Below are 57,671 nucleotides of genomic sequence, written 5' to 3'. Positions count from 1 at the left end.
CCTGCTACACGGTCCGGTACTGATCACCAATACCAACAGCGTGGGTATTGTGCGCGACACCACCAGCAAATGGATGATTGACAACCATTTTTACTATCCCTATGTTAACAATGGACAGCCGGTAGACGGAGTTGGTTATTTTTATCCGGTAGTGGGAGAAACTTGGGATGGATTGCTCAACGATATCAACGGATTTCATATCAAACCGAAACACGCTTTAGAAGCCTTGCATAATGCCCATCCAGGGGCGATTGCCGAAGGTAATGTTGGCGGCGGAACTGGTATGATTTGTCATGATTTCAAAGGTGGCACCGGTACTGCATCACGACTGGTCAGCACTGAAGCAGGGAATTTCACGCTGGGGGTACTGGTACAGGCCAACCATGGCATGCGAGACACTTTTCAAATATGCGGAATTCCTCTCAAAGATGAATTCGGTCCGGAAACGATGCCGATTATCAATACCTTTGCCCCCAAACCGGGTACTGGTTCAATTATTGTTATTATCGCCACCGATGCACCCTTACTACCGTGGCAGTTAAGTAAACTGGCTAAGCGTGTACCAATTGGTATTGGCTTACTTGGCGCCTATGGCGATAATGGTTCTGGTGACATTTTTCTGGCGTTTTCTACAGCCAATGAAGATGCATATGGAATCGGGATTAGCAAAATTGATTTTCTGAGTGATGAAATCATCGATCCGTTGTATGTCGCTACCGTAGAAGCTGTACAAGAAGCGGTGCTGAATGCCTTGTGTGCAGCAGAAACTATGGAAGGGCGCGACCATAATCTGGTACAGGCTCTTCCGCAAAACCAACTTGTAGCCATATTAAAAAAATACGGTAAAATTAAATAATTACCTGCTAGTATTACACTACAGCCCGCTAGTAAAGTTAGCGGGCTATTTTGATTTAGCATTTTTTTCTCATCTATCTAAACTAGACTCTTAGAATTGGGTTTTGCCAACCATCTTCAAACTCAAAGTTGTTCTACTTAAGCAAGATTAGATATTAAATAAAGCAAAGCAATTTGCGACAATCACCCTACTTTCTAGACCACCTTAGACTAATAGTTCAGTATTTCAGATATAAAGAAGAATAAATATTTATAACAACATGTTTTTAAATAAATTAATTTAACAACCACAGTAAAGTCTTCTTTTTTTACATCAGTGCATTTTTTTTACAAAACAATTGTGGCAGAATCAAGATAACTTACAAGAGAGTGCACCACTCTCCATACCTTAATGGGAGTCCTAAAATGTCAATAAAAGAAGTAGTCAGCCTGATAGAAGCAAACGATGCTAAATTTATCGATTTGCGCTTTACCGATACCAAAGGCAAACAACAGCATGTATCTGTCCCTGCCCGAATTGTGCTGGAAGATCCAGAAGAATGGTTTGAAAACGGGCAGGCCTTTGATGGTTCATCCATAGCCGGTTGGAAAGGTATTCAAGCTTCTGACATGACCCTGAAACCGGATGCCTCCACTGCATTCATCGACCCTTTTTATGATGATACAACCGTAGTTTTAACCTGTGACGTTATCGACCCAGCAAATGGTCAGGGCTACGATCGCGACCCGCGTTCCATTGCCAAACGTGCCGAAGCTTATCTGAAATCAACAGGCATTGGTGATACCGCTTTCTTCGGACCAGAACCTGAATTTTTTGTATTTGACGGCGTAGAATGGCAAACCGACATGAGCGGCACCCGTTACAAAATTCATTCTGAAGAAGCTGCATGGTCCAGTGGCGAATCTTACGACGGACAAAATACCGGCCATCGTCCGGGTGTAAAAGGCGGCTATTTTCCAGTTGCACCTGTAGATTCAGGACAGGATCTGCGTTCAGCCTGCACCCAGACATTAGAAGCCATCGGTATTCCGGTTGAAGTTCATCATCACGAGGTGGCTACTGCTGGCCAGATGGAAATCGGTACTCGTTTCAACACACTGGTTCGTCGCGCAGACTGGACTCAGGACATGAAATACGTGATTCAGAACGTAGCCCATAATTTTGGCAAAACTGCCACCTTTATGCCAAAACCAATTCTGGGTGATAATGGTTCAGGTATGCACGTACATCAGTCCATTTGGAAAGACGGCCAGAATCTGTTCTCCGGAGACGGCTATGCCGGTCTGTCTGATCTGGCTCTGTATTACATCGGCGGCATCATCAAACATGCCAAAGCACTGAACGCACTTACCAATCCGTCCACCAACTCTTACAAACGGTTGGTTCCGCATTTCGAAGCACCTACCAAACTGGCTTACTCTGCCAAAAACCGCTCAGCTTCTATCCGCATCCCTTATGTAGCCAGTGCCAAAGCGCGCCGTATCGAAGCACGCTTTCCAGACCCTACCGCCAACCCGTATTTGGCGTTTACCGCCTTGCTGATGGCAGGTCTGGACGGTATTCAAAACAAAATTCATCCGGGCGATCCGTCTGATAAAAATCTGTACGACCTGCCGCCAGAAGAAGATGCATTGGTTCCAACCGTCTGCGCCTCTCTGGAGGAAGCATTGGAAGCATTAAAAGCAGACCACGAATTCCTCACTCGTGGTGGTGTATTCAGTCAGGACTGGATTGACAGCTACATCGATTTCAAGAGCGAAGATGTCAAACGTATCCGTATGGCTCCTCACCCACTTGAATTCGAACTGTATTACAGCCTATAAGAGCTCAGCTTTAAACTAATCACTCAGACCGTTCACACTCAGGATCATATTGCCCTCGGCACATTTATCCTGAATGTGTGGCGGTCTTATTTTCAATATAGCTGCATCTAGCATAAACAAAAGCAGCTTAAAGCCAGCCAACATATTCAGCTTAGAACCAAGCAAATTGTCTGCAGCCAATTTCGCAGCACTGGACTTTTTTCAAATATCCTCATTCATCACACATCTTCATAACAAAAAATCAGAAGTGTATCTTTTTTTGCGATAAGCATATCACCACACAGCCATTCATAGCAGTTATCACAACGATAAGGTAACATTACGTCTGTCTAAAGTTAAAACATCTTCATTATGACCGCGCAAGATATGCTCGCCACCGTAGACCTTGGTTCAAACAGCTTTCGTCTGCAAATTTGTCATAACCAGAATGGCCATTTACAGGTAGTCGATTCCATCAAGGAAATGGTGCGTCTAGCTGCAGGTCTTGATGAACAGAAAAATCTTGATCAGTCTTCGCAACAACGCGCCCTAGACTGTCTGGCCAGATTCGGTGAACGGCTGCGGGGTTTTAGTCCCGATCAGGTACGTGCTGTGGCCACCAATACTTTCCGAGTAGCCAAAAACATCAGCCAGTTTATGCCTCTTGCCGAAGCCAAACTGGGTTTTCCCATCGACATCATTGCCGGACGCGAGGAAGCACGCCTGATTTACACTGGTGTGGTTCACACCCTGCCACCTAAAGGCGAAAACATGCTGGTTATCGATATTGGTGGCGGTTCAACTGAATTTGTCATCGGGCATGAATTACAGCCTGCCATCACCGAAAGCCTTAGCCTCGGCTGTGTTTCCTACAGTATGCGCTTTTTTCCACGTGGCAAAATAAATAACAAAAATTTTCAGGCCGCCGTCAATAGCGCACGTGCCGAAATACAGCGCATCTCTGTAGCACTCAAAAATATTGGCTGGGGCTATGCTATTGGAACATCGGGTTCAGCCCGTTCCATCCGCGATGTTATCGCCGCTGGAGATGAATCTATTGATGCCATTACTGCAGCGCAGATGCAGAAAATTGCCAGCCGTATCATCGCAGCCGGCAGTACCAAAAAAGCCAGACTAGAAGGATTAAAACCTGATCGCCTGGAAGTTTTTGCCGGCGGGTTGGCCGTAATGACAGCAGCTTTTGCCGAGCTCAACATCCGCGAAATGACCATTACTGATGCAGCTCTACGCGATGGCGTATTCTACGACATGATTGGTCGCCAGCTGGGCGATGATATGCGCAACCAAACCATTGCTGACTTCCAGAAACGTTACCATGTAGATACTGTTCAGGCACAGAGAGTTGCCACTTTGGCGCAAATGATATTTAGCCACCTCACCGCCTCCATCAGCTCAGATCATCCAGAGCAATGGCAGCAGTACGTACGTTGGGCAGCATTACTTCATGAAATCGGACTGGATATTTCACACACAGGCTTTCATAAGCACGCTGCCTACATACTGGATCAGGCAGATATGCCCGGCTTTTCGCGCAAAGAACAACACATATTGGCCACGCTCGTATTAGGACAACGTGGCGATTTGCGTAAAATAGCCGAGTTTAGCCAGCAGGAAATGCTGTGGCTTGGTATCTTGTCACTGAGGCTAGCGGTACTATTTTGCCGTGCAAGACAGGATATACAGATACCTGTAAATCACTGTGACATCCACTATCACAAAAACAGCCATCAGCTACTCATCAGTCTTGACAAAGAATGGTTACAACATAATCCGCTGACCGCCAGTGCCTTATTGCAGGAATCTGTTCTATGGCAGAAAATAGGCCTGCAGCTTGAAATCAAGGCTATCTGAAACCTGTTCAGTGAGGTTGTCCCATGAGTACACCGCAACATGTTTCCAGTAATAAACTGGTTCAGACCCACAACCTACCCAGTCTGGTTCACCGTAGCAACGTGAGCAACATGCCGGCACAATCCATGACCATCATTCAGATTAATGCCAGCCAGTTTCTCAACCACACCTACACCGAAGCTGATATCCGCACAGAAAACATACCGACTCTCAGCAAAGACAGCCTGACCTGGATTCATCTTGTCGGTATAACAGATAACGACCAATTACATGAGTTATTACAGCCTTTCAACATCCACGAACTGGCGATGGAAGATATACTCAGCCGTAAACAACGCCCAAAAATTGAAGACTACGGTCACTATCTATTCGTTGCTGCACGTATTTTTGTCTATAAAAAGCAGAAACTTCAGTACAACCAAATTTATCTCATCATTGGCCAAAACTACATCATCACCTTTCAGTTCGAACCATTAGGGTTACTACACATCATTCGCAAGTACATCCAGCATAATTACAGTAGCATTTACAGCAAAGGCATTGATTTTCTGGCTTATTCATTACTGGACCGTATAGTAGACGATTATTTTGTAACTGTAGATGAATTTGATAACCGCGTAGAAGGACTAGACAAACGCCTATTTAGCAACAGCAACAAAAACCTATTAATGTCCATCCATCAGCTCAAACGCGATGCCATCAGCCTACGCCGTACCCTCTCACCCATACGCGATATCATCGGCCGCATTGTACATAATGAATTTTCTTTATTCAGCCAAGATATACACGTCTATTTACTTGACGTCTACGACCATACGCAGCAACTGATGGAAACACTCGACAGCGCACGCGACACTGTAACAGGCATGATGGATGTACACCTATCCTATCAGTCCAACCACCTCAACGAACAAATGCGCATGCTCACTGTAATCACCATCATTGTCATGCCTCTGAATGTCCTCACCGGCATATATGGGATGAATTTTGATAACATCCCCGAGCTGCACTGGCACTATGGGTACTATATCGTCCTTGGCCTGATGGCAACCATCATCGTTAGCCTGTTAATTTATTTTTACCGGCGCCACTGGTTATAACCTTTACCAGCTTTTATAATTACACACAGTCTTCAAAGAAAGACAATTATTCACATATAAACACACATATCAAAGGTAAAACCATGGTTCCTACACCCTTACCACCGCAAGGTGCACAGCATCAGCTATCTATGTCCGTACTTATGACACCAGCATTGGCAAATTTTCATGGTAACGTTCATGGCGGTGATTTACTCAAATTGCTAGATCAGGTAGCCTATGCCTGTGCCAGCCGCTATTCTGGCGAATACGTCGTGACCCTGTCCGTGGATCAGGTAATTTTTAAAGAGCCCATCCATGTAGGTGAGTTGGTGACCTTTTATGCTTCCGTCAATCATGTAGGCCGTACTTCGATGGAAGTAGGCATACGGGTAGAAGCACAGGATATCCAACACCGTAGTGCCCGCCATACTAATAGCTGTTATTTCAGCATGGTAGCCGTCGATAAAAACGGTAAACCTACTAAAGTACCACCATTATGTATCGGCACTGAAGAACAGGCGCGCCGTTTTCAGGAAGGTGCCATCCGTAAGGAAGCACGCTTAAAAGCAGCTAAAGCCAAACACAAACCAACCGTTTAAATATCTTAGAAAGTTAGCATCAATGTTTACAGGCATCGTACAAGGATTAGGTATCGTCACCGCCATCAGCGAAAAGCAGCAATTGCGCACTATACAAGTACGCCTGCCACAAGGCGCCAGCGACAGCCTCTCTATCGGTGCCTCCGTAGCCAACAATGGCTGCTGCCTCACCATCACGGCTATTAAAGGTGATGAAGTCTCTTTCGATATAATGGCAGAAAGCTTGGCCAGAACCAATCTCGGCCAACTAAATATCGGTGATGCCGTAAACATTGAACGCGCCGCCCGTTATGGTGATGAAATTGGTGGCCATATCATGAGCGGACATATTTTTACTACTACAAGCATAACCCGCATTGACGATACCCCGCCAAATCGGACTGTCTGGTTCAAACTACCAGCTAAGGCCGCTCCCTATATTCTCACCAAAGGCTTTATTGGTTTAAATGGATGCAGCCTCACAATCGGTGAGGTAACCACAGAAGAATTCAATGTCCACCTGATACCTGAAACCATGAACAGGACACTTTTTGGAAGATGTCAGGTAAACGATTGCATCAATCTAGAGATAGATGCTCAGACACAGGCAATTGTAGATACAGTGCAAAAATATATGCAATTGCATGCATAAACAAAAAATTCATTGCTACACCAAATTTTTAAACCCTGTTTTAAAGCATTCTTATCAGCCATTACTATTTAATAAAAAAGGCAGACGGAAAACCTGAACATTAGAAAAGAACAACAATCCAAACCGTTAAATGATAATATATGTAAATAATTACTATATATTATTAAGTATATTTAAAATAATAAAGCTATTGCAATTTTTAATTATTTTACACTAGGATACTTATTGTTATGGAATGGTTTATCAGCTGTATGACCACAAATTATTTTAATTTCCAAGGTCGAGCCCGTCGTAAAGAATACTGGTTTTTTACCTTAATAATATTCTTGATTGGCGTTTTAATAGGCATAATCGCATCTGTTCTCGGATTAGAAGAATCAACCATTAAAATGATTCAATTAATTTGGGGTTTAGCATTATTTATGCCAGCCTTAGGGGTACAAGTGCGTCGATTACACGATATCAGTCGTTCTGGCTGGTGGATTTTATTAAACTTAATTCCTATAATCGGCCCACTAGTAATATTTATCTTCAACCTATTGGACTCCACACCGGGTGATAATGAATACGGTCCAAATCCTAAATATTAATACACTCAACCACCTCAGCAATAATGTTCATGAGGTGGTTAAAAATACTTTATAAGAATTTTATTAATATCCAAGCTAATATATTTTATAACTATTCTAGTGAATTAAAATAAAGATAATCTTAACTTAGTTTTCAGTTTAATCGCTTTATCAGATATAGTTTTATGAGAGCGTAAGCATTCAGTGAAAAAAATATGCGCGAAGAATAGTTATAAATTTATGATGATTTATCATATCTTTCCTATTTGATACAGTGTATATATTAATGTTTTAAACAAATCAATGTTAGTTACACCAATGCATGATTAAAAACTTAATACAAGAAATTTCTAAAATCAAAATTTATTCTTAGTCAAAATATAATATCAATCAAATTTCAAATATATTTAATTTTTCTTTTTAAAAATTAAGCATTAGAGAAATAGATGAATTGTCTAACCAATCAAACCAAATTTAAGCTTGAATAACAAATCATATAAATTAATTTAAATTATATTTGTATGGCATTATTTAAATATAATAACACAGTACAAGATAAACTGCTTGCGAGAAAACTTCATTCAACATAATGCTTTATCGGAATTAAATTAAATGCTAAAAAGCGAGACAAAAATAACAATTGCATGATAATTGTTATATTGATGATAGAAATACTTACCATCCCCAAACCAAATTACATGAATAATATATCAGCATTATCAATTTTTGTGCCGTATCAATACTAATACACATAATAACCGTCTGGATTTTTGAAATAAAATCCAATAATCTCTATAAAGTAATAATTGTAATCGGTTGTATTTGCGGTATACCCAACATTCTATTATCTTTGAATATTATTTTATTGGTAGTGGTTTTCAAATTTTGCCCGCAGCTTGTTTGGCGGTCTATCTAACCTGATGGTATTTCAAAGGGGATACAGATCATCCAATAGACCAAACATCCCAAACATTCCTGAATAAAAACCTGAAGAACGACCTAACAATAAAATATTTATAAACACTGCGATAAAATATCGTAAACCAAAGAAGAAACAAAATTTTGTATTTTTTGTATTAACTGATATTTCAATAGTCTGCATATTCCAACAAACAACGAAGCGGCAAGAGCTTATTGCAACCTATCTATACAAGTCATCGCAAGTAGTGCAGATTAAAGCATCCGGTATCACTCAATCAGGAGTAAAATACTCATTATTTTGCCAAGGGAGCGTTGAAAACATCATGAGCATTGCCACCATTCCAGAAATTATTGCCGACATTAAAGCAGGCAAAATGGTTATTCTTACTGATGCAGAAGACCGTGAAAACGAAGGCGATTTAATTATGGCGGCACAATTTGTTACGCCGGAAGCCATCAATTTTATGATTAAGTACGCCCGCGGACTCGTATGCCTACCTTTAGAAGAAGAAATTGTAGACCGTCTACGCCTGCCCCTGATGACTCAGAACAATGGTGCCCAGTATGGCACCAATTTCACCGTTTCCATTGAAGCAGCTCATGGTATCACTACCGGTATTTCTGCCGCAGACCGGGCACATACTGTACAGGCAGCTGTTTCACCAGCCGCAAAGGCAGAAGATATTGTACAACCAGGCCATATTTTCCCACTGCGTGCACAAAAAGGTGGTGTGTTGGTACGTACCGGCCATACTGAAGCCAGCGTTGATCTAGCCAAACTGGCTGGTCTGATTCCAGCAGCCGTTATCTGTGAAATCATCAATGATGACGGCACCATGGCAAGAATGCCAGAACTAAAGATTTTTGCCGAAAAACACAACATTAAAATCGGGACGATCGCTGATCTGATAGAGTACCGCAGCCGCCATGAAAGTTTGATAGAAGAATTGGGTGTCAACACCATTCATACCACATGGGGTGATTTCACTCAGCATGTGTATGTAGATCAGCTATCAGGAGAAACTCATCTAGCATTAGTAAAAGGCAATCCAGAAACAGCAGATGAAGTATTGGTTCGGGTACACGAACCATTCAGCGCCATGGATTTTTTACAACCAAATCAGCTACACACATGGCCCCTACCGGAAGCCATGGCTCGCATTCAGCAAGCAGATGCCGGCGTAATTATTCTTATGCATCGAACCGAAACCGGTGCTACCCTGCTCGACCGTACTTTACCAAAAGGCACTCATCAGGCCAGACAATGGGACAGCAAAACTTATGGCATAGGCGCACAAATACTGGCCGGACTTAAAGTAAAACGTATGCGAGTAATGGGTAAGCCATCAGCCTTTACCGGTTTGAATGGTTTTGGTCTTGAAGTATCCGGATTCGAAGAACCAACTAAATAATATTTCTTTACGAAACAAGTATATATTTTAGTAGCCTATTTGAAATACAATACGCACCCTCAGGCTGTCCGAATTATCTGATGTCATCATCTGCTGCCATCAGATAATTCGGACAGCCTATTGTAATGTGGCTTTCAAGGATAGAATTTCATGCAACTCACCCCACAAAAATGGGCTGCTTCCGGTTTAACTGTTGGCTGCGTGGTTTTCGGGCTCGGCAGTCTGATTGTCAAATTTGTTTCAATTGGTTCCTATGCCGTAGCCCTGTGGCGCGTATTCATAGGTGGCATCGTTTTTTTGCTGCTCAGCCGACATTTTGGACAAAAATTACCAACCAGCGGTACGGCTAAACGGTTTTGTATTCTGTCCGGCGTATTTTTAGGTTTCGATCTGGCTTTCTGGCATGAAAGTATTCACGCTGTTGGGCCTGGGATTTCTACTTTGCTCAACAGCATGCAGATTTTTTTTCTAGCTGCCATCGCATGGTTTTTCTTCGGTGAACGACAGAGTAAACTACAATTATTCAGCATGCTGTTGTCTGTCATCGGCATTATACTCATTGCCCATCCTGAATTGCATCACAACAGCCATGGCGGATACGGCATATTTATCGGCCTGATTTCAGGAGGTGCCATGGCTGCCTCTATGGCCTGTATCCGGCAGGCACATCAGGCAGAACCAGTTTCATTATTTCCACTCATGCTGCTGGTAAGCGTAGGGGCAGTAGCTGCATTAATTGTACCCAGCATTCTGATAGACACTCATCGTTTTTGGCCATCAAGCATGAAAGATGTGCTGCTGATAATGATTTATGGCGTAGTCATGCAATGTTTTGCATGGGGATTGATTGCCTATGCCGTACCCCTCCTATCATTAACCTTAACCGGACTTTTATTACTGAGCGAACCAGTGGCTGCCATACTAATAGACTTTTTTATCCTGAATAAACCCATAAACGCACTCCAATGGACAGGAACAGCTTTAACTCTTCTAGCCATCTATCTGGGTTCACTCAAACCCAGACACAATCCGAAAAAAACCGCATAGGCATTCCACCCCATCAGCAAATTCGGTAAAATCAGTCCGATAAATACCAGCATTAGCGTTGTAAGAGCGTGAACATATTTGTCTGTTCTTACACTTTACGCTTCTGGCTAAACTGACAAAAGGAAATCAAATGAATATCATTACCCCAGAACATAATGGTACCGGTCTGCATATCGGCATTGTACAGGCACGTTTTACCAACCCGATTGGCGTAGAACTGGTTAAAGCCTGCACCGATCGTCTGGTTAAACTAGGGGTAAACGATAACGATATCACACTGGCCACAGTTCCCGGTGCATTGGAAGTACCTCTGGTATTACAAAGCATGGCTCGCAGCGGAAAATTTGACGCTTTAGTGGCTATTGGCGTAGTGATTCGTGGTGAAACCTACCATTTCGAACTGGTATCCAATGAAGCTGCCGCAGGCGTATCCCGAATCAGTCTAGAACACCAAATTCCGATTGCCAATGCCATTCTTACCACCGAAAATGATGCACAGGCACTGGCACGCATGTATAACAAAGGCAGTGAAGCTGCGGTGGTGGCCATTGAAATGGCCAATTTGCTTAAAACCAAATATTAATTATTTTCCGAACAAGGACACCTTATACATGTCAATGATCACTCCACGCCGGCGTGCCCGTCAGTTTGCAGTACAGGCTCTGTATCAAGCTCAGCTAAACAAAGAAGAATCTGCCGCCATTATTGCCCAGAATATTCGTGACAATGAGTATTTTGCCAAAGCCGACGGCGAATTATTTACACAGATTTTTTTCGGTGCCTATAACAATCAGCGCGATTATATGAAACGAATCCGTCCGCTACTGGACCGACATGAAGACGAGCTGAGTCCAGTGGAGCGTGCTGTATTGTTAATGGCTTGTCATGAACTTTCCGCTATGCCAGAAACACCCCATCCCGTCATTATTAATGAAGCTATAGAAATTACCAAAACCTTTGGCGGAACTGATGGCTACAAATTCATCAATGGGATTCTGGATAAACTTTCTGCCGAACTGAGAACTACATCTTAAAACAAGTTTTATTTTTGCAGAATGACAAGCAGACTGACAAACAGTCTGCTTTTTTTACAAAATAAGTACTGATCATAATTCATAATATTTAACATATATTGCTTAAAATTCATCCTATATTTACAATAGTGTATATAATTTCCATGATAATTTTATGCAAAATAAATCTAATATAAAAGTTTCAGTTTCAAATCTAGGCATACACCAGCAATCCTGTCCTGCTCTGCCAAAAGATGGACTGGAGCTGGCCTCCCCCGCCCATCGTATGAGTGCCGTAATGATCAATCAGGTATTAACTTCTTTGATTTTTATACCTTTATATATTCAAATGTGTTTATCGATCCCAGATAATGCCGATTACGATACAGATAATGCAACTGATCTACATCAGTATCAAAATCTAGATTTTGTAAGCTGGATAAGCCAGCCTGCCACAAAATTTATTATTGGTTTAACCTTTATTGTACTGATTGTTTATACTTTATGGCAGGTTTACTGGATGAGCAAATACGGACAATCTATAGGTAAACGCATACTTAAAATCTGGGTCATCCGAACAAATGGAGAAAATCCAGGCTTTGCCCGTAATGTAATTTTGCGTGAATTAATTTATCAAATTCTGGTAATTGTTTTTAGTTTAATCACACTCGGTATCGGATATTTTGTATTTATGTTAGTTCCTGCTATGGTATTTATTAAAAAATGGAACCGACGTACATTTCAGGATTTTATGGCTGGTACCATTGTTGTTTCTACTAAAAATACCGTTAAAGATGAAAGAATCAGAATTACACTCCCTAAATGAGCAACTGTATTTGTGATTGTATAATTAATGTCGATTAAGTAAAAATTACGCTACAACTATTTCTTATATTGACATACCACTTACATCTAAAAACTTAAGAAAAAATACATAGAAATTCAGCAACTATTTTGAATATTAATTTTCAAAACGTTGAAAAAACAAATAGCAATCTTTAGAATATTTGATTTTAAATGCTTAAATAATAGCATTGAATTATAAACTTAACCCATCCTTTACAATAACCGATAGACAATTATTATGCCTAATAACCTCGAAAATTTTTATTCTAATCTCGTGGATGCTCAGTCTGAAAAAGAAACAGAAGTTGAACTGGCTAGTCCGTGGAACAGAATTGCCGCCTACATCATCAATACTCTGTTGACATCGATAGTTGTAACACCAGGAATAATCATCCTTATCATAGAAATGATTCGATCAAAATCTATAGGTTATAATCTGATAGGTCCTGTATTATGGATAATGATACCGCTAACCATTTATGGAATCTGGCAAATTATATTAATGAGTAAAAAAGGTCAATCGTTAGGCAAGCGGATGATGAATATCAAAGTTATTGGCATGGATGGACGAAATCCTGGATTTATCGGTACAGTTTTACTCCGTGAAATGGTTTTTAATATGATTGCCACTATTGTTTCGTTAATATTAACGTTTGTTTTTGTGGGTCTCTTAAATTTTCCTGACACATTAACCAGTAATTTTTTTGAATATCTAATACCATTTATTCTGCTAGTAATGCTTTTTAGAAAAAAAACCCTCCATCGTACACTTCAGGATTATTTAGCCCGCACAATAGTAATCAAAGTTAATAACTAAACATAGTATGTGTTAATTAACTAAATATTTTTATGTATAAATTTATTTTTAAAACAACATAGACTGTTTTAAACTATGATGACAAGCATTAGTGAGTCAGTTAACCAAATCAGATAGAGCAGTGATATAAGCTGCTCTATCAACTCACAGATAATCAATATAGAAAACAACTTTATTCATATCATGCTTTGCTTTCACTCACCTTATTATATAAATTTAAATAATTAATCAAATTATGTTTTTAATACAAAAATTACCAAATACATTTATGCAAATCAAGAAAATTAGTTTAAAAAAAATTTTTCTAAATATTTTGCAATATGCGCTCATTAATATCAGTTAATAATATATTACCATAAAATAATAAGATACTAAGTTCAGCGTCATTTGGAACTATTTCTAAAATAATTGTTTATACTAGGTTTTAATGTATATCGAGTCGGCTAACCGTTTTATCATCTGTTGATTCTTATAAGTATTATCATATTACACATTGTCAGCTGTTATTGGTTCTGAATCTTATCAATATATATAACTGATAATTTCCAATTTTTAATCACAAAATATTTATATGAGCCGTTTTCATTCGATGAGTCTGAAATTAAAGTTGAACTAGCTTCACCTTAGAAACGTACCATAACGGTTATCGTTAACTGACTTATTTTATATCTGTGATTAATGCTAGGAACGATTTTATTTACCTTTTTGGTGTAATATTCCACAGCAAAATGGCTCAAAAATTCGATATCGTATTAGGTGTTTTTTTACCTTTATAATCTTTTTTTTTGGCCAGAGTATATTAATGAGTACCAAAAGGCAAAAATTTGGCAAAAACTAATAGTCATAATAGTGATCGTGATTAACAGAAACAATCCCAGGTTTATAGGGACAGTTTTAATGCGTTCTGTATTGTCTTTTTTGGGCTAATAGTCATTAATCTAACAATAAATTTGATTATCTATCCAGATATCATTCCTACATTGAATCAACCCAATCTGATTGCACTATTTTTATGTCATTTGTATGATAATGCGTTTCATACTGAGAATTTCCATCGTACGCTTGAAGACTATCTAGCCAAAACAATTGTAATCAGAGCATGCTTTGAGTTTACAAACATCAACTGCCTGCGTACCATAGCTGACAGTTGTTTTACATTTACACATAAAAAACAATACAAGGGAATGCATCATGCCACAATACCGTTCGCAGACATCCACAAACGGGCGAAATATGGCCGGTGCGCGTGCACTATGGCGCGCCACCGGTGTCGCCGATCAAGATTTTGGCAAACCAATTATCGCTATTGCCAACTCTTTTACTCAATTTGTACCAGGCCACGTACATCTACACAATATCGGTCAATTGGTTGCACGTGAAATTGAGCGTTCCGGCGGGATCGCTAAAGAATTTAATACTATTGCCGTAGATGATGGCATCGCCATGGGGCATGAAGGTATGCTTTACAGCCTACCCTCACGCGATTTGATTGCAGATAGCGTTGAATATATGGTTAATGCGCATTGCGCTGATGCCTTAGTGTGCATATCCAATTGTGACAAAATCACCCCGGGCATGCTAATGGCGTCAATGCGTCTCAATATTCCAACTATATTTGTTTCTGGTGGCCCTATGGAAGCCGGTAAAATCATCGCCACTACAGACGGCCAGCAGCACACACGCAAACTGGATCTGATTGATGCCATGATTGAGGCCGGTAACGATAAAATCAGCGATGAAACCGTTGCTAAAGTGGAGCGCAGTGCCTGCCCAACCTGTGGTTCATGTTCGGGTATGTTTACCGCTAATTCTATGAATTGCCTGACAGAGGCACTGGGCTTATCTTTACCCGGTAATGGCTCACTATTGGCCACTCATAGTCTACGCAAAGAACTGTTCCTTGAGGCCGGCCGACGAATTGTTGAGCTTACCAAACGCTATTATGAACAGGATGATAGCAGTGTGCTGCCACGAAGTATTGCAACAAAGGCTGCGTTCAATAATGCCATGAGTCTGGATATTGCCATGGGAGGTTCTACCAATACGGTATTACACCTACTTGCCGCTGCGACTGAAGCTGGTGTGAATTTTAAAATGGCAGATATTGATCAGTTGAGCCGGCATGTACCCTGTCTGTGCAAGGTGGCACCGGCCACACAAAAATATCATATGGAAGATGTTCATCGCGCCGGAGGCGTGATGGCTATACTGTCCCAGCTAAATCGTGCCGGCTTGCTGGATACCAGTGTACACACTGTACATATGCCTACATTGGCCGAAGCCATCTTACATTGGGACATCAGCGATCCAGCCAATACTGATGCCCGTCACCGTTATCAGGCGGCTCCGGGTGGTGTACGCTCTACTGAGGCTTTTTCACAAAGCTGCATCTGGCCTGAGCTTGATTTAGATCGCGAAAACGGTTGTATTCGTGATAAAGAGCATGCCTACTCACAGGATGGCGGTTTGGCAGTGTTGTTTGGTAATCTGGCTGAACGTGGCTGTGTGGTGAAAACCGCCGGTGTCGACGATAGTATTCTGAAATTCACTGGCCGTGCCCGTGTATTTGAAAGTCAGGATGAGGCTGTTGAAGCGATACTGGGTAATCAGGTTGTGGCTGGCGATGTTGTCGTTATTCGTTATGAAGGTCCCAAAGGGGGGCCCGGTATGCAGGAAATGCTCTACCCGACCAGTTACCTGAAATCCAAAGGTCTGGGCAAAGCCTGTGCTCTACTCACCGACGGCCGTTTTTCCGGTGGTACATCCGGTTTGTCTATCGGACATGCTTCTCCTGAAGCAGCCGAAGGTGGCAATATTGGGCTGGTGCATGAGGGCGATATCATTGAAATAGACATTCCGCAGCGACGCATACATTTGGCAGTCACCGATGCAGAATTAGCGCAGCGTCGAGCAGAAATGGAAAGCCGTGGTGCTCGTGCATGGAAACCGGTAAAACGTCAACGCCATGTTTCCGTTGCATTGCGCGCTTATGCCGCCATGACTACAAGTGCCGATACTGGTGCAGTTCGTGATGTATCTCAGGTAGAGAGGCAGGATTAATTAATCTAAACATTACCCGTTTTGCAGCGAAATTAAAACTCGATCTGTAAAACGGGTATTTTTTATACTTAATATAACTCTATTTCTGGTTTTGCTCATAAAAAACTATTTGGCAGCCAAAGTTTCTTAATTATTACATCTACATGGTATCAGCAGGAATAGCATGATGCGTGTAATCGTGTTATGTTAACTAGGATATTTCCTGTTTCTTAACTGTCTGACCATGTCTACAGCAGATTTTCCTTTCCCTGTCAGTACCGCCACGCAGGCTAAACTGGCCAAGCTCAATATCAATAATATCTGGGATCTGGCTCTGCATCTGCCTTTACGCTATGAGGATGAAACTCATATTACCCCAATTGCCGATGCTCGTGCCGGTATTCCCGTACAGATTGAAGCCACGGTCATTCATCAGCAAATCCAGTTTCGTCCCCGTAAGCAGTTAATCGTACAAGTACAAGATTTATCCGGACATGTTCTGTATCTGCGATTTATTCACTTTTACCCCAGTCAGCAAAAGCAACTAGCAGAAGGGAAAGTGATTCGGGCGTTGGGAGAAATCAGACACGGTTTTTTTGGTGATGAAATGGTGCATCCAAAAATCCGCACTGATATTGAGCAAGGACTATCAGAAAGTCTAACTCCTGTTTATCCCACGGTTAATGGCCTGAATCAACCTGCATTGCGGCGGCTGATTCAGGCCGCACTGAAACATCTGCCTGACGACGATACATTACCTGATGAGCTATTGCAGCAATTGCACTTACCACCATTATTACAAAGTCTGAAATTTCTGCATTCTCCTCCACCAGAATACTCAGTACAGGATTTACATCAAGGCACCTTACCTGCCTGGCAACGATTGAAATTTGATGAGTTACTGGCACAGCAACTATCGATGCGGCTGGCACGCCAGCAGCGATTAAAAGGACATGCTGCAGCTTTATCTGGTGATGGACACATCAGCAAGCTTCTACAGACAAATTTAGGTTTTGCTTTAACCAGTGCCCAGCAACGTGCTATTAATGAAATCAAAACCGATCTGGCACAAACACATCCAATGCATCGTCTATTACAGGGAGATGTAGGCAGTGGTAAAACCATTGTATGTGCACTGGCCGCCGCTATTGCGGTGGAAGCAGGTTTTCAGGTTGCAATAATGGCGCCCACAGAAATTCTGGCAGAACAACATTATCTGAAATTTCAACAATGGTTTGCCTCTCAAGGCATAACAGTTGGCTGGCTCTCGGGCAGTGTGCGCAAAAAAGCTAGAGAAAAAACCAAAACAGAGCTGGCAAATGGAACAATGCAACTTGCTGTAGGTACACATGCCCTGTTTCAGGAAGATATTTCGTTTCATAATTTGGGTTTAGTCATTGTTGATGAACAGCACCGCTTTGGCGTAGCTCAACGTTTAGCACTGAAAAATAAGGGCAGTGATGTACATCAGTTGATGATGTCTGCTACACCGATACCACGCACATTAGCCATGAGCTTCTTTGCTGATCTGGACGTCTCAGTTATTGATGAATTACCACCGGGACGCACCCCTATAGTGACCCGACTGGTCAACAGTACGCGTCGGCAGGAAGTTGAAAAACTGGTACAACATACCTGCATTCAGGGTCGGCAAGTGTACTGGGTGTGCCCGTTAATCGAAGAGTCGGAAACATTACAGTTACAGACGGCAGTTGATACCGTTGCCCAGTTACAAGCGGCATTACCCCAGCTAAACATTGGCCTGATATATGGGCGCATGAAATCGACGGAAAAAGCAGAAGTGATGGCCGCATTTGCGGCTGGCACGATACAGGTGCTGGTAGCCACAACGGTCATTGAAGTGGGTGTAGATGTCCCAAATGCCAGCTTGATGGTCATTGAACATGCAGAACGGATGGGGCTAGCGCAGCTGCATCAGCTACGTGGTCGTGTGGGTCGTGGTTCTGCGGCCAGTCGCTGTGTTTTATTGTTTAGTGAACCGTTGAGCGATTTGGCAAAAGCCCGTTTGAAAGTGATTTATGAAAATACCGATGGATTTGAGATTGCTCGGCAGGATTTGAATATCCGTGGACCGGGAGAGTTTCTTGGCGCGCGTCAAAGCGGTGTACCAATGCTGCGTTTTGCAAATTTGGAAGAGGACTTGCCCTTACTGGAAAAAGCCCGCAATCTGGCACCACTGCTGATTAATCAGCAACCACAAGTGGTCAGAAAGCATTTACAGCGCTGGCTGGCGCAACGAGCTGCTTATCTTGGTGTATAAAGGATGATGGTTACGGGATTTAAAATCCTACTAACACTTTACTTGCACACAATTTTTATAAAAATCAATCCCTTTTTAAGTTTTTCATCATTTATAAGTTCAAAATCCCGCTCAAGATTTATCTGTGCATTCTTTAGCTCGTTTTATCTATCGATGTCTGAATGAATTGTTTAGGATTATTGAATATAATTATAATGATTTCATTATTTATCAATATATTAATATCATTTGTATTTATATATTTTTTAAAATTATTTCTTATTTTTTTATGCCATCTTATACTTGAATGATATTTGGGAGAGCAAACCAGCAACTATCATCGGTTAAGACAAAATCCGAAATTGATTTCAAGTGGCCGTTATTCAACAGTAATAGCTTCAAGCATAACTGATAAACATACATTCTACGTTAGCAGATGTATATCTCATTTATAAAATGCAATTGTGATTTCAGCCTGATTCTATAATAATCATGAATTATTTAATATTTCAAATATTTATCTAAAACATATCACTGTATCTGTATTTTATCACCTACAAATAGTCAGATTATTCTTTTTTCTAAATAAGAAAATAAAAAAACCTGTTTGAACAATCAAACAGGTTTTTAGAATCTGGCACGCCCACGGGGAATCGAACCCCGGTTACCGCCGTGAAAGGGCGATGTCCTAACCGCTAGACGATGGGCGCGTTAGCTTGATGGTGCACCCGGAGCGATTCGAACGCCCGACCCTCTGGTTCGTAGCCAGATACTCTATCCAACTGAGCTACGGGTGCACTGCTTTCGAACTCGTTTAAGAGTCACCGAAAATCAAGAAGCGCGATAATACGCAATAATTTGCTTTTTGGCAAGAAAAAAAACCGCACAAAATTAAAAATAATATTTATACACATGATTTAAATAATTATTTATCCATTTAATCAGTGCTAATAATTACAACATGCCAATACCCGACACTTCGCGTGCCAGCTTCGCTGCTGTGTTATCCGTCATCCCGCCAACAAAATCCAGCACTTTCATATAAGCCTGATACAAATTATCGTCACGAGTTAGTTTCTGCTCTTTCAATAATGACAAAGCCAGCTCCTGCCGCTTGCTCATTTTGTCGGTTTTAATAAAGTCATGTACTGCTGGTACCAGCAGACCCAATATCGAACCAAGACAGGGGAAAGTAGCGATTTCGGTAATTAATTTGCTCTGATGACGAAATATGCGTTTACATGCCAAATCCTTAGCAGCATTAAGCGCATCACTAACATCAGGACTTGCCAGCTCAATAAGATCTTTACCGCAAAATTCGCCGTTTAATAAATCTCCATGATACTTGATAAAGGTATGCGCGATATCATCTACAGCACGGCCAATGGCGATACCGCGCAATCGTGCACAGTGCGCCTGACTAGTGTCTGAATGCAAGTTATATTCCTGATTGATCAGTCTAGATAAAATTTGCTCAACTTCTTTTACCTGCAATAGTTCCAGTTCGACTGCATCTTCTAGATCGAGTAATGCATAGCAAATATCATCAGCCGCTTCCATCAGATAGGATAAAGGATGCCGTACCCATTGATTCTCACCCGCAGTAAGCAAGCCTAGCTGTTGTGCTACGCAGCGAATAAAAGGCAGTTCAGTCTGATAAATATTGAATTTACTTCGCCCTTTTTGTGCTGAACTTGTCCAAGGATATTTCATTAAAGCGCCGATAACCGCCGCTGTGAGCCGCATTCCGCCATCATTCTGATACATTTCCAGACTAGCTACCAGACGCAGGCTATGAGCATTACCTTCGTAAGTTTCAATATCATTGCGTTCAACGGCACTGAGTTTATGTAAATAATGTGCATGTTGCGGATCACGGAACCATTCACGCAAAGCCTCTTCACCAGTATGTCCAAATGGCGGATTGCCAAAATCATGCGCTAAACAAGCCACCTGTACAATGGCTCCGATATCAGCTGGGTGACTGTCTGGTGGTAAAAAATCACCATTTGCAAGCATTACGCCGACTCGATTCCCCAGACTACGTCCCACACTAGCCACTTCTACACTGTGTGTCAGGCGATTGTGTGTGTGGTCATGTAAAGCAAATGGATGCACCTGTGTTTTACGTGCTAGCCGGCGAAAACCACTGGAAAACACCACACGGTCATAGTCTATATGAAAATCTGTACGTAAAGCTTCTGCACCTTCTTCACTGGACGCGGTTACGGTTGGGACGATACTGCCATTGTTCGGTTTAAAACGCTGGGTACTTAACAGTTGTTTCCAGGTCATCCTGTATCGAGATGTTGTATTCATATTTCGGCAGTTGACAAGCTGAATGCTCCCTGATTTTTTCAGTCCAATATCATCTTTATCAGGCATTCAACCTTGTTTCAACTCATTTATTCCTTCGTTATTATGCTGCCTTAATGATAACATGCTGCAATCGGCATCGGAATCAGAATTGATTTTTCCATTCGCGTAAGCAGGTAAAAACAGCCAGCGGCTGATTAGCATTTTGTCGCGGCAGACTATGTTGTATTGCAGCGGCGATTACCTGCGGCTGGCTGATACGTAAAAAAGGGTTGATAGTGCGTTCATGAACTAATGTAACCGGCAGAGTTGGCGGCGTTTCAGCTTGTCTTGAGGCTTTCTGGATTGCCTCATTATCCGGCTCAACTGCATGCGCAAATCTTAGATTGGCCGCAGTATATTCATGTGCCGGATAGAACAATGTATTAGGTGAAAGACTGTTTAGACGTTGCAAACTGGCAAACATTTTGGCCATGGCTCCGGGAAGCACCCGCCCGCAACCTGCACTGAAAAGTGTATCACCACAAAACACATGTTGCCGGCTCTCATCATCGGTGAGTATATAAGCCAGATGATCTTCTGTGTGCCCAGGTATGTGCCATACGGATACCTGTTGTCCGAAAGCTGCAAACCGACTCCCTTCTGTAACTGGCCAGTTTACCAGCCTCCATCTATCCGACCCAGTAATCACACACCGTGGAAACTGCTGTAACAAAGCAGAAACCCCGTCGATATGGTCATAATGTGTATGAGTCAGCCAGATGGCACTTAGAGTTATCTCATGCGCAATCAGATAATCAATGACACCTTGCGCTTCTCCGGGATCTACTACAACAGCCTGCTTTTCCTGATGTAACAGCCAGATATAATTATCAGTTAAGGCGGGTATCGGAAGAATCTGCATCACAGCCCACTCCAACTTTAGCAATACAATAACCAATATTGCAACGCAATCAATGTCTTACCATCATGAATCTGATTACTGGCCAACGCTTTACGCACCTCTTCCCTACTGAGCAAAACAGGCTCGATTATCTCATCTTCGTCTGCGCTCAGCTTACTATCAGCTTGCACATTTTCAGCAAGATAAAGATACATTTTTTCATCACCAAAGCCTGGAACGGTGTAAAAAGTGTAAATTAGTTTAACTTCTGTGGCTGTATAAGGGGTTTCTTCAGCCAATTCACGCACAGCAGCGTGAGCCGGATCTTCATTTTTTCCATCCAGCTTACCAGCGGGAATCTCAAGTAAGGCTTCCCCTACCGGATAACGCCATTGACGCACCAATACTACTTTTTGTTCTGATGTTACCGCCAACACTGCAGCTGCACCTGGATGCTGCACCACTATCCGTTGCGCCTGATTACCATTGGGCAGACAAACAGTATCTTCAAATACATTTATAAAGGTACCATGATAAACTTCTTCACTGCTGATTTTAGTTTCGGTTAGATTCATAAGAATAAATTTTTTAGTGTAGTTGAGAACCTTAGCGTAGCCATTTCAACTGTAGTTGACAATATTAGTGACGCTGCTTTAGCGTAAAATAAATGAATCTGTATCCTGTTTCGGTAGTTTGTTTATGTATCGGTCCATATTTGCGATTGCTGGTGGTGCGGCACTGGGTGCTGTTGTACGTTGGCTATTAAGTATCAGTCTAAACACCATTCATTCCACTCTACCCTATGGCACCTTAGCTGCAAACTGGATTGGCGCTTATTTGATCGGGTTGTCAAGTGGTCTGTTTCTACATTTCGTAAACATAGCCCCCGAATGGCGCTTGTTCGTTATTACAGGGTTTCTGGGCGGATTAACCACGTTTTCAACCTTTTCCATGGAATCAGTACAATTACTTCAGTCCCACCGCTATGTTCTTGCACTCACCCATATGCTTTTACATACAGGCGGTTCTCTGCTGCTCACCATATTCGGCTTGTTTTGCATACAGTGGTGGCTAAAATTCGTCTGAAAAATACTATAAAGAAGTCATATTGAAGTACTGCCAATAAAAAAACAGCATAGATATGCTGTCCATATTCTTCTTACTTCTTATCAACCGTCTATTGGTCTAAGAGGGGTATCCAAAGTCAGCTGATACAAAGCCGCATCCAGCCAGTGGCCAAATTTAAATCCTATCTGTGGTAGCGTGCCTACATGAGTGAAACCCAGCTGTTCATGCAGGGCGATGCTGCCACTATTAGCCGCATCAATCACCCCCATAAGAACATGCATATCAGCCTTGCGTGCACGTTCAATCAGTTCCTGCATCAGCATGCGCGCCAGACCCTGTCGACGGCAGTCATCACGCACATAAACACTGTGCTCTACAGTATATTTATTTGCTGGATAATCTCTGAATGCACCCCATGAGGCAAAAGCCAGCAGATCACCATGCTCATTTACTGCACCGATTACAGGACAGTTACGCGCACGTTTGGCGGCAAACCAGCCATGCATAAATGCCAGTGTACGCGGTTCATAATCATATAGAGCCGTAGAAGAAGCAATCGTATGATTAAAAAGTGCCAAAATGGCTTCTGCGTGTGCCTGCTCATTACAATCAACCAGTTTTACCGCAGAATTTTTGCTTGTACTCATCATTATCTCCCATATAAAAAAACTGCCTGTGTGAACAGGCAGTCAATATAAATCAAACCAGACCTTTCTTGGCCAGATAACCTTCATAATCACCCAGATAATATTCAAAGCCACCTTCACCATCTAGCTCAATAATCTGCGTTGCAAGACTGGACACAAACTGACGATCATGGGATACAAACACCAATGTACCTGGAAATTTTTCCAGTGCCATATTTAGCGCCTCGATGCTTTCCATATCCATATGGTTGGTCGGTTCATCCATAACCAGCACATTTGGTTCTTGTAAAATCAGCTTACCATACAGCATGCGGCCTTTTTCACCACCAGACAGCACCTGTACCTGTTTACCGACTTCATTGCTGCCAAACAACAGCCTCCCGAGTGTGCCACGGATAACCTGCTCATCATCACCTTCTTTACCCCATTGGCGCATCCACTCAGTTAACGTCATCGGTACGTCAAAATCATTTTCATGATCCTGTGGGTAATAGCCAACCTGTGCTTTTTCCGCCCATTTCACACTACCACTATCCGCTTTAATACCTTCGTTATAAGCTTCATCATAAGCTCCTGCCAAGAGTTTCAGCAAAGTGGATTTACCGGCACCATTTGGGCCGATAATTGCCAGCCGTTCCCCCGCATCCAGCATAAGACTCAGCTTTTTGAACAATTGGCGGTCAAATCGTTTAGATAAATCCTGCACTTCCAATGCCTGCCGGTGCAATTTTTTCTTATCATCAAAATTAAAACGAATAAACGGACTCTGACGGCTGGATGGCTTGACTTCCACCATATCGGCCTTGATTTTATCTGCCAGCTTGGCGCGGCTGGTAGCCTGCCGTGCTTTAGATTTATTAGCCGAAAAGCGAGCCACAAACTCCTGCAGCTCCTGCAATTTTTCCTTGGCTTTGGCATTGTCTTTCAGTGTACGTTCGCGAGCCTGCGTAGAAGCCAGCATATAATCATCATAATTACCTGGATACAGCGTAATGCCACCATAATCCACATCAGCCATGTACGTACACACTTCATTTAAAAAGTGGCGGTCGTGCGAAATGATAATCATGGTAGATTCATAACTATTCAATACACCTTCCAACCAGCGGATGGTGTTGATATCCAGATTATTGGTGGGCTCATCCAGCAGCAGCACATCCGGTTTGGAAAACAATGCCTGCGCTAACAACACGCGCAGCTTAAACCCCGGTGCCACTTCACTCATACTAGCATTATGCAAATGCTCATCTATACCCACACCGGCAAGCAATTCAGCAGCTCGGGCTTCCGCCGTATAACCGTCGTATTCTGCAAATTTGGCTTCCAAATCTGCCGCGCGCATATAATCATCTTCAGTTGCATCCGGATTGGCATAGATAGCATCACGCTCTGTCATCGCGGCCCACATTTCAGTGTGCCCCATTAAGACCACATCAAGCACACGCATATCTTCATAAGCAAACTGATCCTGCCGCAGTTTACCCAGACGGAGCCCCTGATCTATGGCTACTTCACCACTTGTAGGCTCCAGATCGCCACCCAGAATTTTCATAAAAGTTGATTTACCTGAGCCGTTGGCACCAATCAAACCATAGCGATGGCCGCCACCGAACTTCACCGATACATTCTCAAACAATGGCTTAGCGCCAAACTGCATCGTAATATTATTGGTACTAATCACAGGAATGCTTCCTTTAAAATCCTGACAAAATAGACTGATTTTAGCACAGGCTTAGGCCGAAATTCCGCAAACCGTATTCCGACATTTACAATAAAGGCATTAAAGTGTAAAAACCACTTTTATTTACCACTGATGCATACTGTCATGACCCGATTAAGCCCCAGAATGATTGCTTTATTATTGCTCTGCGGAGCCATTGCTGGTGTGGCAGGTATGTCCTTAATCGGACTGCTGCATATGATTCAGCAGCTTGTCTATGGCATCAGGCGTATTGACGGCATCACTTTTCGAGACATGGTAGAACAAACCAGTGCTATGCATCGTCTGCTGGCTGTGTCTGGCTGCGGCATAGTGGGTGGCATTGGCTGGTTTCTGCTGCACCGTTTTGGTGCCAAACTAGTAGATATCAAACAGGCCATCAGTACCAGCACCACCCCCATACCGCTAGGTACGACTGTGATTCATGCGTTGCTACAGATTTTAACAGTGGGTATGGGCTCACCCCTCGGGCGGGAAACCGCTCCACGTGAAATTAGTTCTGCTCTGGCGGATTGCATCAGCCGTCGATTGCAAATCAGCGCCGAGGAACGGAAAATTCTCTTAGCCTGTAGTGCGGCAGCAGGTCTGGCAGCGGTGTTTGATGTACCACTAGCCGGTGCCCTGTTTGCTCTAGAAACGCTACTTTTCAGCTTTCAACGCCAATGCGTGATTGCTGCCTTAATTTGCTGCACAACTGCGACATGGGTAGCACGGTTGGGTTTAGGCAGTTCAACTTCCTATCAGCTACCGACACTTACTCTTAATAGTACATTATTAGTTTGGGCGTTATTACTCGGCCCTATTATCACCGCCGGTTCTTGGCTGTTACAACAGCAATTAGCTTACTGTAAACCCGCAAACCGCAGCACACCGCGCCTAATTTTTATCAGTGTTGCCGCTTTCGTACTAATAGGTGTACTGGCAATGTGGCTGCCGGAAATACTGGGCAACGGAAAAGCAGGTAATGAATTATTATTTAATGACAGCATTAGTTGGCAATATGCAGCAGCTCTGCTTATTGGCAAGTGGCTTGCCTTGTTACTGGCTACACGAGCCGGTGCTTATGGCGGTTTTATTACACCCTCAATGATGATTGGTGGCCTTGTTGCCTTACTTGCGGCTACCGCATGGAATAGTATATTGCCTCCTGTGCCCTTGATAGCAGCCGTAGTAGTTGGAGCAACAGTTTTTCTGGCGGTACAGCAAAAAATGCCTCTGACCGCAATATTATTTGTAATAGAAATAACCAATATCACACCTGATATTATTATGCCAGTCAGCTTGTGTCTGCTGACTGCTCTTCCAGTACAGCAGGCACTAAACAAATAGAAAATCTGCGCCGAATTCCTCACTTATACTGAGCAAGTTTCACCCTCTGCCAGCCAGTCGTGTATCTGTAAATACTTGGCTAGCTGAGCTTCAGCAGAACCCGTTTCAGGCTCATACTGATATTCGAAACGGGCAGCAGGCGGCATAGACATCAGGATAGATTCCGTACGTCCGCCAGCATTTAAACCAAACTGTGTGCCTCGGTCACAGAGTAGATTAAATTCTATATAACGTCCGCGCCGGTAGAGTTGAAATTGTCGTTCACGCTCGCCATATGATATATTCTTGCGCCGCGCCACAATTGGCAAATATGCTTGTGTATAGGCTGAGCTCACCGCCTTTATAAAAGCAAAACATTGAGCAAAATCCCAGCGGTTTAAGTCATCAAAAAACAAACCGCCCACCCCCCGCTGCTCTCGCCGGTGTGGCAAATAAAAATAGCGGTCACACCACTGTTTGAATTCCGGATACACTGCTTCTCCAAATGGCAGACAAGCTGCCTGAGCTACCCGATGCCAGTGTAAAACATCTTCTTCAAACGGATAAAACGGTGTTAAATCAAAGCCTCCACCAAACCACCATACAGGACTGGCGTGCTCAGGATAGGCCACAAACAGACGCACATTGGCATGGCTAGTAGGCACATAGGGATTACGCGGATGGACTACCAGTGATACCCCCATAGCTTCATAAGGTGCTCCAGCCAGATGCTGACGTTGCCGAGTAGCAGAAACCGGCATTGCTTTACCCTTTACATGGGAAAAATTTACTCCTGCCTGTTCAAATACCGCCCCGTCTTTTAAAACCCTCGTACAACCAGAACCTAAAGCACCAGACCAATTATCTATTACAAAACTGCCCGTTCCATCAGCTCCTGCCAAAGTATCAGCTAAATCGATCTGTAAATTTTTAAAAAAATCTAAAACTTGATTAAATACATCACCACTCATGAAAAAACCACAAACTTTGATTAATTAATATATGTATAATGTTAATTAATTTACAGCACAAAACAGCCACAGCAACAGAATTTTTAAATCTGTGGATTATTGTGTAAGAAAAAGTATTTTACTGCACATTTATCAACTGCAATACACCAGTAAAAATATCAATAAACCGATAAATGTCAGAATTGTGTCTTCGGCACTAAATTTATTACGCACACTATTAAAATAAGGAAATTTCAATGCAACTTTATCTTTACGACCATTGCCCTTTTTGCGTCCGTGCGCGGATGATATTTGGAAAAAAAATAGTACCAGTTGAAAATATTTTTCTGCTAAATGATGATGAAAACACACCCATAAAACTCATTGGCAAAAAAATGGTACCCATACTAGTCAAAGATGATGGCAGCGCCATGGGTGAAAGTCTGGATATTGTGCAATACATCGACAAACTTTCAGACAGTACACATTTAAGCCCTACTGTCCGACCAGAAATTCAGGGCTGGATCAAAATCGTTGATACTTACCGAAACTTCCTCACCGCACCACGTTGTACACAGATTAATCTGCCTGAATTTGCTACCCAAAGCGCCATTGATTATTTCGTCAACAAAAAAACTGCCATCTACGGCGATTTTCAACAGCATCTACTAAACAGCCAAACCTACATCGAACGTCTGAACGCCGACTTAATTGCCTTATCACCACTCATTCACAGCGACCGCGGTGCGAATGGAACTTTTGGCATGGAAGACATCCTGTTGTTCCCGATTCTGCGCAATCTCACTATGGTTAAAGGTATTGAATGGACTGCGCCTGTATTAGACTACATGCACAGCATGAGCCGCATTACACGCATACCACTATATGACGACCGTTCAATCTGAAACAGCCTTTTTATATTGGGCAGCCGCTATAAGATGCGGCTGCTTTTTTATTTAAATAATATTTGAAATTATCAACTTATAATGAATTTTATTAACATTATTGTATTGTGGATTTCACAATACTACAATAGATTAAATATTGATAAAGAATTAACATACCTTTAATTTCAATATTTTGAATAACAATTATAGCCATAATATTCAGAGGAATATCCAGCATAGTATATATTTATTCAAAAGCATTAATAAGTGATCAATTTTAGAGGAAATACATCATGTCTAAAACCAAAACCGTTTCAGAAATACTGGTTGATGTACTCACTGCAGCAGGAGTAAGCAACTGTTATGGCATCATCGGGGATACTTTGAATTTTGTCGGCAAAGCCATCCAAAAAAGCAGTATAAACTGGGTACACACCCGTCACGAAGAAGCTGCCGCATTTGCCGCCGGTGCGGAAGCCATGATTACCAACAAGCTTACAGCTTGTGCCGGTTCCTGTGGACCAGGCAGCCTGCATTTGATTAATGGCCTATATGAATCAAATCGAAACAATGCACCTGTGATTGTCATTGCTAGCCAATTAGCCGCTACTTCAATGGGAACCGGCTTTCCACAAGAAGTTGATTTTCTCAAAGTCTATCAGGATACCAGCGTATTTTGTCAGATGGTAAATCAGCCACAGGAAGCACAACGCATATTTACGCAAGCTGCTCAGGCTGCCATCAATAAACGTGGTGTAGCCGTTGTCATCCTGCCTAGTGACATCAGCAAGATGGAAATAGCCGAACAACCCATACAGATTTGGCAGCCACAGCCGGTAACCAGACCAAATGATCAAGAAATCGAAAAACTAGCCGAAGCCATTAATCAGGGTAAAAAAATCACCATCTACGCCGGCTATGGTAGTAAAGATGCTCATGACGAAGTAATTGCTCTGGCAGAAAAACTAAAAGCGCCGGTGGTACACACTTCACGAGCTAAAGACAGCATTGCCTGGGATAACCCTTATCAAGTAGGCATGACGGGTATGTTCGGCACCAAAGCCGGCTATGAAGCAATCAAGGAATGCGATACGCTTTTATTATTAGGCTGTGGCTTTGCATGGTCTGAATATTATCCTGACCACACCAGCATCATTCAAATTGACCATGATGCGACTCAGCTGGGGTTACGTCATCCAATCAATCTAGGACTAGTTGGAGATGTAAAAACCACTTTGCAAAATGTGCTCCCTAAAATCCAAGCTAGAAGCGACAGCAGCTTTCTGGATCACTACACTGCACTATTTGCCAAAATCATGGAGAAATTTCAATCATTTGCCACCCCGGATGATAAACACCCAATACATCCGCAGCAATTAGTTGAATTAATTGATAAATATGCAGATGATGATGCTCTGATTACGGCAGATGTCGGTACACCGATGCTCTGGGGTGCCCGCTATCTAAACATGAACGGTAAACGGCGCTTTCTCACCAGCCTGAAACACGGCACTATGGCTAACAGCATGCCTCAGGCTTATGGCTTTCAAAAAGCATTTCCAGGCCGGCAGGTAATTTCTTTATCAGGTGATGGCGGACTAGCCATGCTGATGGGTGACTTACTTACTGCCAAACAAGAAAATCTGCCCATTAAAATTGTCGTTTTTAACAACAGCTCCCTTAACTTTGTTGAGCAGGAACAAAAAGGTGAAGGACTGGTCGAAGTGTATGTAGACCTGAAAAACGGCGATTTCAAGACTATAGCCGAAGGTTGTGGCTTTAGCGCGCAAAGTGTAAGCAAATCTTCCGAACTGGAAACAGCCGTTCAAAGTTTTCTGGCACACAAAGGACCGGCTTTGCTGGACGTGGTTATCAGCGACAAAGAACTGATTATGCCTCCTTCAATCAGCTATGAGAATGTTAAAAACATGGTTTGGTATGGTTCTAAAGCCATTCTTGAAGGCAAAGGTAAAGATGTTATCGACATGATAAAAAATAATATTTAAACCAAAACGAACAAACTTACTGCTCAGCATCCGGTTGGGCAGTAAGTTTTATTATATCGGTCAGATTTTGGTAAACCATTTAAAATATCTATTTTAACGAAATTGCCCCTAAATCAGCCTAAGTTTAGAGTTTGGAATTTTCCAAAATATCACATTTACTAAATACAAAATATTCAGAAAAAAATAATAACCAGCTAATATCCCAAAAAATATCACTAAATAAACTTAAAATAGCGCAAGGTATCTGACACACCTTGGCTCAGAATCATCAGATACCATATAGCCTAGACTCATTCTCAATCGAGCTTTGCCCTAAATTGGTTTTGAGAATTCTGTTTTGAAAATCATTGCAGTTTACAGAATTCACACAGTCTAACAACACTTTATAATTAAAACGTTAACTTATTATGTTCAATAATAGCTGCTTTTTAACAATCCCTTTCAAACATCAAATAATCAATCATCAGTGAATTAACTACGCAAAAAAAAAGGATATTTCGTTTTTAACAACACTTTATTAAAAATTTATAATTATTAAAATCAAATAGTTAAATATTAACAATAATTAATTCTTTTCAATCAAAATGATTTAACGTATTGTTATTTCATAGCTTTTAATCAAATTGATTAAAAGCTATCTGTCTGCGGGAATTTTGTACGGACTGTTTCACAGACCACACAGAAAAACTTCAGGCTAGAAATTAATATGATCATTCACAGCTGTAATAAGCTACCCAGCGATTGAGTTAAACTCAATAGTTGGGTAGTTTTCGTTTAAAAATCGATTTTAATCCGCATCAACGGAGATATATAAACGGATATACCCGTTTATTCCTGTTTATTTAGCTGGCGGACAGCTTTTTTCATCTTACGATACCAAATACGCTGTTGTCGCTTGTCTGGCAATCCACCTGCACCATATTGCCAATCAATATATTGCATCAGCAAAGCTGCCAAATCTGCATTAAGGAGATTATGTTCGGCCAGAAGAGCTTGCAGCTCCAGCGGTCCCATTGCCGCTAATTCATCTTCTTCACCTTCTATTACGGATTGCTTCAGCAAATTAATGCCGTCAGTAAGCGGCTGTGACTGCACATCTCCCTGCCGCCGCAACCAAAAAACTAACGGCAATGCCATAATGATGATGACAACAACAACCATCACAACCAGTACAGAGACAGGTAAATTTTTCAAATTTAGCCACGTTAGAATTGATTTCTGGCTTCCTGTATCATAGTTGACAACCCATTGCTGCCAGTAAAACTGGCCATTATCCAAATATTTCTGTAATAAAGGATAAGAAGATGTCAAACTGGCACGTTGACCTGCGGGGAGAGCATCTTCAATCCCTTTTTCTATCCGTGAAGCAGCGGCTGCAGTAGTCGGATCCACACGCTGCCATCTGCCTTTTTCTGCAATCCAGATTTCAACCCATGCATGTGCATCCTTGCTTCGAATCTGCCAAAATTTCCCTTCAGGATGATATTCACCACCCTGATAGCCAACTACCACTCGTGCAGGCACACCTACCGCTCTTGCCAGCCACACAGTGGCATCTGCATAATGCTCACAAAACCCTTCTCTACTTTGAAATAAGAAAAAATCCGTACGATTTACAGGTTCATCACTGGTTTGAGGAGTGAGTGTGTATTGAAAGTGATTATTACGAAAATAATCCATTATATGACGGATGAATTCTTCACTACTACCAGATTGTCTGGCCATCTGCTGTGCCAATTGACGAGTTTGAGGATTTAATCCATCCGGCAGCTGAGTGTAATAACTCAGTAAAGCCTCATCCATCTGCTGATATAAATATGGCGTCAACTGAGAATACAAATGAATACGACGTAAACCTTCTCTGCTACGATTTACCCGCACCACATTGCCAACGCGTCGGTTTAAATCTGGCTGACCGTCAGCCAAGGGTTGATCTAACGCTGGAATACGGCCATGGTCATCCTGAATAATCAGCTGGTAACCCAAAAGCCGATTATTGCTTTGCTGAGCCAAATTATCCTTAGACGGCAATTGCAATGAGTCTTCATCTGTGTATTGTTCTTTTACTGCCCGCCATTCACCATCATAATTTCTACCCATTACCAATACACGCCAGTAAAGATCGGCTTGTCTGGGTTTAATATCATTATCAAAGGTAGCATTGAAAATCAACGCATTGTCTAGGACTAAATTACTGACACTACCCGCAACCAGCGTATCCGATATACCTGTTGTAGCAGCTGATTGCTGCGGCTGGGGTATTCCCCATAAGGGCTTATCCTTACGTGGGACAACTAGAAACAGAATCACCGCCAATGGAAAAGACAGTAACAGAATCAATGCACCCTGACGAATAGCGGCTGATGGCTGAGTAGCGGCGAGTAAACCTAAAGCCGAAATAAGGCAGAATAAAGCCACAATCAGCCAGGGCGCCATCAGTATGCTCTGATTAAACAGTAGGCCGCCACCCATTAAAATCAACTGAGCCAGAAGCAGAATTTGCCAGTCACGCAAGGTTTCTCCCTCGAAGGCTTTCAGCATAATCATCAGCATCAGCAAGGAAACACTAGCATCACGTCCAATGATGGTACCCAGTCGAAAATATATCCATACCGTCGAACCCAGCAATAATATTACCAATGCCCATAATGGCAGCTTTTTGATTTTAGTAAAAAGTAAACCCACTCGTATCAGCCAGAGCAAGGCAAATGCTGCACCAACACTCATAGGTAAATCAAACAGCAATGGTAAAGCTATCCAAGCCAGCATCAGCAACAGAATTAACTGCGTACGCTTAGGGGGAGATTTACGCAAAAATACCGGATCAGCTAGCCACATTACCATCTACCCAGAGCATTCAGACATTGTGTTCGTTGTGCAGTCGCTGCTTCATAGCGCTGACGCGGTAATTCGAGAATATACTTTTCACCACGGGCATCTGCGGCCAATACTCTGAAGCACATTTTACTGGCCATCTGTTCTACACTGGTGCCCTGCGGATAATCGCGATAGGAAATCAGCAATGGATCTGCCAGCGGAGCACCTTGGTCAAAATACTTATCCAGTAAATCACCACTTTTAGCATAATGCTTCCATGCAATCTGCCGTGCTGAAATAGCATTTTGGTGTGGAAGTAGATAAGCCGGATCTTGTCCACTCTGGCTGATTTGGCTGTTTTGCTCACCACTAATGCTTTTTACTGACGAAATAGTATGTTCGATCGGTTGTGGAAAAATAACAATTTCATCTGTAAATTCCCACTGTGTTTTAATCATTACCAGACCAAACGGAGCCATACTGGCACCTGCTAACATTAGTGTTGGCAAAATGCCGCGCCGTTGTGGTGGTAAAGTCCAGACAAAATCAGTATTCTCAGGTGTAATTTTCCACAGCTGCCAGTCCTCTGGAGTACCGCTAATTTCCTGTGCCGTCTGTAACCATAACCAACGTGTTCGTTTACTATTGTCACAGGCACGTAAAGTCAGTACACAATCTTTACCGGCAAAATATTCTGATTGCGGCACAACAGCCAAAATCAGACCACTTAGCTGCCGGAAACTGGCCAGCGCCCCAAACACCAATATACCAAGTAGCCAAAATACCAGCGCATAAGCTACATTGATCTGATAATTCACCGCCATAATCCACAGCAGAATACAGGCAATAGCCAATCCCCATCCCATGCGTGTCAGATTAAAACGTATATTTCGAGCACGCAAAGCCGTATGCCCGTCTATCAACGTGGGTACGGACACCTCAGACCACGGCAACATTATCCAGCATCCCATTAAGCAGCGTACTGCTTCTGGATTGACTCTGCACTGGTTGCAGGCGATGTGCTCCCACGGATACCCAAACCGCTTTTACATCTTCCGGTACCACATGCGCTCGCCCATGTATCCAAGCATAGGCTTTGGCTGCCTGAACCACTGCCAAGCCAGCACGAGGACTCAGACCAACAGCAAACATACCCGGAGTCCGCGTAGCCGCCACCAGTCGGTACACATAATCAGCAGCGGCAACAGATAAATTAACTTTAGCTACTTCTGCCTGCCACTGCTGCAGTGTTTCCCCATTACAAACGGCTTTTAGGCGTGGTACAAATTGGCGGCGTCCGCCAGAAACATAAAGCAGCTTCTCTTCTTTTTCAGCAGGATAGCCGATACTCAGACACATCATAAAACGATCAAGCTGCGATTCAGGCAAAGGATAGGTACCGAGCTGTTCGGTCGGATTCTGTGTAGCCACTACCAGAAAGGGCTTAGGCAGTGTATAAGTTTTCCCATCTACAGAAGCCTGCCCTTCTTCCATCGCCTCTAATAAAGCCGATTGCAGCTTGGGTGAAGCACGGTTGATTTCATCGGCCAGTAAAAAGGAATTGAAAACCGGTCCCGGATGAAACACAAATTCGCCACTTTTAGGCTGGAATATACTCACACCAAGCAAATCAGCCGGCAGCATATCGTTGGTGAACTGAACACGCTGGTATTTCAATCCCAGTACTGCAGCCAGTGCATGAGCGAGCGTGGTTTTGCCGACTCCTGGGACATCTTCCAGCAGAATATGTCCGCGAGCCAAAACACAGGTCACAATCTGAATCAGTAATTGTTGTTTACCCAGAATCAGGGCATTAAGCTGTTTGAAAATTGGTTCTAGTTTTGGATTCATGTATTAAAATAGTAGATAAAGGGTCTTTAGCAGCAATACTGATAATAGTTACAATGCATTTCTCAAAGATAATAAACACAACAAAAGTTGTTTATTATGTTTTCATGCAAAAAGCATTGATAAAAGTACAGACTGAAAACACAAACTGTATGATTAATAACTAAGTTTAACATTATGTATGCTAAATAGTAAATTAATCAATGCGAATATATTCCACAGCCAGTATCTCAATATTTTCCACCCCATCCGGACCATGCAGGCGTACTTCATCACCTTCATGTGCTTTAAGCAATGTACGTGCCAGCGGCGATACCCATGAAATCTTATTACGACTAGTATCAATCTCGTCGGTACCTACGATGCGTACCGTTTGTTCTATTCCATTGCCGCGTAGAATGGTTACCGTTGCACTGAAAAATACCTGATCACTTGCCTCACGTGTTTCTGGGTCAATCACCTGAGCAGCCTCAAGCCGTTTAGTCAAAAACCGAATACGCCGGTCAATTTCTCGCAACCGGCGTTTACCATACAGATAATCACCATTTTCACTGCGGTCTCCATTACCGGCTGCCCAGTTAACCACGTTCACGATTTCCGGCCGTTCCTTGTGTACCAGTTGATAAAGTTCGTCCTGTAAAGCCTGATGACCGGCTGGTGTAATGTAATTGGGCGCAGGTTGCGTCTGCACATCAGACATAATCTGTCTCCATATTTAACACAAAAAGGCTGTCTGAAAAATACAGACAGCCTGCTTCATTTTCAGCTGACTCAGTGGTTATTTACGCTGCGCATCCACAGCAGCCAAAGCAACCATATTGACAATACGGCGTACAGAAGCCATAGGAGTAACAATATGCACGGATTCATTCATACCCATCAGAATCGGGCCAATGGTTACACCATTAGAAGAAGTACGCAACAAATTGTAGCTGATGTTGGCTGCCTCAACATTAGGCATCACCAGCAAATTAGCTGCACCTTTAAGCTGGCAGTCCGGCATTAATTTCTGACGCAGTTTTTCATCCAGAGCCAGATCACCTTGCATTTCACCATCGACATTCAGTTCTGGATCTGCTTCTTTAATCAGAGCCAGAGCTTCCTGCATTTTGCTGCTGCTGGGCTGTTCCAGTGAACCGAAGTTGGAATTAGACAACAGCGCCACTTTAGGTTCGATACCGAAGCGTTTGATCTCATTCACACACATCAGTGTGTTTGCAGCAATTTGCTCGGCAGTAGGTTCAGGATTGACGTAAGTATCAGCAATGAACATATTGCCTGAAGTCATAATGAGTGCATTCATTGCACAAGCATTCTGCTCAGCATTGTTATAGCCAATTACTTCTTCCAGAATATTGAAATGGTCATGGAAACGGCCAACTGTACCACAAAGCAAGGCATCAGCACTGCCCATTCGTACCATCATGGCACCAATCAGTGTAGAGCTGCTAATCATGCGGCGACGTGCCATCTCTTCAGTAACGCCATGACGTTTGCGCAGCTCATAATAAGCCTGCCAATATTCACGGTAGCGCGGATCATCCTGATTATTGACAATTTCAAAATCTTTGCCTGACTGAATAGTCAGACCTAGCTTTTTCGCCCGTGCTTCAATAACGGCCGGACGGCCGATAAGAATTGGGTAAGCCAGTTTATGATTGACTATATGCTGCGTAGCATGCAAAACGCGCTCATCTTCACCTTCACACAATACCACACGTTTTACATCTTTCTTCGCCTGTGAGAATACCGGTTTCATAAACAGACTGGATTTGTAAACAAACTGACTCAGTTTTTCTACATAAGCATCCATATCTGCAATCGGACGGGTTGCAACACCTGAATCCATCGCTGCTTTGGCAACAGCCGGAGCAACAACCGCAATCAGGCGCGGGTCAAAGGGTTTCGGAATCAGATATTCACGACCAAAAGACAACTCGGCATTACCATATGCTGCAGAAACTTCGTCACTCAGCTCGGCTTTTGCCAGCTCAGCAATAGCGTGCACACAGGCTAATTTCATCTGTTCATTAATAGTGGTAGCGCCGACATCCAGCGCGCCACGGAAAATGAACGGAAAGCACAATACATTGTTTACTTGATTCGGGAAATCAGAACGTCCTGTACCAATTACAGCATCCGGCCGCGCTGCTTTGGCTTCCGGCGGCCATATTTCTGGTGTCGGATTGGCCATAGCCAAAATAATCGGGTCTTTAGCCATGGTTTTGAGCATGTCTACGCTCAGAACATTCGGGCCGGACAAGCCAAGGAAAATATCCTTGCCATGTACCGCATCAGCCAGCTTGCGCTGACCATTATCAGGAATGGCAAATAGTTTTTTCGATTCCACCATGTTTTCTTCGCGATTCTGGTAAATTACACCTTTAGAATCACACACAGTGATGTTTTCGCGTTTCATGCCCAGCGCTACCAAGAGCTCCAGACAAGCAATAGCCGCAGCACCAGCTCCAGAGCAGACTAGCTTAACCTGACTGATATCCTTACCTACTACTTCCAAACCATTTTTAATCGCTGCTGCGGTAATGATAGCAGTACCATGCTGATCGTCATGGAATACCGGAATATTGCAACGTTCACGCAGTTTTTTCTCAATATAGAAACATTCCGGTGCTTTAATATCTTCCAGATTGATACCACCGAAAGTCGGTTCCAGAGAAGCAATAATATCAACTAATTTATCTGGGTCAGTTTCGTTTACTTCGATATCGAATACATCAATACCGCCAAATTTTTTGAACAGTACCCCTTTGCCTTCCATTACCGGTTTGCCGGCTAATGCACCAATATTGCCCAACCCCAGCACGGCTGTACCATTGGAAATTACAGCCACCAGATTACCGCGAGCAGTATAACGATATGCATTCAAGGGATCACGGTGAATTTCCATACATGGTGCAGCCACACCCGGTGAATAAGCCAGTGACAAATCATATTGAGTAGCCAGCGGCTTGGTTGGCGTAATTTGAATTTTACCGGGACGGGGTTCTTCGTGAAAATGTAATGCTGCTTCTTTGATTAATTCATCCATATCTGTTCTCAGTCTTAGGTTTTTCAACACCAATAAGCTGTTCTTGAAAGAGCACGCTAAAAGTCACTTCTATCAGAGCAATTTATAAATCATAGGCATTGATAAAAGTAGTTCACATTATAGCGTTATTTAACAAAATCATGCACCGTTTTATTGTCAGTATAATCAACTGCCATCTTTTAGAAATATCAGCTTTTACCCATGCATTGGCATTTTTTATACTAGCCATATATGGAATAGAGCATGTATAGAAAATTTAGCTTTATGTTAATAAATTAGCCCTACTCTACCAAATATTTATTTACTTCTAAAAAAATTAGATTTATTGCTTTTTAATATTTTGTAGCTGACTTTCATAACCTAATTTGTATAAAGAAATCTTAACTTATCATTATGTGATTTGCATGATTATAAAACCATACTCAAATGCGAATTAGGTTCCTCAAAATATAATCGCAATCTTGTATTGGATGGCAGTATTTTTCTGCAATCAATCAAAAGATGCTATAAACCACTATAATGAAAGCATAAATTTTATTTTTTGTGGTATCTGTTTGTCTCTGGATGCTTTATTGAAATCTATTTTATTTGGCCATTTAAAATATTTCATTGATTTACATATGGTATTCTGGCCAGCCAGTCTTATAGAAGACACTATGCTGTTAAAAATCAGGCATTTTATTCAAAGCTTTTGATTGAGATATAACTTCGTGATTCATTTTCTCAATTAATAAATAGTCTTTACGTTTAATCAATAATTTACCTGTCGCATTCATCTTCAATTCTGATATACCAGAGAATATAAAGAGGGTTTATTTAGGCAGAATGATTTAGTATTTTTACTTAGGAGAAGGAAGTCAGGTGTTTATACAATTGATATTAAATTTATATAATTAACGGTTTTAGAATAACGTTATTGTATCCACAACGTTTATATTTTTGAAAATATGCTGACAGTCTAATGCTTTAATTAACAGATTATGCTGTTGGATAAATGAAATCAGGCAATGCTCTAATGACAATCACCTTTTTAGTGCCTACATCAGCTCAAAATTAGGTTTTGGATCAAAAAATCTGTGAATCTAACAAGCAGATTCACAGATTTTACTATATATGGAAAATTTAATGGATTACAGATTCAGTTCCATCTGGATGTTGACTCTGTTGAATGTGCTGTGAAGGTTGGCAATTTCTTTAAATCCGGCTTGCTGATAAAGATGGATGGCCGGTTTCAAACTAGTATGGCTTTCTACATAAAGTTTTTTTGCGCCCTCTTCTCTGGCTTTGGCAATGATTGCCTCTATCAAATGTCTGCCAATATGTTTGCCCTGTGCCTCTGGGGCCACTGCTAATTTGGCTAGCTCATAATCATATGGGTCACCATGCTGCTTTATCAGGGCACATACGCCTACTGGTTTGCCGTTTTCCAGTGCCACCAGTATGTGGCCGCCTTTGTCTAGGATGGCTTGTCTGGGATTATCCAGTAGCTGATAATCACTGTCTTCCATTTCGAAATATTTAGCTATCCACGCTGCATTCAAATCACGAAAAGCAGAATGATAGCGGTCACTGTAATCAACAATTTGCACATTTTCTGCGATATTCATGATGCATCCTTTTACATGAAATTGAGTATCGGCCAGCCATGGCGGTGGGCATACTGTGCTAATTTTTCATCAGGATTGACGGCTACCGGGTCAGTTACTAGTTGCAGGAGCGGTAAATCGTTATGTGAATCGCTGTAAAAATAAACTTTGGTAAAATCGCTCAGTTGTTGCCCTCGTTGTGCCAACCATTGTTGCAGACGGATAACTTTGCCTTCTTTAAAGCTGGGTGTGCCTACGTAGCGTCCGGTATAGTTACCTGCTGCATCAGTTTCTAACTGTACGCCGATAATATTCTGAATACCAAATGTTTTTGCAATCGGGGCAATAATAAACTCATTTGTAGCCGATAATAGCAACATTTCATCTCCAGCATCACGATGCCCCTGTACCAGCATTTTTGCCATAGTGGAAATATGCGATACGATAAAGTCATGCATGTATTCGCTATGCATGCTGTCCAGTTCGGCACGGGTAAATCGTGCCAGAGGTGCGAGCTGGAATTGCAGGAATTCATCTATATCAAGACAGCCATTTAGGTAATCCTGATAGAATTTATTGTTTTTCATGTCAACAAACGCTTTGTCGACCAGTCCTTTCTGCATCAGGTACTTCGGCCATTCGTTATCCGAATCACAATTAATCAGAGTATGGTCAAGGTCAAAAATAGCCAGATTCATGCATGTTCCTGTTGTTTAAGTAGCTGCCGCAGTAAGGTAAGAGTGATGCGCCGCCCCTGCGCAAGTGAATAATCATTTAAGGTATTGAGCATTAGCAATAGACTGTCCAAATCGCGGCGCCAGTGAGCCAGCAGATAACGGATAACTTCAGCATCCACCGGTATTTGCCGAGCCCGTGCCATGCCTACCAATGCGTTAAATTTCTCTTCGTCGCTTAATGGTTTGATTTCATATACCAAACAAAAAGCCATACGGGTACGTAAATCTTCGCGAATCATAAGCTGCTGGGGGGGGATGGCAGAGCTTAAAAGCAGATTGCCCTGACGGGTATTGCGAAAGTGGTTGAATAAAGAAAAAAGCTGCTGCTGCTCGGCAGGGCTGAGTAATTCAATCTGATCCACAGCAACGCAATCGAGGTCAAACAGCCAATAACCAAGTCCTTCGCTCGCAGCGTCAACATATTCGGCTTTCAGACCGCGCGATTGCGCCTGCGCTACCCATGCTTTTAGTAAATGGCTTTTACCGCTACCGGCTTCGCCCCAAACAAAGATAAACGGATCTGCCTGCTGCTGTAAAACATAAATCAGTTCGGCGTTGGTATGGCCGAGAAATTTGTCAAATCCGGGATAGCTGCGATCATCAAAGTCAAATATCAGTTGGTTCACTACGTTAGACCAGTTTGAAAAGGTAGTGCGGCCTTTGATTGTACGCTGTCTGCTTTGTTTCTTTCAAGCAGCACATTGGAGTAATGCTACTGAGGAATAAGGATTTTACGTTTGCACTTGTCCATGGCAAAAAGATGAAATTATTCTTTTGGCTTTACTCCAAATACTTGTGTCCAAAGCTGCTTTACGACCTGATAATTGGAGAGCAAAGTGGCGTCTATGTTGGTGTTGACAGCGTCGCGCAAACGAGTGTTGTGCTGTTGCTGGCGATAATACCGATATGCCATGCGACTGCCTTCGGCCTTACAGCTGTCTACTAGCCCCAATTCGGCAGCGATGCTGAGCAAGGCAATATTACCGTAATTGTTTAGTAATTGCGGATACTGATGCACATGTGCCAGTATCAGATACTGCACGATAAATTCCACATCCACTACTCCGCCGCGGGCATATTTTACATTTGTGTCTACGGGTGGATGTGTAGGAAACATTTTTTCGCGCATAGCGATGATTTCGTTGCTTAAAGAGACGGTATCACGTTTGCGGCATAAAATTTCGCTACGTACCCCATCAAATCGTATGCCCACGTTGCTGTCGCCACCAATGAAGCGGGCTCGGGTTAGGGCCTGATGCTCCCAAGTCCATGCACTTTCACGTTCATAGCGTTCGAATGCCTGTATATGGGTAACAGTAAAACCTGAATCGCCATTCGGGCGCAGCCGTAAATCAATATCGTAAAGTGTACCTGCACCGGTTGGTACTGTTAGCCAGCTGGTAAGACGACGGGCCAGACGTGTATATGTATCAATAGCATCGGGATGGTTATCATCAAATACATAAACCAAATCCAAATCTGAGGTATAACCTAATTCTTTACCCCCCAGTTTGCCATAACCAATCACAGCAAAATGCGGGGTTTCAGTGTGACGTCGTGGTAATTGCGCCCATACTCTATTCAGTGCATTTTGTATAATTAGGTCTGCCAGTGCAGAAAGCTGATCTGACAACCCTTCTACTGTCCACAAACCGGCCAAATCCTGTACCGCCAGACGAAAAGTCCATGCATGCTGAAACCGGCGCAGAACATCCATTTGCGCCTCGACATCATCATGGCAATCATCCAACAACTTTGTCAGCTCCTGCGCATGTACTGTCCAATCAGTATCCTTGCGCATTAGTTCATTGCTAAGCAGTTCGTCCAATAATACCGGATGCCGCTGTAAGTATGTAGCAACCCAGCTGCTTTGACTCATGAGTCCGGCCAGTTTATCTAAAGCTTCGGGATGCTCATGCATAAAGGCCAAATATGAACTGCGCCGAGCAATGGTTTCTACAAAATCAAGCAATCGGGTTAATGTAATATCTGGCTGCGGATATCTGGCTGCTACGCTCAGTACAGACGGAATCATGTCATCAAAACGCTGTTGCGCAGATGACGATAGCTGCCGGTACTGACTGCCATGATGTAGTTGTTGCAGACGCTGAATTACATTATGAGCATTAAAGCCATGTGCTGTTAGTAAAGAAGTTTTTTCTTCGCTATCACTGTCAACCTGCCAAACGCGTACCATATCAGGATCTTGTGCTTTAGCCTTATCGTCCGGCTCAGTGAAAATGGCATTGAAAATCTGGTTAACAGCACAACGGTGCTGATTCAATGCAAAAAGGTAGTGCTCATAATCGGCATAGCCCATACTTTTTGCTAGCATTTGTTGCTGCTCTGTGCCGGCCGGCAGCATCTGCGTTTGCTGATCATCCCAATATTGTAAGCGGTGTTCGGTATCTCTCAGAAAATGGTAAGCCTGTAGCAAGATATCAACATTTTCTGCTGACAGCATGCCTTGTTCCTGCAAGGCATGCAGTGTTTCCTGTGTGCCTTTTAGTTGCAGGCTGCGTATCTGACCGCCACGTATCAACTGGAAAATCTGTGCAATAAATTCCACTTCACGAATGCCACCGGCACCCAGTTTGATATTGTCCGCCATGCCTTTGCGGGTCACTTCACGCTGAATTTGCTGATGCAGATTGCGCATGGCATCGTAGGCATTGAAATCCAGATATTTACGGTACACAAACGGCCGTACAAGTGCAGCGATATGATTCGGATAGTCGGTTATTAATCGAGCCTTAGTCCATGCATAGCGCTCCCATTCCCGTCCTTGCTGTATCAGATATTGTTCCAGCGCGGTTTCATTTATTACCAATGCCCCAGCATCACCATCTGGACGCAATCGCATATCTACGCGGAAAACCTGCCCGTCACCAGTAATATCATTCAGTAGCGATATGATTTTCTGGCCAACTTTGGTGAAAAATTCCTGATTGCTTTTCTGGCGTTTACCGTCGGTGTCGCCAGCTTCCGGAAAAACAAAAATTAAATCTATATCAGAGGAAACATTCAGTTCATATCCACCCATCTTGCCCATGCCCACTATACTCAGCCGCTGAAATGTATTGCTGAGGGCGCCAATTGGTTCGCCATATAGTCCAGCATAATAAGCATGTGCATACTGTTCAGCGATATTGATGGTGAAATCAGCTAGATGAGTTATGGTGGTGGTGACTTCCTGTAAATCACTCACCCGTGCCAGATCGCGCGCCATGATATGTGCAATTACATGGCGGCGCAGCAGGCGCAACTGGCGTTTCAACTCTGCCTCATTTTCACCAGCCTGCAATTGTGTCCAGTTGGCAAAACCGTGAAAATCTTCCAACGTCAGACGTCTTTCCAGCCATGGAAAAAGTTTGTTCTGGTCGAGCAAATAATTATCTAGCAGACGGCTGAGAAACAATGAATATGGACGGGCTGTGGCGAGAATGTGTGCAGGAGTCATGTTGCTGTTGAATTGGTAACAGTTGTGTGTGAGCATGATACCGCCTGACCTAAATACTGTGAACTGACAACTTTCAGATAATTAACAATGGCTCATCAGTACAATACTGTTGGTATCACTCATAAAATACTAATAAAGGGAATATTCATATCATAATGAATATTCCCTTTTCTTTATACAGATTCAGTTACAATCGTATTGATGTAATGTATTAGTGATGATGGTGGTCGTGGGCACCATGTACATGGCCGTGTTCCAGCTCTTCTGCAGTAGCTGGGCGGATGTCTTTTACAGTTGCTTTAAAGCGAATGCGCTGGCCGGCTAAGGGATGATTACCATCCACTACGGCTTTACCATCAGCCACATCGGTGATACGGTATACCATCACTTCACCAGTTTCTGGATCGTCAGCTTCGAACATCATGCCCACTTCTACTTCTACCGGAAACACATCCAGTGGTTCGATGCGAATCAGATCTTCCTCCTGCTCGCCAAAAGCATCATCCGGAGACAATGTAACATCTACTACATCGCCAACTGCTTTATCGTGCAACTGTTCTTCCACCAACGGGAAAATACCATCATAACCACCATGCAGATAGCTGATAGGTTCTTCCGTTTTATCTATCAGCTGGTTATCTGCATCAAACATTTCATAATCCAGCGTCACTACAGAGTTTTTGGCGATTTTCATAATTTTTTCCATAATCAATAAACTGCACGAGCAGCAAACAGGATGTAGTTTAACATGGAACCAGCAACATCACATGCTGCTGATGTTAAGGCACCATCAGGATTGCAGACTGTCCAGTCGCGCCATCATTCCGGCCAATATACTTTTGCCTTCCGAGTGACTGACAATGGGTTCACTACCTTTGCGCCCAAGCAAACGTATATCATCTGCCGGCATTTCATCTATGAAACGGCTGGGTTCATGAAATTCCCACGTTCCGGCACGTTTGCGCTTATGACAATGGGTCAGCGTGAGCGTCTGACGAGCACGGGTAATACCAACATACATCAGCCGGCGCTCTTCATCGATATTGCCTTCCTCCACGCTATCCGCATGCGGAAAAACGCCTTCTTCACAACCAACAAGAAACACATATGGGTATTCCAATCCTTTCGAAGCATGCAATGTGGACATACTCACCATATCCGCATCTTCGTCTTCCTTACCATCCAGCAAGGTCATCAGGGCAATGGTCTGGGCTATTTCAAGTATATTTCTACCGTCTTCCTCTCCTTTTTTACTAATCCAGCCGAGCAAATCCAGTACATTACGCCACTTGATTTCACCTGCACGCCCTTCTTCTGTGTTCAGTAGATGTGCTTCATAAGCAATATCAGACAACAGATTGTGTAGCAAGTTGCCAGCTGCTTCAGTACGTGCGCGTATTTGATAATCCGCCAGCATCGCCATAAACTGCTGTAAAGGCTCACGGCTTTTGGCAGATAGTTCTGCCAAAGCACTCATACTGCGCGCCGCCTCGTACAGGCTGCATTGCGCCACTTTGGCATAATTGTTCAGCTTTGCCAGTGTCGTTTCGCCCACTCCACGCCGCGGAGTAGTCACCGCGCGTAAAAAAGCCGGATCATCATCTGGGTTGGCGAGTAAGCGCACATAAGCGAGCACATCCTTAATTTCAGCCTTGTCAAAAAAACTCTGCCCACCAGAAAGACGGTAAGGAATCCGTCTGCTGCGCAAAGCTTCTTCAAATACTCGCGCCTGATGATTACCCCTGTACAGGATGGCAAAATCGCGATAATGCACCGCATCTCCGCCTACCAGTTTCTGGTGCGCAATGCGGCTAACCACCAAATCGGCCTCATGGGTTTCGTTTTTACAGGCAATCACATCAATCATATCGCCAAGCCCATATTCACTCCATAAAGTTTTGGCGAATAACTTAGGGTTATGGGCGATTACTTGATTGGCCACGCGCAGAATACGCGCAGTAGAGCGATAATTTTGCTCCAGCTTGATAATTTTCAAATCCGGATAATCCTGCTGCAACAGACGCAGATTTTCCATATTGGCACCACGCCAAGCATAAATGCTCTGGTCATCATCGCCTACAGCAGTAAATTTTCCATCCGCCCCTGTAAGCAAACGCATTAGCGCATACTGGCAAGTATTGGTATCTTGACATTCATCCACCAGCAGATAACGCAGGCGCAGCTGCCACTTATAGCGGATGTCTGCATCTGATTGCAGCAGCTCAACCGGAATGCGGATTAAATCATCAAAATCAACTGCCTGATAACTTACTAGAGTATCCTGATAAGAGGCGTACAGCTGCCCTATCTGATGTGTCCAGCTATCATCTGCCTGCCGAATAATAGTTTCTGGTGACAACAGGCTGTTTTTCCATAATGAAATTTGGTGCTGTGCCTTAAATACCATTTCACGGCCACTGCTACCCAGCAACTCGCTGATAATTTTGCCCGCATCGGCACTGTCGAGAATAGAAAACTGTTTTTTATAACCTGCTGCGGCCGCTTCTTCGCGCAGAAAACGCATACCCAATGAATGAAACGTGCTGATGTTTAAACCACGGGTCTGCGATTTGTGCAACAAATGCCCTACACGCTCTTGCATTTCACGAGCCGCTTTATTCGTAAACGTAATCGCGGCAATCTGATGCGGTGGATAACCAGCCTGCTTGATTAGATAGGCAATTTTTTCAGTAATCACACGCGTTTTACCGCTGCCAGCACCAGCAAGTACCAGTAACGGCCCATCCAAATAATGGATAGCCTGATGTTGTTGTGGATTAAGATTCAACATGATTTACTAGATACTTTCCGGCGCAATAGATGAGACATCTGCCTGATAACAGCTAATCCTGACATCTGTGAACCGGATAGTAAACTTAAATTTGCCAATCGATTGGCGCCATACCGTGCTGTTGCAGATATGCATTGGCTTTGGAAAAATGTTTACAACCAAAAAAACCACGGTAGGCGGATAAAGGAGAAGGATGGGGCGCAGTCAGTACCAGATGCTTTTGGCGATTTATCATCGCTCCTTTTTTTTGTGCATGACTACCCCAAAGCATAAAAACAACGTTCTGACGTTCTGCATTCAGTGCAGCAATTACATGGTCAGTAAATGTTTCCCAGCCCAGCTCAGCATGAGAATGTGCCTGACCTGCGCGCACGGTTAAAACTGTATTGAGGAGCAATACACCTTGTTCCGCCCAATGTTGCAGATAGCCATGCTGTGGTATACGAAAACTAGGAATATCGTCTGCTAATTCTTTGTAAATATTAACCAAAGATGGTGGAATAGCAATTCCCTGCCGAACTGAGAAAGATAGGCCATGAGCCTGTTGCGGACCATGATAAGGATCTTGCCCTAGAATCACCACTTTTACCTGTGCAAACTCAGTAGACTTAAATGCATTAAACACATCTTGAGCAGGCGGATAAATAATTTTACCGGCCATTCTTTCGGCACGGACAGTTTCCAGAATATGCTGAAAATATGGTTGCTGTTTTTCTGCACCAATTGCCTGATGCCATGTCTGCATATGTTCTCCCCTATACGATTAGGATAATTTCTGCTTTACCCTGATACTCACTCATGCAGCCAATTTTAGCATACAGATACAACCACTAATCATGCTTGAAACGCCAGAAATGAGCCAGAGGACCATAACCGTGTCCTAAATGCCAATGCTGTCCAGCCTCAATGGCGCCGTGCACATAGCATTTAGCCACAGCTACTGTATTAGCTAAAGTTTCATGCTGTGGACGTAAAGCGGCAATTGCTGCTGAAAGCGTACATCCAGTGCCATGTGTATGAGATGTTTTAATACGCAGACTCTTAAAGCAAACTGGTTCGCAATCCTTTTCCAGTAACCAGTCTATGGCTTCTTCATCTTCACTGAGATGCCCGCCTTTGACCAGAACAGCCTGACAACCTTCATCCAGCAGAATTTGCCCCTGCTCCAGCATTTCATCACTAGAAGTAGCCATCGTTTTCTGAGTCAGCAATGCCAGCTCAAACAAATTAGGAGTAAGTATATCGGCAAACGGCATGAGCATTTGCTTCATAGCTTGCACGGTGTTTTCTATAGAAAGTGCCGAACCAGAAGTGGCTACCATTACCGGATCTAATACGGTAAAAGGCAGATGAAATTGCTGCAAAGACTCTGCAACGACACGTATACTTTCAATATCCGCAAGCATACCAATTTTGAGCGCATCAATACGGATATCCGACATCACAGCCGAACATTGTGCCTCAATCATATCCGGTGTCACCACCATGACCTTTTGCACACCAAAAGTATTTTGTGCTGTTATTGCAGTAATGACACTGGTACCGTAGGCACCAAGTGCGGCAAAAGTTTTTAAATCCGCTTGTATACCTGCACCACCACCGGAATCCGAACCGGCTATAGTCAATGCACGAGGGTAAGGCTTGGCCAGGGCCATAAGCGACTCCCAAAATAATTTTTATTAGTCAAGGATTTAATTTATATATACATCCTGCAAAAAAAACAAGCCCATACAAATAAACCAATCAGTTTAAGCAACCTTGTTTGTAAAGGGAAAAACCGCCAGAAATATAATATTTGCAATTAAAAACAGAAATTTAATTCAAACAATCAGTCAGTAAAACTGTGTTCCGCATCAGGAAAAATCTTAGCTTTAACTTCCTGTACATAGGCTCCGACAGCAGCCTGAATACTGGTTTGATTGTGCATGAAATTCTTCACAAATTTTGCTGTTTTGCCTGGATAAATTCCCAGCATGTCATGCATCACCAGTACCTGGCCGTCACAATCGACACCGGCACCAATACCTATGGTTGGGCAGCTTACAGATGCGGTTACTTTTGCTGCCAGAGCAACTGGCACACACTCCATCAGCACCATATCCGCTCCGGCTTGAGCATGTGCCTGAGCATCGGCTAGCAATTGTGCCGCAGCTTCACCGCGACCCTGAACTTTATAACCGCCAAGCGTATGTACTGATTGCGGCGTCAGGCCGATATGTGCACACACAGGAATACCACGTTGCTGTAAAAAATGCGTAGTTTCAGCGATCCATTCACCGCCTTCCAGTTTTACCATGTGTGCTCCGGCCACCATCAGCCGAACAGCTGCCGCAAAAGCCTGCTCTTTACTTTGTTGATATGCACCAAATGGCAGATCTGCCAGTATCAGCGCCTGCTGATTGCCTCGCGCCACAGCCGCAGTGTGATAACAAATATCGTCAACACTAACCGGAATAGTTGAAGCTTGTCCCTGCACTGCCATACCCAAGGAATCACCAATCAGCAGTACGTCAACACCAGCATCGCTCATCAGACGAGCAAAACTGGCATCGTAACAAGTTAGCATAGCGATTTTTTCGCCTGCGGCTTTCATTTTTTTTAAAGTGTGAATGGTATGCATAAATTGATAAATCAAATAATAATATTTATTAGAAAACACGGCCGGTAGTTATACACAGTCTGTTTCTGCAAGGAAACAACAAATTCATCAATCAGTAAAACTGATAAACAAACGGCCAAATTGAATGTGCGGCAAAATACCACAGACAACCTTTTTACCCGAGCAGATTAACAAATATTTTGCTAAAGATAAATTTAACCGGCACGATGATACGTGCGCTTGCCCCCGACATTACTAATCATCCGTATCTGCTCATCTAGCAATCACGCCAAGCATCATTTTTTTACGCTTTTAACCAAACCATGCAAATTGTGTGAATGTGTATACTGATTTTCAATCCAATAAACAAAAACCGTACTTTTTTCTACCAAAAAGTACGGTTTCCAAACTGAATAACACATGCATCAGTATGCAAAAAATATCAAACAAACATCATAATGGCATTGATATTTTTTTACCCCCGATTAAACTGCGCTGCACACTGAAATAGCAAAATTACTACAGATAAAAAACGGCTGAAAATTACTTTCTTACGCAAAAAAATATTCAGCTTTACTCGACAGCACAACACATCAGTTATTCGCTTAAATTCAGATAATTACGACTTCCCTGCATATTAGCAATGGTATTAAGCAACAACTCAAAATGATCTTCATTACCCAGAAAATCCAGCTCATTCGTATTGGCAATCAGTAATGGAGCATGCTGGTATAAATGGAAAAAACGGCGATATTCAGCATGAATCTGCTGTAAATAACCAGCAGGAAACAAATTAATCATACCATCCTCACGCTGGCGCAGACGCTTGTCCAGCAATTCATCATCCGCTTCCAGATAAATCACCAAATCCGGTACCGGAAATTTAGGCATCACCTTTTGCTTGATTTGCCAATACAGCGTCTGCTCTTCTTCACGCAGAATTACCGGTACATATATCTGGTCTTTCTCCAGCAGAAAATCAGCAACAATACGTGAACGCCGTTCATCTTCAGCATAGATAACATTGATGGCTTCACAACGGCGCATCAGAAAATGCATCTCTGTAGCCAGCCCGTGATTGGCAGCATTTAGATAGAATTTTTCTAAAAACGGATTGCTTTCAGGTATCTCTGATAATAGTAATGCATCAAAATACTGTGCCAGACGACGGCTCAAAGCTGATTTGCCACTGCCAATAGATCCTTCTACGACAATGTAGCGATAATCCATATTTTCCCCTGACTTAGTTTTGATCGCCTTCAATAATCGTGGCTGCATCCGGCTGTGCTTTAAGTAATTTTGCCGCCAGAGTAGAGGCACTGCCATGAGTGCCGATTACATAGTATGGTGCAATAGCAGCTAGTGGAGCCATTACGAATGCGCGTTCATGCGCACTTGGATGAGGCAATTTCAAATCAGGTTCATTAATGGTCTGATGATTGTAATCAATTACGTCCAGATCAATCATACGCGGACCATTTGGCACATTGCGCACACGTCCCAGCTTATTTTCCAGTTCTAGCATGGAATGTAGCAATGCCTGTGCACTTAAAGTGGTATGAACCAAAACCACCGCATTGACAAAATCAGGCTGGTCAGTCAATCCCACCGGCTTGGTAAGATAAAGTGGTGAAATTGCCTTTACACGGATACCACTAACCTGATTCAATGCAGCCATAGCTGCTTCAACCTGTTTGCGCGGATTTCCTAGATTAGCGCCCAAAGCAATAACCGCTGTTACTGTTTTCATGCTCCCTCCTGCTTGGATTTGTTAGTGCGTTTATTACGATTTCGTTTTGATTTTGTAGAGGTTGTTTTTACCTGCATCGCAGTGTGAATCAGCTCCTCACGCTCTGCATCCGTTCCCTGCTGAAAATTCTGCCACCACTGCACAGTTTCCTGAGCCACTTCGCCAAGATTGGCGCGCAGACACAGAAAATCAAAAGCAGCACGAAAGCGCGGCTGAGCAAGTAGACGATATGGCCGTCCACCGCGCATTATTTCAAATTGCGGTTGCAGAGACCAGATTTCACGCATAGTAACACCATAGCGCTGTGGTACACCCCAGTGTTTATCTATGTGCTGACGTTCTAAAGCCATGGCAGCATGCATGGCTCCATTACTGCGCATACCGCGCGCCTGTTGTTGTATCCAAGCTTCACGCATATGCGGCCACAATACTGCCGCCAGTACAAATCCCATGGAAACGGACTTATCCGCACGCAGACGCTCATCAGTATTTTGCAGAGCCAGCGCAGCTATGTGCCCACTGCCGCCTGCTCCAGGCATCAGTGCATCCAAGAGCGGATGAATATTTTTTAAACCCAATATATCCATCTGACGCAGACATGCTTGCGCATAACCACTGAATAGAATCTTTAACACTTCATCAAATAGCCGTGCCGGTGGCTCCCGCTGAAGCAACTGCCCACATTCGGCAATTGGTTTGGATGTCTGTCTGTCAACCGTAAATCCAAGTTTGCCTGAGAGTCTGGCTGCACGCAACATGCGTACCGGGTCTTCCTGATAACGCTCCTGCGGATTGCCTATCATAACCAGACGATGATTGCGAATATCTTCCACGCCATGATGAAAATCCAATATGACCTGTCTGTGTGGATCATAATAAAGTGCGTTGGCGGTAAAATCGCGACGCATGGCGTCCTGTTCCAGCGTACCGAAACTTACATCTTTCATAATCCGCCCCAGCTCATTATGGCTACTGACGGCACCACCACGGAAAGTTGTAACTTCAATGGTTTCTGGCCCCACCATGACATGTACAATCGGAAAACGTCGGCCAATGATGCGGCTGCGTCTGAATAGTTTACGCACCTGTTCGGGCGTGGCATTGGTGGCGACATCATAATCTTTGGGAGAAACACCCAATAGCAAATCCCGCACTGCTCCACCTACCACATAAGCCTCATAGCCTTCTTTCTGCAAACGGGATATCACTTTTTCCGCAGCGAAACTCAGCTCATCCGCCTTAATATGATGTTGTGCAAAGGGTATTTCCCGTTTTCTGCCTTTACTGACAGTCTTACGCGGCAAAACCCTGTGTAACCACTTTTTTAGCATAGAAAATACATAAGCTTATGAAAAAATACTCGCGTGCCACAGCAAACACGACCACTAAAACAGCGTAGTATAACCTATCTATTCGTTTCTCATCATCGTTAGCAGACCAAACTCGTACAATTCTGCCTGCTTCTTCACCAGTATGGGGCACTTTGTATATAATAATACACCTGTTTCTAAATAACATATGCAAGAAGAAACTTATATGTATAGCTATCAGTCTGACACAACCCAATTTCTGAATAAATACTTAAATGAACACCCTGAGGAAGCTCAGGCTCAGATCCAGCATCGCGGCTTGCTGTGGGATGTTCAGCTAAATCCCGAAGATGAAGCAAATTTTGCTGCCGCCAAACTGCCAAAAAAAGGCTATACCTATTTAACCGAATAATCTCCTGCCGACCTGTCATGAGTCAACGAGCTGGTGTGAATAGTCCTGCGCTTAATACTTATCTGGCGGAGGTAAATCCCCAAGAGCACCCTTTACTGGCACAACTGCGTGCTGAAACAGCTCAGCACCGCAAAGGAAATATGAGTATTGCGCCCGAGCAGGCGCAGTTGATGACATGGTTAGCAACGCTGATACAAGCACGCCATTATCTTGAAATCGGTGTTTTTACCGGCTACAGCAGCACTGCCATGGCACTGGCTTTGCCGGAAAACGGTCATATAACTGCCTGTGATATTAATGTCACTTACACCGATATCGCCCGCCGTTACTGGCAAGAAGCCAATGTCAGTCACAAAATACAGCTCTATTTACAACCAGCCTTGATAACGTTGGATAAACTGATTGCGGCAGGACAAAGCAATCAATATGACATAGCTTTGATTGATGCCGATAAACCGCCAACACCTTACTATTATGAACGCTGCCTGCAATTGGTTCGCTCTGGCGGCATTATTGCCATAGATAATGTACTGCTGCATGGGCGTGTGGCTCAACCTGCAACCACGCACGAACCAGAAAGCGTTCAGATTATGCGTTCATTTAATGCCAGCCTGAAACATGATTCGCGTGTGCAGCCACTAACCATCCCTCTGGGTGATGGCCTGACCTTGATGCAGAAAAAATAATAACAATCACCTAGAGGAGAGCAACACCAAATGTTCTTATTTAATTATCGTTATCTATTGCTGGCTGCACTGACTATGATAACCATCAGCTCATGCAGTACCATGAGTACCTCCTCTGCCCCTGAAAATACAACTAATTCAGAGGCGCCTGCACCGTATACCCTTCAGACAGCAGACCAATTGAGCCAAATGAAAACTCAGATAATGAGTCTGCAAAGTCAGGTAACCAGCCTACAAAATCAATTAAATGATTTACGCCAGCAACAATCAACTCTATCGCGTTATTTAAATGTACATATTCAGCCTGCTCGGGTGAATCCAATAAAAAATACTGGCAATAGCGATAATACCGATGAAGCCCGACGCCTCTACAACGCCGGACTATATGCTCAGAGTATCAGACTTTTAAAAAATGCAGATAGCGGCAGCAATGGCAGCAAGCTGGCACAGGAGCGCATGTGGTTGCTACTACAAAGCCATATGCGTCTAAATAATTGCGAATCGGTTATTAATATCGGCAAACGCTTCAGCAATTTGTTTCCACAAAATAGCCAAACGCCCAATGCCCTATATCAGGTGGCACAATGCCAGACACATTTACAGCAGCAGGATATTGCCCGTACCACCTATCAACGCATTATCAGTAACTATCCCACTAGTAATGCAGCAAATAAAGCCAAGCATCAACTGAAAAAATAATTTACAAACAGAAGAGCAAAACATGAATACTCCTCAAATCGGCATCATCATGGGCAGTAACAGCGATTATCCGGTAATGCAGCAAGCAGAACAGTTTTTACAACAATTCAGCATTCCTTATGAAATAAAAGTTGTTTCTGCACACCGCACCCCAGATTTAATGTTTGAATATGCCGAAAATGCACGCTCCAGAGGACTCAAAGCCATTATTGCTGGTGCCGGTGGTGCGGCGCATTTGCCCGGCATGGTAGCTGCGAAAACCACGCTGCCTGTACTGGGTGTACCGATTCCAAGCAAATATCTGCATGGCGAGGATTCCTTGATGTCTATTGTACAAATGCCGAAAGGGGTACCGGTAGCCACCTTTGCCATCGGCGAGGCCGGTGCAGCCAATGCAGCATTATTTGCCATTGCAATGCTGGCAAACAACAATCCCCAGCTAGCTCAGAAACTCACGGCATTTCGAGAAAATCAAAGACAAAATGTTTTAGCGATGAATTTACCCAGTCAGCCAGCCTGATAAATCAGGAATTGGCCTGCACCTCATGCTAAGTAGCGTTTATTTTATTCCACACAATTTGCATCTTTAACATACTTTTTATGATAATAATCGCTTAATACTGTCCATAGCTGCTGTTGCTAAGCCATAAGAGTGAGAAAATTAGCAACAGTAGCTTTTTAGTATCAGCTACCTACCAGTCTATAAATACAAAAGCGGTAGCCGCACCATAGCAGCAACCGCTATTAATCTGCAAAACCATTATTTTTCGGTACGCAAATCCTTCCGCAGAATTTTGCCTACCGCTGATTTAGGCAGTTCTTCACAAAATTCGATGTCCTTCGGTACTTTATATCCCGTCAGATTCTGGCGACAGTATGCAATAATTTGCTCACGTGTCAGTGCAGGGTCACGCTTAACCACAAATAATTTTATCGCCTCACCTGTTTTCTCATTTGGCACACCGATACAGGCTGCTTCCAATACCTCTGGCATAGCAGCTACTATTTCTTCAATTTCATTCGGATAAACATTAAATCCCGATACCAAAATCATGTCTTTTTTACGGTCAACCAAACGTACATAACCCTTGGCATCGATTTCTGCCATATCACCGGTGGCGACAAAGCCACGGCTATCCAATACTTTGGCCGTTTCCTCAGGGCGGTTCCAGTAGCCCTTCATTACCTGTGGTCCTTGTACCCACAACTCTCCTACTTCACCTATACCCAGTACTTTACCGTTGTCATCTCGAATTTCAATATCTGTATTGGATACTGGTAAACCGGCTGTGCCCGTGTATTCAGGATTATTTAACGGATTGGCACACACGCCTGGGCTGGCCTCAGTCAGACCATAGGCATCGATAATTGGCACCCCTGTAATCGCTTTCCATTCCTGCGCCACATTTTTTTGTGTCGCCATCCCGCCACCCAAAACAAGCTTCCATGATGAAAAATCAATTTTTTTGAATTCTTCATTATGAATCAGAGCATTGAATAGCGTATTTACCCCGCTCATTACCGTGACACGATTACTTTGGAGTACTTTAACCAGCGCATTGATATCACGCGGATTGGTAATCAGAATATTTTTAGAGCCGGCATTGGCAAATATCATGATATTCACTGTGAGCGAAAAAATATGATAAAGCGGAAGCGGTGTTACTACCACTTCCTGCCCCGGTACCAGATTGGCCTTAATCCACTCTGATGCTTGCTGCATATTAGCAACAATATTTCCATGAGTCAGCATTGCACCTTTGGATATACCTGTTGTTCCACCCGTATACTGCAATAAGGCCAAATCCTCCAGCCCAAGCGGCACTGGTGTAAAGCGCTGCTTTTTACCCAATGCCAGCGCTTGCGGAAAAGTAATGGATTGCGGAATATGAAATGGTTTCACCTTTTTTTTGACTTTGCGCAGCATGAAATTCACCAGCGTGCCCTTCAGCCAGCCCAACATATCTCCCATACTGGCGACAATCACCTGTTTTAGTGATGTCTGCTCCAGCACTTTTTCCACCGTATGTGCAAAATTTTCCAGCACAATAATGGCCGTCGCACCTGAATCAATTAGCTGATGCGCCAGTTCACGCGGTGTATACAGAGGATTGACATTTACAACTACACCGCCAGCCTGCAATACACCGAACACGGCCACTGGATACTGCAACACATTCGGCATCATAATTGCCACGCGCTCACCCTTTTGCAGCTTAAGCACATTCTGCAAATAAGATGTAAACTGATTCACCAAAGTCGCAGTCTGCGTATACGTAAGAGTGGTACCCATATTAGAAAAACTCGGCTGCGGTCCGAACTTCTTCACACTGGTGTGCAGCACGTCAATAATCGACGAATAAGCACGAACATCCACTTCTGCGCGCACCCCTTCCTGATAACTTTGTAACCAGATTTTTTCCATTATCTTTTTTCCTTTGCAACAATGCGCCTGATTTAATGTGAAGTAAGGGAACATCAGTCAAAACAGACTGTAAAGAAAACATCAAATCAGTACGACTGCATCATTGCTAGCAAGATGATTGCCCGATTATAGGCAATCGGTTGAAATTAAATTAATTATTATTAATACTGTGGCTATCGGTATCGCTGATAATACCACCACCCAAACACATTTCGCCAGCATACAGGACGGCTGACTGGCCTGGTGTCACAGCCCATTGCGGTTCATCAAATACAAGCTCGGCACTGCCGTTATCAAGATAGCGCAAAGTAGCGGAAGCATCCGGCATGCGGTAACGCGTTTTCACTCCGTAGCGACCTTCAGCCGGCTGCTCAGGCGTTGTAAAACTTAGATCGTGCATAATCAGGCTACGGCTGAATAGACGCGGATGATTATGCCCCTGTACTACCAAAAGTTCATTTCTTTTCAGATTTTTTCCAGCCACAAACCATGGTTCGCCATCACCGCCGATGCCTAGCCCTTTACGCTGACCCAACGTGTAATACATCAGACCTTCATGTTCACCTACCACTTTTCCTTCCGGTGTGACCATTGCACCCGGATTGGTAGGTAAATATCGTTGTAAAAACTGCCGGAACGGCCGTTCTCCGATAAAACAGATACCTGTGCTGTCTTTTTTTGCTGCTGTAGGCAACTGTGCCTGCTCCGCTAAACGGCGTACTTCAGTTTTTTCAAGTTCACCTAACGGAAATAATGCTCGTTGTAGCTGATAAGGCTGGAGACGATATAGAAAATAGCTCTGGTCTTTGTTTTGGTCGAGCCCTTTAAGCAGATAATGCACACCATCGCGCACCTCTTTGCGGGCATAATGACCAGTAGCAATTACATCAGCACCACCTGCCAGAGCATGGTCCAGAAAACATTTGAATTTAATTTCCGCATTGCATAGCA

At 43.1% G+C, this 57,671-nt stretch carries 48 protein-coding genes and 2 tRNA genes (2 of these 50 only partly in view); 23 read left to right on the top strand and 27 right to left on the bottom strand.

The window, feature by feature from the left end; genetic code table 11:
* The 15 genes from ABU615_RS10020 to recG all read left to right on the top strand — a co-directional run.
* Positions 1 to 856 carry the 3' portion of a P1 family peptidase gene (locus ABU615_RS10020; protein ID WP_100139928.1) on the top strand. 275 nt of this gene lie to the left of the window's left edge, so only the last 856 of its 1,131 coding nucleotides appear in the window; the start codon falls outside the window, past its left edge; the stop codon is at positions 854 to 856.
* 404 nt (positions 857 to 1,260) lie between these two features.
* Positions 1,261 to 2,679, top strand: a complete 1,419-nt coding sequence (gene glnA / locus ABU615_RS10015) for a type I glutamate--ammonia ligase (protein ID WP_100139927.1) — start codon at positions 1,261 to 1,263, stop codon at positions 2,677 to 2,679.
* A gap of 351 nt (positions 2,680 to 3,030) precedes the next feature.
* The gene (gene ppx, locus ABU615_RS10010; RefSeq protein WP_370388945.1) at positions 3,031 to 4,530 is read left to right on the top strand and encodes an exopolyphosphatase; all 1,500 of its coding nucleotides are present in this window, start codon (positions 3,031 to 3,033) and stop codon (positions 4,528 to 4,530) included.
* 23 nt (positions 4,531 to 4,553) lie between these two features.
* Complete coding sequence (gene corA, locus ABU615_RS10005) at positions 4,554 to 5,630, top strand: magnesium/cobalt transporter CorA (protein WP_370388944.1); 1,077 nt, start codon at positions 4,554 to 4,556, stop codon at positions 5,628 to 5,630.
* A gap of 83 nt (positions 5,631 to 5,713) precedes the next feature.
* Positions 5,714 to 6,211 (top strand): acyl-CoA thioesterase, encoded by a 498-nt coding sequence (locus tag ABU615_RS10000; protein WP_100139923.1) that lies wholly within the window; start codon positions 5,714 to 5,716, stop codon positions 6,209 to 6,211.
* 22 nt (positions 6,212 to 6,233) lie between these two features.
* On the top strand, positions 6,234 to 6,842 hold the full coding sequence (locus tag ABU615_RS09995) for a riboflavin synthase subunit alpha (protein ID WP_367488920.1): 609 nt from the start codon (positions 6,234 to 6,236) through the stop codon (positions 6,840 to 6,842).
* 230 nt (positions 6,843 to 7,072) lie between these two features.
* Positions 7,073 to 7,432, top strand: a complete 360-nt coding sequence (locus ABU615_RS09990) for a DUF805 domain-containing protein (RefSeq protein ID WP_370388943.1) — start codon at positions 7,073 to 7,075, stop codon at positions 7,430 to 7,432.
* A 1,223-nt stretch (positions 7,433 to 8,655) separates the two neighbouring features.
* Positions 8,656 to 9,744, top strand: coding sequence for a bifunctional 3,4-dihydroxy-2-butanone-4-phosphate synthase/GTP cyclohydrolase II (gene ribBA / locus ABU615_RS09985; RefSeq protein ID WP_370387912.1), 1,089 nt, complete (start codon positions 8,656 to 8,658; stop codon positions 9,742 to 9,744).
* Positions 9,745 to 9,894: 150 nt separating this feature from the next.
* Positions 9,895 to 10,791, top strand: a complete 897-nt coding sequence (locus tag ABU615_RS09980) for a DMT family transporter (RefSeq protein ID WP_267403701.1) — start codon at positions 9,895 to 9,897, stop codon at positions 10,789 to 10,791.
* A 130-nt stretch (positions 10,792 to 10,921) separates the two neighbouring features.
* Positions 10,922 to 11,374, top strand: coding sequence for a 6,7-dimethyl-8-ribityllumazine synthase (gene ribH, locus ABU615_RS09975; protein WP_100139918.1), 453 nt, complete (start codon positions 10,922 to 10,924; stop codon positions 11,372 to 11,374).
* Positions 11,375 to 11,408: 34 nt separating this feature from the next.
* On the top strand, positions 11,409 to 11,825 hold the full coding sequence (nusB, locus tag ABU615_RS09970; protein WP_100152718.1) for a transcription antitermination factor NusB: 417 nt from the start codon (positions 11,409 to 11,411) through the stop codon (positions 11,823 to 11,825).
* Positions 11,826 to 11,979: 154 nt separating this feature from the next.
* On the top strand, positions 11,980 to 12,630 hold the full coding sequence (locus tag ABU615_RS09965; RefSeq protein WP_267403703.1) for an RDD family protein: 651 nt from the start codon (positions 11,980 to 11,982) through the stop codon (positions 12,628 to 12,630).
* Positions 12,631 to 12,888: 258 nt separating this feature from the next.
* A complete protein-coding gene (locus ABU615_RS09960) occupies positions 12,889 to 13,467 on the top strand; it encodes an RDD family protein (RefSeq protein ID WP_267403705.1) in 579 nt (192 codons plus the stop codon).
* Between the two features lie 1,191 nt (positions 13,468 to 14,658).
* A complete protein-coding gene (gene ilvD, locus ABU615_RS09955) occupies positions 14,659 to 16,527 on the top strand; it encodes a dihydroxy-acid dehydratase (protein ID WP_370388942.1) in 1,869 nt (622 codons plus the stop codon).
* Positions 16,528 to 16,750: 223 nt separating this feature from the next.
* Positions 16,751 to 18,787, top strand: a complete 2,037-nt coding sequence (recG, locus tag ABU615_RS09950; protein WP_370388941.1) for an ATP-dependent DNA helicase RecG — start codon at positions 16,751 to 16,753, stop codon at positions 18,785 to 18,787.
* Between the two features lie 614 nt (positions 18,788 to 19,401).
* Here the strand turns inward: recG and ABU615_RS09945 are convergent.
* The 5 genes from ABU615_RS09945 to ABU615_RS09925 all read right to left on the bottom strand — a co-directional run bounded on the left by ABU615_RS09945 (position 19,402) and on the right by ABU615_RS09925 (position 22,540).
* Positions 19,402 to 19,476 (bottom strand) — tRNA-Glu (locus ABU615_RS09945).
* 10 nt (positions 19,477 to 19,486) lie between these two features.
* Positions 19,487 to 19,563, bottom strand: a tRNA-Arg gene (locus ABU615_RS09940).
* A gap of 157 nt (positions 19,564 to 19,720) precedes the next feature.
* Entirely contained in the window at positions 19,721 to 21,061 is a 1,341-nt protein-coding gene (locus ABU615_RS09935) for a deoxyguanosinetriphosphate triphosphohydrolase (RefSeq protein ID WP_370388940.1), read from the bottom strand.
* 166 nt (positions 21,062 to 21,227) lie between these two features.
* Positions 21,228 to 21,986 carry a hydroxyacylglutathione hydrolase gene (gloB, locus tag ABU615_RS09930; RefSeq protein WP_367490545.1) on the bottom strand — a complete coding sequence of 253 codons (759 nt, stop codon included), beginning with the start codon at positions 21,984 to 21,986 and terminating at the stop codon, positions 21,228 to 21,230.
* A gap of 17 nt (positions 21,987 to 22,003) precedes the next feature.
* Positions 22,004 to 22,540: an NUDIX hydrolase gene (locus ABU615_RS09925; protein WP_367488929.1), complete on the bottom strand. Its 537-nt coding sequence runs from the start codon at positions 22,538 to 22,540 to the stop codon at positions 22,004 to 22,006.
* Between the two features lie 124 nt (positions 22,541 to 22,664).
* Between ABU615_RS09925 and crcB the strand changes: the two genes are divergently transcribed.
* Complete coding sequence (crcB, locus tag ABU615_RS09920; RefSeq protein ID WP_100139909.1) at positions 22,665 to 23,051, top strand: fluoride efflux transporter CrcB; 387 nt, start codon at positions 22,665 to 22,667, stop codon at positions 23,049 to 23,051.
* Positions 23,052 to 23,134: 83 nt separating this feature from the next.
* On the opposite strand, the gene ABU615_RS09915 is transcribed toward crcB, so the two are convergent.
* Both ABU615_RS09915 and ABU615_RS09910 read right to left on the bottom strand, forming a co-directional pair.
* Positions 23,135 to 23,680: an N-acetyltransferase family protein gene (locus ABU615_RS09915; RefSeq protein WP_367488935.1), complete on the bottom strand. Its 546-nt coding sequence runs from the start codon at positions 23,678 to 23,680 to the stop codon at positions 23,135 to 23,137.
* A gap of 52 nt (positions 23,681 to 23,732) precedes the next feature.
* On the bottom strand, positions 23,733 to 25,361 hold the full coding sequence (locus ABU615_RS09910; RefSeq protein WP_100152361.1) for an ABC-F family ATPase: 1,629 nt from the start codon (positions 25,359 to 25,361) through the stop codon (positions 23,733 to 23,735).
* Between the two features lie 144 nt (positions 25,362 to 25,505).
* Between ABU615_RS09910 and ABU615_RS09905 the strand changes: the two genes are divergently transcribed.
* Positions 25,506 to 26,729 carry a chloride channel protein gene (locus ABU615_RS09905; protein WP_370388939.1) on the top strand — a complete coding sequence of 408 codons (1,224 nt, stop codon included), beginning with the start codon at positions 25,506 to 25,508 and terminating at the stop codon, positions 26,727 to 26,729.
* A 23-nt stretch (positions 26,730 to 26,752) separates the two neighbouring features.
* Here the strand turns inward: ABU615_RS09905 and hemF are convergent, their stop codons facing one another.
* Positions 26,753 to 27,679, bottom strand: coding sequence for an oxygen-dependent coproporphyrinogen oxidase (gene hemF, locus ABU615_RS09900; protein ID WP_370388938.1), 927 nt, complete (start codon positions 27,677 to 27,679; stop codon positions 26,753 to 26,755).
* A 236-nt stretch (positions 27,680 to 27,915) separates the two neighbouring features.
* Between hemF and grxB the strand changes: the two genes are divergently transcribed.
* Both grxB and ABU615_RS09890 read left to right on the top strand, forming a co-directional pair.
* Positions 27,916 to 28,563 (top strand): glutaredoxin 2, encoded by a 648-nt coding sequence (grxB, locus tag ABU615_RS09895; RefSeq protein WP_370386430.1) that lies wholly within the window; start codon positions 27,916 to 27,918, stop codon positions 28,561 to 28,563.
* Positions 28,564 to 28,838: 275 nt separating this feature from the next.
* Entirely contained in the window at positions 28,839 to 30,551 is a 1,713-nt protein-coding gene (locus ABU615_RS09890) for a thiamine pyrophosphate-dependent enzyme (RefSeq protein ID WP_370388937.1), read from the top strand.
* A gap of 828 nt (positions 30,552 to 31,379) precedes the next feature.
* Here ABU615_RS09890 and ABU615_RS09885 read toward each other — a convergent pair.
* The 17 genes from ABU615_RS09885 to pcnB form a co-directional block, all read right to left on the bottom strand.
* Entirely contained in the window at positions 31,380 to 33,389 is a 2,010-nt protein-coding gene (locus tag ABU615_RS09885; protein WP_370388936.1) for a transglutaminaseTgpA domain-containing protein, read from the bottom strand.
* Positions 33,389 to 34,324: a hypothetical protein gene (locus tag ABU615_RS09880; protein ID WP_370388935.1), complete on the bottom strand. Its 936-nt coding sequence runs from the start codon at positions 34,322 to 34,324 to the stop codon at positions 33,389 to 33,391. Before ABU615_RS09880 ends, ABU615_RS09885 begins: the two co-directional genes overlap by 1 nt.
* Positions 34,308 to 35,219, bottom strand: a complete 912-nt coding sequence (locus tag ABU615_RS09875; protein WP_267408139.1) for a MoxR family ATPase — start codon at positions 35,217 to 35,219, stop codon at positions 34,308 to 34,310. Before ABU615_RS09875 ends, ABU615_RS09880 begins: the two co-directional genes overlap by 17 nt.
* A 193-nt stretch (positions 35,220 to 35,412) precedes the next feature.
* Positions 35,413 to 35,916 (bottom strand): transcription elongation factor GreB, encoded by a 504-nt coding sequence (gene greB / locus ABU615_RS09870; protein WP_100139899.1) that lies wholly within the window; start codon positions 35,914 to 35,916, stop codon positions 35,413 to 35,415.
* Positions 35,917 to 35,994: 78 nt separating this feature from the next.
* Entirely contained in the window at positions 35,995 to 38,265 is a 2,271-nt protein-coding gene (locus tag ABU615_RS09865; protein WP_370388934.1) for an NADP-dependent malic enzyme, read from the bottom strand.
* Between the two features lie 1,130 nt (positions 38,266 to 39,395).
* Positions 39,396 to 39,872 (bottom strand): GNAT family N-acetyltransferase, encoded by a 477-nt coding sequence (locus tag ABU615_RS09860; protein ID WP_100152353.1) that lies wholly within the window; start codon positions 39,870 to 39,872, stop codon positions 39,396 to 39,398.
* An 11-nt stretch (positions 39,873 to 39,883) separates the two neighbouring features.
* Positions 39,884 to 40,549: an HAD family hydrolase gene (locus tag ABU615_RS09855; protein WP_370388933.1), complete on the bottom strand. Its 666-nt coding sequence runs from the start codon at positions 40,547 to 40,549 to the stop codon at positions 39,884 to 39,886.
* Complete coding sequence (gene hda, locus ABU615_RS09850) at positions 40,546 to 41,214, bottom strand: DnaA regulatory inactivator Hda (RefSeq protein WP_100139895.1); 669 nt, start codon at positions 41,212 to 41,214, stop codon at positions 40,546 to 40,548. The genes ABU615_RS09855 and hda overlap by 4 nt, the downstream gene beginning before the upstream one ends.
* A gap of 140 nt (positions 41,215 to 41,354) precedes the next feature.
* The gene (gene glnE, locus ABU615_RS09845; protein ID WP_370388932.1) at positions 41,355 to 44,084 is read right to left on the bottom strand and encodes a bifunctional [glutamate--ammonia ligase]-adenylyl-L-tyrosine phosphorylase/[glutamate--ammonia-ligase] adenylyltransferase; all 2,730 of its coding nucleotides are present in this window, start codon (positions 44,082 to 44,084) and stop codon (positions 41,355 to 41,357) included.
* A 175-nt stretch (positions 44,085 to 44,259) separates the two neighbouring features.
* Entirely contained in the window at positions 44,260 to 44,742 is a 483-nt protein-coding gene (locus tag ABU615_RS09840; protein WP_100139894.1) for a peptidylprolyl isomerase, read from the bottom strand.
* Positions 44,743 to 44,838: 96 nt separating this feature from the next.
* Positions 44,839 to 46,839 (bottom strand): DNA helicase Rep, encoded by a 2,001-nt coding sequence (gene rep / locus ABU615_RS09835; RefSeq protein WP_370388931.1) that lies wholly within the window; start codon positions 46,837 to 46,839, stop codon positions 44,839 to 44,841.
* 85 nt (positions 46,840 to 46,924) lie between these two features.
* Complete coding sequence (gene ung, locus ABU615_RS09830; RefSeq protein ID WP_370388930.1) at positions 46,925 to 47,584, bottom strand: uracil-DNA glycosylase; 660 nt, start codon at positions 47,582 to 47,584, stop codon at positions 46,925 to 46,927.
* A gap of 85 nt (positions 47,585 to 47,669) precedes the next feature.
* Positions 47,670 to 48,494, bottom strand: a complete 825-nt coding sequence (thiD, locus tag ABU615_RS09825) for a bifunctional hydroxymethylpyrimidine kinase/phosphomethylpyrimidine kinase (protein ID WP_367488979.1) — start codon at positions 48,492 to 48,494, stop codon at positions 47,670 to 47,672.
* 173 nt (positions 48,495 to 48,667) lie between these two features.
* Positions 48,668 to 49,459 carry a 3-methyl-2-oxobutanoate hydroxymethyltransferase gene (gene panB, locus ABU615_RS09820; RefSeq protein WP_100152715.1) on the bottom strand — a complete coding sequence of 264 codons (792 nt, stop codon included), beginning with the start codon at positions 49,457 to 49,459 and terminating at the stop codon, positions 48,668 to 48,670.
* Positions 49,460 to 50,035: 576 nt separating this feature from the next.
* A complete protein-coding gene (locus tag ABU615_RS09815; protein ID WP_267390039.1) occupies positions 50,036 to 50,668 on the bottom strand; it encodes a deoxynucleoside kinase in 633 nt (210 codons plus the stop codon).
* Positions 50,669 to 50,681: 13 nt separating this feature from the next.
* Positions 50,682 to 51,188: a 2-amino-4-hydroxy-6-hydroxymethyldihydropteridine diphosphokinase gene (gene folK / locus ABU615_RS09810; RefSeq protein ID WP_267390038.1), complete on the bottom strand. Its 507-nt coding sequence runs from the start codon at positions 51,186 to 51,188 to the stop codon at positions 50,682 to 50,684.
* A complete protein-coding gene (gene pcnB, locus ABU615_RS09805) occupies positions 51,185 to 52,519 on the bottom strand; it encodes a polynucleotide adenylyltransferase PcnB (RefSeq protein WP_370388929.1) in 1,335 nt (444 codons plus the stop codon). The genes folK and pcnB overlap by 4 nt, the downstream gene beginning before the upstream one ends.
* A gap of 205 nt (positions 52,520 to 52,724) precedes the next feature.
* Here pcnB and ABU615_RS09800 point away from each other — a divergent pair, with 205 nt between their 5' ends.
* From ABU615_RS09800 to purE, 4 genes are read left to right on the top strand one after another with little or no spacing between them, the layout of a single operon-like run.
* Positions 52,725 to 52,910: a DUF3460 family protein gene (locus ABU615_RS09800; RefSeq protein ID WP_367490556.1), complete on the top strand. Its 186-nt coding sequence runs from the start codon at positions 52,725 to 52,727 to the stop codon at positions 52,908 to 52,910.
* A 17-nt stretch (positions 52,911 to 52,927) separates the two neighbouring features.
* Entirely contained in the window at positions 52,928 to 53,596 is a 669-nt protein-coding gene (locus ABU615_RS09795; RefSeq protein ID WP_370388928.1) for a class I SAM-dependent methyltransferase, read from the top strand.
* A gap of 30 nt (positions 53,597 to 53,626) precedes the next feature.
* On the top strand, positions 53,627 to 54,295 hold the full coding sequence (locus ABU615_RS09790) for a tetratricopeptide repeat protein (protein ID WP_370388927.1): 669 nt from the start codon (positions 53,627 to 53,629) through the stop codon (positions 54,293 to 54,295).
* A gap of 22 nt (positions 54,296 to 54,317) precedes the next feature.
* Positions 54,318 to 54,815 carry a 5-(carboxyamino)imidazole ribonucleotide mutase gene (gene purE / locus ABU615_RS09785; protein ID WP_370388926.1) on the top strand — a complete coding sequence of 166 codons (498 nt, stop codon included), beginning with the start codon at positions 54,318 to 54,320 and terminating at the stop codon, positions 54,813 to 54,815.
* A gap of 240 nt (positions 54,816 to 55,055) precedes the next feature.
* Here purE and ABU615_RS09780 read toward each other — a convergent pair whose 3' ends face one another.
* Both ABU615_RS09780 and mnmA read right to left on the bottom strand, forming a co-directional pair.
* The gene (locus ABU615_RS09780) at positions 55,056 to 56,720 is read right to left on the bottom strand and encodes an AMP-binding protein (RefSeq protein ID WP_370388925.1); all 1,665 of its coding nucleotides are present in this window, start codon (positions 56,718 to 56,720) and stop codon (positions 55,056 to 55,058) included.
* A 151-nt stretch (positions 56,721 to 56,871) separates the two neighbouring features.
* Positions 56,872 to 57,671: the 3' portion of a tRNA 2-thiouridine(34) synthase MnmA gene (gene mnmA / locus ABU615_RS09775; RefSeq protein ID WP_370388924.1), read on the bottom strand. It continues 307 nt past the right edge of the window; 800 of the gene's 1,107 nt are visible here — the last part of the coding sequence; its start codon lies off the right edge, out of view — the gene reads right to left on this strand; it ends in the stop codon at positions 56,872 to 56,874.

Source organism: Snodgrassella alvi, assembly GCF_040741455.2.
Taxonomy (GTDB): Bacteria; Pseudomonadota; Gammaproteobacteria; order Burkholderiales; family Neisseriaceae; genus Snodgrassella; species Snodgrassella alvi_E.
The sequence above is the reverse complement of the archived record's forward strand: the minus strand, read 5'-3'. Positions and strand labels throughout refer to the sequence as shown.

Coding starts and splice junctions, on each gene's coding strand:
- ABU615_RS09790 (WP_370388927.1), top strand. CDS start 53,627: ATGTTCTTATTTAATTATCGTTATCTATTGCTGGCTGCACTGACTATG.
- ABU615_RS09865 (WP_370388934.1), bottom strand. CDS start 38,265: ATGGATGAATTAATCAAAGAAGCAGCATTACATTTTCACGAAGAACCC.
- recG (WP_370388941.1), top strand. CDS start 16,751: ATGTCTACAGCAGATTTTCCTTTCCCTGTCAGTACCGCCACGCAGGCT.
- ung (WP_370388930.1), bottom strand. CDS start 47,584: ATGCAGACATGGCATCAGGCAATTGGTGCAGAAAAACAGCAACCATAT.
- ABU615_RS09860 (WP_100152353.1), bottom strand. CDS start 39,872: ATGAATATCGCAGAAAATGTGCAAATTGTTGATTACAGTGACCGCTAT.
- corA (WP_370388944.1), top strand. CDS start 4,554: ATGAGTACACCGCAACATGTTTCCAGTAATAAACTGGTTCAGACCCAC.
- ABU615_RS09995 (WP_367488920.1), top strand. CDS start 6,234: ATGTTTACAGGCATCGTACAAGGATTAGGTATCGTCACCGCCATCAGC.
- grxB (WP_370386430.1), top strand. CDS start 27,916: ATGCAACTTTATCTTTACGACCATTGCCCTTTTTGCGTCCGTGCGCGG.
- ABU615_RS09855 (WP_370388933.1), bottom strand. CDS start 40,549: ATGAATCTGGCTATTTTTGACCTTGACCATACTCTGATTAATTGTGAT.
- glnE (WP_370388932.1), bottom strand. CDS start 44,084: ATGCTCACACACAACTGTTACCAATTCAACAGCAACATGACTCCTGCA.
- ABU615_RS09800 (WP_367490556.1), top strand. CDS start 52,725: ATGTATAGCTATCAGTCTGACACAACCCAATTTCTGAATAAATACTTA.
- rep (WP_370388931.1), bottom strand. CDS start 46,839: ATGTTGAATCTTAATCCACAACAACATCAGGCTATCCATTATTTGGAT.
- thiD (WP_367488979.1), bottom strand. CDS start 48,494: ATGGCCCTGGCCAAGCCTTACCCTCGTGCATTGACTATAGCCGGTTCG.
- crcB (WP_100139909.1), top strand. CDS start 22,665: ATGTATCGGTCCATATTTGCGATTGCTGGTGGTGCGGCACTGGGTGCT.
- ABU615_RS09980 (WP_267403701.1), top strand. CDS start 9,895: ATGCAACTCACCCCACAAAAATGGGCTGCTTCCGGTTTAACTGTTGGC.
- ABU615_RS09880 (WP_370388935.1), bottom strand. CDS start 34,324: ATGTTGCCGTGGTCTGAGGTGTCCGTACCCACGTTGATAGACGGGCAT.
- ABU615_RS09795 (WP_370388928.1), top strand. CDS start 52,928: ATGAGTCAACGAGCTGGTGTGAATAGTCCTGCGCTTAATACTTATCTG.
- hemF (WP_370388938.1), bottom strand. CDS start 27,679: ATGAGTGGTGATGTATTTAATCAAGTTTTAGATTTTTTTAAAAATTTA.
- ABU615_RS09890 (WP_370388937.1), top strand. CDS start 28,839: ATGTCTAAAACCAAAACCGTTTCAGAAATACTGGTTGATGTACTCACT.
- ABU615_RS10000 (WP_100139923.1), top strand. CDS start 5,714: ATGGTTCCTACACCCTTACCACCGCAAGGTGCACAGCATCAGCTATCT.
- ribH (WP_100139918.1), top strand. CDS start 10,922: ATGAATATCATTACCCCAGAACATAATGGTACCGGTCTGCATATCGGC.
- ABU615_RS09960 (WP_267403705.1), top strand. CDS start 12,889: ATGCCTAATAACCTCGAAAATTTTTATTCTAATCTCGTGGATGCTCAG.
- folK (WP_267390038.1), bottom strand. CDS start 51,188: ATGAAAACAGTAACAGCGGTTATTGCTTTGGGCGCTAATCTAGGAAAT.
- ABU615_RS09905 (WP_370388939.1), top strand. CDS start 25,506: ATGACCCGATTAAGCCCCAGAATGATTGCTTTATTATTGCTCTGCGGA.
- ABU615_RS09915 (WP_367488935.1), bottom strand. CDS start 23,680: ATGAGTACAAGCAAAAATTCTGCGGTAAAACTGGTTGATTGTAATGAG.
- ABU615_RS09885 (WP_370388936.1), bottom strand. CDS start 33,389: ATGTGGCTAGCTGATCCGGTATTTTTGCGTAAATCTCCCCCTAAGCGT.
- glnA (WP_100139927.1), top strand. CDS start 1,261: ATGTCAATAAAAGAAGTAGTCAGCCTGATAGAAGCAAACGATGCTAAA.
- panB (WP_100152715.1), bottom strand. CDS start 49,459: ATGCATACCATTCACACTTTAAAAAAAATGAAAGCCGCAGGCGAAAAA.
- gloB (WP_367490545.1), bottom strand. CDS start 21,986: ATGCAGATTCTTCCGATACCCGCCTTAACTGATAATTATATCTGGCTG.
- ABU615_RS09815 (WP_267390039.1), bottom strand. CDS start 50,668: ATGGATTATCGCTACATTGTCGTAGAAGGATCTATTGGCAGTGGCAAA.
- ABU615_RS09965 (WP_267403703.1), top strand. CDS start 11,980: ATGCAAAATAAATCTAATATAAAAGTTTCAGTTTCAAATCTAGGCATA.
- ilvD (WP_370388942.1), top strand. CDS start 14,659: ATGCCACAATACCGTTCGCAGACATCCACAAACGGGCGAAATATGGCC.
- ppx (WP_370388945.1), top strand. CDS start 3,031: ATGACCGCGCAAGATATGCTCGCCACCGTAGACCTTGGTTCAAACAGC.
- ABU615_RS09875 (WP_267408139.1), bottom strand. CDS start 35,219: ATGAATCCAAAACTAGAACCAATTTTCAAACAGCTTAATGCCCTGATT.
- ABU615_RS09780 (WP_370388925.1), bottom strand. CDS start 56,720: ATGGAAAAAATCTGGTTACAAAGTTATCAGGAAGGGGTGCGCGCAGAA.
- ABU615_RS09925 (WP_367488929.1), bottom strand. CDS start 22,540: ATGAATCTAACCGAAACTAAAATCAGCAGTGAAGAAGTTTATCATGGT.
- ribBA (WP_370387912.1), top strand. CDS start 8,656: ATGAGCATTGCCACCATTCCAGAAATTATTGCCGACATTAAAGCAGGC.
- pcnB (WP_370388929.1), bottom strand. CDS start 52,519: ATGCTAAAAAAGTGGTTACACAGGGTTTTGCCGCGTAAGACTGTCAGT.
- purE (WP_370388926.1), top strand. CDS start 54,318: ATGAATACTCCTCAAATCGGCATCATCATGGGCAGTAACAGCGATTAT.
- nusB (WP_100152718.1), top strand. CDS start 11,409: ATGATCACTCCACGCCGGCGTGCCCGTCAGTTTGCAGTACAGGCTCTG.
- ABU615_RS09840 (WP_100139894.1), bottom strand. CDS start 44,742: ATGAAAATCGCCAAAAACTCTGTAGTGACGCTGGATTATGAAATGTTT.
- ABU615_RS09935 (WP_370388940.1), bottom strand. CDS start 21,061: ATGACCTGGAAACAACTGTTAAGTACCCAGCGTTTTAAACCGAACAAT.
- greB (WP_100139899.1), bottom strand. CDS start 35,916: ATGTCTGATGTGCAGACGCAACCTGCGCCCAATTACATTACACCAGCC.
- ABU615_RS09990 (WP_370388943.1), top strand. CDS start 7,073: ATGGAATGGTTTATCAGCTGTATGACCACAAATTATTTTAATTTCCAA.